The sequence below is a fragment of the Cryobacterium sp. TMT3-29-2 genome (genome assembly GCF_004564305.1).
GTDB lineage: Bacteria > Actinomycetota > Actinomycetes > Actinomycetales > Microbacteriaceae > Cryobacterium > Cryobacterium sinapicolor.
Window position 1 is genome coordinate 1 of record NZ_SOGK01000030.1, and the last position, 45,948, is coordinate 45,948.

The window sequence follows — 45,948 nt, forward strand, 5'->3', positions numbered from 1 at the left end:
ACGCGCCAGTTCTTCGAGGTAACTGCCGTCGTCAATGTAGTTGTCCCCCGGGACGCCTGGTTCGGGAGAAGGGTCAATCACCATGACCCACCAGTCGTCCTGATGTTCCAAATAGATATAGGCGTGGCGACCGGCCCACGGACCAGCTTGGATCCTGGCTATGCGTCCTTGCTCACCCCAGAATTCTTCCCCAAGCCACATACTCAGAACCTCACTGCGCCAGCCATAGCGACATGCTAACCACCGGCCAGCGTTGGACAATCGCCGACGCGCGCAACAGACGCTGATCTGCCGAGGTCCCTAGCCTGCCCGCANGTCCCTAGCCTGCCCGCAAGCCGGACCTTCATGGGGCACAGAATTCGCCGCCAGGGCTTCGAGCCGGCTTTGATCAGCTGGGTGGCGTTTGGGAACTTCGAGCGCGACGATCTGACGGAGCGCCCAGTGTGACCAGCGTCGAAAAACGCTTTCCCGCAGCACATCCAGATCAAACTCAGAAGACAATGATGCTTGACACTAAATGTCAATGATCCTTAACATAAGTGTATGTGTCCCCACGACTCCGCTTCCGCCACGGCGAACCCGGTGCGGGAGCGCCGCAAGGAGCGGCGGATTACCCAAGCCGAGCTCGCCGAGCAGGTGAACGTGAGCCGGCAGACCATCATCGCCGTTGAACAAGGCGACTATGCCCCATCTGTGTATCTCGCGTTGCGGATCGCCCGTGCCCTGGGTGGGACCGTCGAAGAACTTTTCACGAACGAGACAGGAGCTGACACATGACGCGCAGACGAAACCTGCTGGACCGATGGACAGAGCGGGTCATGGACCTCGACAGCCCGGCATATGGCGACGAACGCGAACGCGCCGTGTCAATGGAGTCGAGTGCCTTCGGACTGACGGCCGGGCTTTACGTCGGACTCCTGGCCGCCCTCGTCGCCTCACTTTTCGGGCTCATTCTCCTGCCGGTTGTCCTGCTGGTCGTGACCGTCGTGCCGTCGGTCGCGGCCTTGTGGTACGCGAGCCGGCGGAACGTCAACCTCCAGAAGCTCGCCGAGAACGCCGGCGCCCGATCGACAATGGTCGGCATCTTGATCTACGGCGTCGCGATGGTGCTGACCTTCGCCGCGATGACCTACACGGTACTCACGGGGGAGCCGATGCTGCCCACACCGTCGCTCGAGGTGACCCCAGGCGAGGGGTTCCTGGGCGGAATGGCCCAGGGCGCGGTCATAGGCGGAATGATCGGCGGGCTCGCCGCCATCGTCGGAGGAGTCCACGCCTTCCGGCGGGCGAGCCGCCGACGCACGGGGCGCGACCGCTGAACGCTGTCCCGTTGCCGACACATCTCGGTGGAGCGGCGTTCGGGTGCAGAGGTCTACTCGGAAACGGCTAGGCGTGTTGTGTGTCGGTCATCTCCTGCATCCGTCCGCATCGCATCGGCGATCACGCGCCGAATGAAGCGGGACTTCCGCGGTTGTGCGCGCCTCAGTCGTTGCCGACGCACGCGGCAAGGAGAATCTTCAGAAGCGCATCGACCGGCGAACGCGTCCTCCAGGTTAGGAAGCGTGAACTCAGCGTTGCCACAAACTACGAACGCCAGACAGGGCCGTCCACAGACGCAGATTTGGCGCCAATCCGCCGCGGTTCCGATGCTTCGGGGGAGTGGCGTTTGGGAACCTTCAACGCCGCAGCACACGTGTCTAGGTGTTCGTCATGGAAGCACGGGAATTATGCAACGGTCTGTTGCACATTTGTATTAGTCCAACCGTGATCGGGACGGTTTATCCCTCAGACGGTGAGATCTTCCCAAACGAAATTTGTGGTCTCGCCCGTTACCCAGTCATGACGAAGAATTGCATAGGCGACTGATGCCAGCGGGTGCGAGCCGGTCACGGGCCAGCCCTCGCGGTAGTGAGCTTCCTTGATGAACCCTGAGCGAAGGAAAGTCTTGCGCATCGCGATGTTGTCTTCGCGGGTCTGCCCTTCGAATCGATTGATGTTCGGCCATCGCTGGAAGACCTCGGCGGTGAGGGCCCGCAGAATGGGTGCGCCCAACCTGCGGCCCCGAGCGGCCGCGGATAGCCGCAGGTCGAACAAGGGTGCGTCGTCGAGGAGGTCTTCGAGGATCACAAGGCCTATGCGCCCTTCGGATTCCGTTTGGACCCAGAAGCTCGCGTGATCGGGGCCGCCGAATGCTCCGTCGGAGATCTTGCGCTCAAGATCAGTGCGGGACGGTCTGGCGTTTACGTGGAAGGGGAACTCGTTGGACAGCATGAACTGCATAAGTGCAGCGTGGTCGGCTGGCAGGTCGAGCGCGGCAAACGTGATGTCCATGCTGCTAGCTCCTAGGTGATCGCGTGAACGGGCGCCGTTTGGGCTGAATCGAGCCCGTTCAAGCTGGGCCCGATGTCGTCGATGACTCGATCTATCCATTCGAACCGATCGAGCTGTTTGATCTCGAGGGGAAAGAACCAGCCGACAGCGGACAACTCCTCCGTCTCGAGGATGGGCGGTTCCTCGGCGAGGTGGCAGAGGTAAACGGTCGTGACGTAGCTCACGACGTCACCGTTGGGATACTCGTTCGTCAAGTCGCCGCCACCATAGCTATCGACCACGAGGACAATGTCGACCTCGAGTCCGAGTTCCTCTTTGACTTCCCTGCGCAACGCTGCCCGAGGATCCTCCAGCGGTTCGATCCCGCCTCCGACGAATCCCCATCGGTCGCCCGCCACGTGCCGAGCAAGTAGATAACGGCCGGCACCGTCGATTATCACTGCAGTCGCACCAGGCAGGATCAGAAGTCGGGACCCGATGAGCCCGCGAATCGCACTGACGTACTCGGAGAGCGGCATGAGACTGAGGCTATGACACAGTTCCCGAAATATGCTCCGCCGCTTCCAAAAGGATTGGGGAACCTTGAGTAGGACAGCTACAACGTTCCGGGAGCGGATCTCCTAACGCGTCGGCTGAGTCTCAGCATGTGGGCTGGGTTAGCGTGGGCGTTATGACGCGCGTGTGGCTGACGAAATGGGAATGGGCGTGCTGTGGCGATGCTTTTGCCATCGGCGATGAGGTCGACTTCGGTATCGAGACACGAACGCCGCATGCTGCTCTCGCTGAAATGCTCGGGTCGGAACTTTTCGCCACGGTGGACACGATGGAGTCGCACCATGAGGAGGAGCTCGCCGATCGTGTGCGCGGCAGGGTCATCGCGGTACACGCGGTCACACAGGACGTCATCGAGCGTCGGTCTCTGCGTCAGCCCGGCCACGGCGCGCCGCCCGAATCGATCAGGACGGCGGACGGCGACGAGAGGGCGATGGTCGGCCGCGATTTTGGCAATGGAGCGTTCCTAGCAACTTCGCCCTCTCGATACATGATCGAGATCGAGCCAGTTGCGAATACAGCGAGGTTGACCTCGGTTCAGGGAGTTCGGCTGAGCATCGACGTAGACGCCGAACCGCTCTCTTACGCCGGAGAGTTCGCTGTTCCACCGCCCGAGCAACGCCGACGCTCACTGGAGGGCTGGCTCGTCGACATCCAGGAACACGCATAAAGTGTCCGCTCGCGGAACCTTCAGCGGGTCAAAACCTTAGAAGCATCGTGTCCGAATTGTCGACCCGTCCCGCGACGACGAAGCCGTTGCTCACGTATAGAGCACGGGCTCGCTCGTTGTCGTCTTCAACGCTCAAGCTCAGCCCCTGGAGGCCACGATCGACTGAGGCCCGTATGGTCCGCTCCAGTAGGACGCGGCCTATGCCCTGGCCTCGATGAGTGCTCACGACGCCCATGCCTAGTTCGGGGATGCCCTCATCAACGAATCCATATCCGGGATCCTCGGCGGTCATGAACCTCGCCCAAGCCGCACCGACCGGCTTGTCCTCTGCCTCGTAGGCAACGAAACCGAAATCTGAGCTTCGTTTCCAATCGGAGACGTAGTGCCAGATGTCGGGGCTATTCATGATCGCTTGCAGAGTCGCAGGTTGCCGGTCTTCGCGCCAGTTAAACGCTTCGAGCAGCATCGCCGCGAGAATGTCGATGTCCTCAGTGGCAGCGTCGCGGATACGCAATGTCATCGCGCTGTTCCTCAATTCAAAAGAGTGGCTAAGTGGAGCTCGAGCGCGTAGTAGATGTCCTGACTCGACCGGCAGGTTTCGAGGAACCCTGCTTTGGCGAGTACGCGCTGGGAGGCGATGTTGTCGACCGCAGTGTCTGCTTTGACTCGCAGCGCGCCGTGGGTCGCGGCAATTGTGATCGCGGCCAGTAATGCTTCCGTCGCCAGGCCTCGTCCTCGCATGGGTTCGACGAGTCCGTAGCCCAGTTCGACCACTCCGTCTGCACCCGGCGCACCGAAGAAGCCGATCCCGCCGATTGCGCGCCGGTCCTCGGCCACTTGAATCATGTAGAGAGTGAAGACAGGGTGGGCGTCGACTGAATACGCGAGACTCCGCAACGGATCAAGCTCGTCTTCGAGCGGATAATCCTCGTGCCACAGGTCATCCTCGTTGGGCGACCGGTTAATAATTCGCTCAGCCTCACTGGAAGAAAGCGCGTGAAGAACCAAACGTTCAGTAATGACATCCATTTTGCCCAGCATCCCACATCACCGGGCGCCCATAGGGGGCGTTCCTCGGCTGGTTCCAGCGCCAGCGAATCGGAGCCGAAGAGGAACCTCCATCGGGACTGTCCGGGGTCTGAATCTTCAGAGCGATGCGTGCCAGGTTCGTCGAGTAGCCAGCCGGGCGGTCAGGAAGAGCGCAACGCCCATGACTCCGAGGATCGCGGCGAACGTGATTCCCCAGTCCCACACGCTCGACTGGGTATGCACGAGGATGAGATCGTGACACCCTCAGCCTGAACTGTGCGTCGCAAAAAGGTCATCCTCCGCGCGGAATCAACTGCCATCGCGAAAGTCTGCCGGCACGTTAATGCTGTAGACGATGTTGTCGAACTCGGCCACGCAGCTATCGCCCATCGGAGCTTGTGCCAGAAAGCCAACACGTACGGGACCGTCGAAGGCAAGACGGAAGACACGAACGAAGACCCAACTGTGGCCGTCAATGGAAGAGTGGAATGCCCAGGCCGCCCCAGAGCGAACCACGCGAAGGTAGACCGCTTTCTCGGAGACCAGCGTGGAGTTGCAGTCATCCGAATACTCATTTGTCACTACAGACACGACCATGGCCTGGCCCTGGGGCGAATACTCGAAACACAACTTGGCCCAATGGTCAGGGTCACCCCAGATCGCCAAGACGGCGGCGTCGAACGTTGTTCTCTCGGTCGGCACCTGGGCGCGGACCGAAAGCGAGAAGTCTTTTGCCGGGGCGAAGCCGAGCGCGGTCGCCGCGTGTTGTTGAGGACCTCCGAACGCGTCATTGGTCCAGTCGGCGCCAGCGACCGCGGTGAGGATGAGGACACCGCTCGCGGGCGTCTCAGCCAAGCCCGGCCCGTTGACCCATTCGAGCGGAGGCACGCCCGGCACGACAATGCTCATAAGAATTCGATCCTCTCCGTGAGGGCGCAATCCACACCGCCGATGTCAGCGTAGGGGAAAGCAGACACCCATGAACACGCTCGCGTCGACACCGCGCGTGCGAGGCCCGAAAGCGGGACCTTCGGGAGCAAATTCGCGCGTCACTGGTGCAGGTGCCCGCGCGAACCCTGTGCGGTCACTTCCCGCGACTTGAAGAGAAAATCCCGGCGGGCGCCTGGGACTGTGGTTGCATGGCCAAATGGGAACGAGGGGATGGGCGGCTACCGCGTTGTGCGGGCTGGCCATCTTCATGGCATTGCCGCCTGCGGCAGCGATTTACGCGGTTCGAGATCCAAGCTATTCGTGCGTTGTGGACGCACTCCCGGCGTCGCGCGAGAGCGTTGACCCCGGTGAGCCGGTTGTTGGCCGGATCACGTTGATCCCGCTGGGGCTGCAGTGCGAATTCACGTCCATGACCGGGAGGGCGATGACCTTGAAACCCGATGTGGTGTTGACCGTAATGCTCGCCACTTCAGCTGCTTCCGTTCTCGCGGCTGGCTTGGTGCTGGTCCAGGGGAGCAGCCGTCGGCGAGTCCTCCTGGATACAGAGAGACACCGGGAGAGTCCTAGCGAAACGGTCTAGGGCTGGGTGCAACCACGGACCGCGAAACGAACCCCGTGCGGATCGCTTGAGCGATTGCGTCGTCTGCGGGGGCGAGACCTGCGAGACTCACCGCATGTCAACTCAGACGGGTACTCAGAACCGACGTGCTGTGTCTCCGGTGCTCGTCGGATTCGTGGGGATGATCATCGTTCCGTTCTGCATCGTGCTTGCGACCAACTCCTGGGACGCTCCAGACGCAGCAGACTTCGTCCGGATGGCGTTTGGTATCGTAATCGCCGCCACGGTGGCGTCGGTGGCGGCTTGGTGGCTGGCGTTCAACCGGATGAAAGCGGGTCGGAGTGACCGTTACTGGTTCTGGGGCGTTGCTGGCATCGTCACTCTTTCCTCAATTGGCAGCATCTCCAGTGCTGCTGAGACTCTGCTGGTGCAATTGAACAATTCATAGATCGCCAATCCGCGGCCGGGCAAAAGTTGGACGCGGAAGCTCTGCCGGTCCTCAGCCCGCGTCGAAGGAAGGATATTCATGGCTTCTCGAACATCTAGGCTCTCTCTGGTCGTACTTGTCATGTTGGCCCTCAGTGGGTGTTCGGCTGGAGTTGGCACCGGTGACTCCGCGTCGGCTACCGGGGGAGCGATCGAGTTGGCGGTATCGCAGACTTGCGCTGATGGGGCGGACCCGCAATGCGTTCAGGTCAATGGCGAGAATGTTGTTTTCCCATCCGCACTTAAGCGAGCTGGAGTGAAGGATGCCACCATCGCCGAAGGTGAGGGGCAGAACGCGGTTGATGTGACGTTCACCGAAGAGGGGGCGATCGTCTTTAACGCCCTCACGGTGAAGGCTGTCCAAGCCGGGGATTCGGCGCGCCTGATTATCAAGATCGGCGGGGAGATACAGGCTGCCGTCGTGGTGATGGAGGCCATGGAGGGTGATCAGGTGCAGATCAGCGTCTCTCCGGACGACAACGCGCAGAAAATCGTAGACCTGATTCACAAAGGCTGAGAAGCATCGGCGCATCCGGACAAATTCGGGAGAGCGTGGAAGATGAGCTGTGCTGAGCCCAGGTCGTAGGTGGCCCAAGGGGAACCCTTTGCGGATCGCTTGAGCGATTGCGTCGTCTGCGGGGGCGAGACCTGCGAGACTCACCGCATGTCAACTCAGGCGAGTACTCAGAAACGACGCGCTGTGTCCCCAGTTCTCATCGGATTCGTGGGGATGATCATCGTTCCGATCTGTATCGTGCTCGCGACCAACTCCTGGGATCCTCCAGGCCCAGCAGACTTCGTCCGGATGGCGTTCGGGACGGTGATCGCCTCGACCTTGGCGACGGTGGCGGCTTGGTGGCTGGCGCTCAACCGTATGAAAGCGGGTCGGAGTGACCGCTACTGGTTCTGGGGAGTGGCTGGCATCTTCACCTTCTCCGTAATCGGCAGCATCACCGGCGCAGCCGAGACGCTGCTGACGCAATTGACTAATCTCTAGGTCGCCAATCCTCGGCCGGGCAACCAACCGTGACCGCGTCATGCAGTCATCAGGTGAAACGTCGCTACGTCCACGACATCATGGCCTTCGAGGTCGGGGTAGTGCGTGCGTAGTGCTCCGCGAAGTGCGTCCGCGTCGGGGAGGTCTTCCTGGTGGGCGTCGTCGTTAGTCAGGTGATCAAAGCGCCGTGATTCGACGCTCTCGATCTTCGCGTTGAGCCGCCGAATGGTGTCTCCGTCGTCGAATACAAGCACTGCCGATCCAGTCTGGATGGGATCGTGACTGTCTTCTGACCCGAAGCGATGCTGTCGTAGTAGCGAGGGTTGAAGTAGACGATTCTGGGGCCGGATGCGAGGTCCGGTGCCGAGTAGCTCCGGGGCAGTAGATCGCGTATGGGTTCCGCTGTCACGTCGCCGCCGGGGAGGGGCAGGATGACTGCCACGTCGGGGTGAAGGTCGAGCAAGACCTGTCGGCATCGGCCGCACGGAGCGAGCACCCCACGGTCATGGTCACCGACCGCGACGATGGTGACGAGGGGGCCAGCGAGGGCTTGCGCGGCGGCGGCGATGACGACGAGTTCGGCGCAGGGCCCGCCTGTGAAGTGGAAGACGTTCACGCCCGTGTGGACGTTGCCTTGGGTATCCATGGCCGCCGAGGCGACCGTGTGCGTGTCATTGTCTGGCAGGGATCGCGCTATCGCTTCGGCGGCAGTCACGAGACGACGTTCGTTGTTTTCCAGCACGGGCCCAGTCTCGCATCGACACCGGACCCGACTCGCTCTGCGGACTCAAACGAGTTCTCGAATTGGGAACGTCCTACGGACGCGTTTCATTGCAGGCTCAGGGGCGAAGCAACCGAAAACCGATATGAATGTGAGTGCCGGAGCTGTGCGGGCGAAACACGAGCTCGGGCCAGAAGAAACCGAAAAGGCCACAGACGACGTGACGGTTGCGACAGGCCTTGCGGTGCACCCTTTCAACCACACGCCGGACGGGAGTCAGAAATTGAAGCTCACGGAGCCGGCGTTGATCGAGTTGACCGTTAACGTGTAGGGGTTGCCGTCACAGTTCATAACGAAGGCGTGAGTGGCCACGGCTCCAGGATCGATCGTGGTCGGAAACTCATCGACAACATACCCGCGAACCGAATCCCCCGTCTTGACATCGGGGAACGGGAGATTCCATTCGAGCGAGCTTGACCCATCGAACACCTCAATGTCGTCTTCGACGAACTTTGCTGTGCGGTTGCTCCCGTTCTCGATCTTCACCCCAACGCCGCAGTATCCGTCGAAGTGGGTCATCTGCTCCGCTGTGAACTTGAGACCGCCGCTAGATTCCTCCTCGAACGGGCCCACCGTGCAGCCGGTCATCAGGCAAGCGACCACCACCATCGAGAGTCCAGTGGGTACAATCCGTGAAGTTCGCATGGCTTGAGGATGGCATGGATGAGTTCACGTTCGAACTCGGCAAAGGCGGCGCCGATGCCGAGGCAGACTCCAACGGGCTGAGTTTGCTCACAACCTGCACGGCTTTCTTCAAACCGCTCCCGCATCCCCTCCGTGCGCTACAGCTCCTATACTGCTGCGGCGTCGAGCTGATCGCCCTGCTCGGCATAGTCCAGCAACACCTTCACCTCAGGCATGTGCAACAGGGGAACCCTCAAAGGGAGCCGGATTGATCCTGAATCGACGGCCGCTCATCAATCGCGATCCCTTGAGCGCCTAACGCAGTTCTGAAATGAGTACCGCTGTCGTGCCGTCGTCGCGGGCGTCGAAGATGTGGGGTGCGTCCCCGGGGTAACACGCGTAGTCACCGGGGTGCAGCAGGAGCGGGGATGCTGCCGGACCGACCAGCGCTGTCCCGGATATCAGAATCACGTGTTCCACGGTGCCGTGGGTGTGGGGCGCGGAATTTTTGGGGCTGCCCGGTTCGGCTTGCACGAGATAGACATCGCGGCGCGCGTTCGGCGGGCTTGAGGAGAGGAGTGCTGCGGCGTAACTGCTGCCGGCAGAGCCAATTCGCGGCGCATCGGCTGCGCGAATAAGGGTCACCCGTTCGGGTGGTTCATCCACGAGGCGTGCAAAAGGCACGCCGAGCGCGTCGCCCAGGGACCACAGCGTCTCGACGCTGGGGTTACCCACACCCGATTCGAGCTGCGAGACTGTCGCCTTGGATATCCCTGCCCGACGTGCGAGTTCGGAGACAGTCAGGCCTACAGCATTACGTTCGCGCTTGAGCGCTGCCCCGATGCGCGGGCCGAGCGTTTCTGTCATGTGTTCACTATATCGAACATGTGACCAGCTTGACGTACGACCGCGAATCGTTCAGAATAACCGTCATGCGTTCACCAAAACGAACAGTACGCCTCAGGGCCTCCGCCATAGCTATCGCATCGGCGGTGCTGGTGGTCGGTGTTGCCTACGGATCGGCCGCACTGGCGGCAGGCTTCCCACCCTGGCTGGTCATCCTCGCCGCCATTCTCGTGCTCAGCGCATCTTCCGAGTTACTGTTCGTCGGTGTCATCGCGGCCGGCGGCCTGCCGTGGGTTGCGGTCGCTGCAGCGTTGCTGGTGAACCTTCGGAACATCGTCTACGGGTTCTCGGCTTCCTCCTTTCTGCCAGCACCGCGAATTGCTCGGTATCTATCGGCCCACCTCGTGAACGACGAGAGCGTCGCCTTTGCGCTGGCTCAACCGAGATCGGGCCAACGCCTCCTGGCTTTCCGCGTCGCCGGGGTCGCAATCCTTATTGCCTGGCCGCTCGGCGCGGCAATCGGCGTGCTGGTCGGTTACGTCGTGCCCGACCCTGCCCGTCTCGGGTTGGATGCCGCATTCCCCGCCATCTTCCTCGCCATCCTCCTCGGAAGCGTCAAGCGCAGCACGGTAGGACCTGCAGTGGCCGGCGCGACGATCGCCCTAGCCGCCACCCCATTCGTGGCAGCGGGCCTCGCCCCTATCCTCGGCCTGGCAGGGTTGCTCACCGCCGTACGAAAGCGAGGACACCGTGCCTGAAGTTGATCTTGTTCTCGCTGTGCTCGTTCTCGCTGCCGGTACCTACGCCATCAGGCTCGGCGGGGTCGGCTTCGGTGGTTTCCGCCTCGCTCTCCGGCTCGAGCAATGGAGTGAACCCGCGGTAGTCGTGCTCCTTGCAAGCGTCGCCACCACCTCGGCGCTTTATGAAGGGTCCGACTTCGCTGGATGGGCCCGCGTAGTTGGAGTAGCAGTGGCTGCTCTGGCCGCCGCCGTGCGCGCACCGCTCGTCGCTGTCGTCGTCGTTGCGGCCGGGGTCACGGCGTGCCTCAGAGCGCTCGGGGTTCATTGATGCGCCGTGACGCGCGGCCCGGCTGACCGCGTGCCGCGGCCGTCAAGCCACCGCAGCGCTTCAGGATCGGCTGCACCGATGTACCGATTTGCTTGATACGCGTCCTGAAGCCAGTGCGCATCAGCAAGGATTCAGGATCCTCGCAAGCCCGACCCTGAACGCACACAAGCCCGAGACTACGGGCCGGGCACGAACGCACAGATGCGGAACGCCCGAATAACCCGCCCGGCGTGGATTCTTACTCAGGTGTGTCAACTGCAACAAGCCCGGAGCGCCATGAGACCCCACGGCAGGACATGGTCGGGGCCTGTTGTAGAACGCCCGTCGATTCCGTGATTGACCTGACGTGAGGCGTCACCGGTCTCAGAGGTCGGCGAGCATACTCACCGGGGACTCGATGCAGCGTGCGACGTAGGTGAGGAAACCGGCAGCGGTACCACCGTCACAGACCCGGTGGTCGAAGACCAGGGACAGTTCAACGACCGTGCGCACCGCGAGGGCGTGGTTGACCACCCAGGGACGCTCGATCATCCGCCCGATGCCCAGAATGGCGGCTTCGGGGTGGTTAATGATCGCGGCTGACCCATCGACACCGAGCGCACCAAAGTTGTTCAGGGTGAAGGTGCCACCGGTGAGCCGAGAGGGAGGGAACGCGCCATCCGCCGCCTGGGCCACGATACCGGCGATCGCATCCCGCAACTCGCGGGTGGTCATCGCCTGGGCGTCGTGCACCACCGGCACCATCAGCCCCCGTGGGGTCTGTGCGGCAAGCCCGAGGTTGATGGCGCCGCGCTGTAAAATCTCCTGGCTCGCTGTGTCGACCGATGAATTCAACAGCGGGAAGCGGCGCAATCCGGCTACCGTGAACCGGGCGATCAGAGCAGTCACGCTGAAACGCTCGCCCGTGCTCTCGAAGAGACGGTCTCGCGCGGCGAAAAGTTCGGTCGCGTCGACATCGAGCCAGACCGTGGCCTCGGGGATTTCCCGGCGTGAGGTGGTCATCCGCTCTGACACCACCTTCCGCAGGCCTGTGATCGGGATACGGATGTCATGGGTGGAGGCGGACCGGGTCTCGACGGGCTCGACCAACGGTGCGTGCTCGACCAACGGTGCGGGCTCGACCACGACTCCAGGCTCGACGATCGGTGTTGGCTCGACCGTCGATACAGGGCCGGTCGCCGCTGCCCGCTCCCGGATCACCGACTCGACGTCCCGGCGTAGCACGAGTGCGTTACTGCCGCTTCCGATCAGCCGGGTCGCGTCGAGGCCGTTCTCACGGGCGAGGCGACGAACGAGAGGCGAGACCACGGGGGAGCGGCCGGCCGGGCTCGCCGACGAGATCGGGGCCGTTACCGGTGTCGGGGCGGGCGGGGCCACGACGGCGACCGGTGCGACGATCGGCGTGGTGAGCGCAGTCGTTAAGCCTGGCCGCAGACCGAAGCGCGCGGTGGCCGGGCGCCGGACGGGACGCGTGTTCTCGCTCGTGCCGTAGCCGATGAGCACCGCACCGGATGCCGCCCCGCCGACCTTCGCGGGAGGAACCGTGGCCGGCATTGATGTGGGCGTCGGAGCCGGCTGAGAGGTAGGCGGTGCGGTGTCCGCGGCATCCGTCACCGTCAGCAGAACCTGCCCAGCGTGCACGATCTGGCCGACTGACCCGTTCAGAGCCACTACCACCCCGCCGTACGGCGACGGCAGTTCCACGATGGACTTGGCCGATTCGACCTCGACCACAGGCTGATCGATGGCGATGGTATCGCCCACGGCCACCAGCCAGGAGACGATTTCGGCCTCGGTGAGTCCTTCGCCGAGGTCCGGCAGGATGAAGTTCAGCGACATCAGTTCCACTCCCAGGTTCCGAGGGCGGCAAGGATGCGGTCGGGGGTCGGCAGGAAGTACTCCTCGAGTTTGGGGGAGGGATAGGGGATGTCGAAGCCCGTGATCCGCAGGATGGGTGCGGCCAGGTAGAAGAAGTTGCGCTCCGTCAGCCGGGCTGCGACCTCCGCCCCGTAGCCGCCGAACTGCGCCGCCTCGTGCAGCACGGCGGCGCGAGAGGTTTTCCGCACGGAGGCACCCACGGTCTCGTCGTCGAACGGGGACAGGCTGCGCAGATCGACGACCTCGATCGAGAGGCCTTCGGCCACGGCCAACTCCGCGGTGGCGACAGCGGTCTTCACAGTCGGTCCGTAAGCGATCAGCGTGACGTCGGTGCCCTCGCGCAGCACGACCGCGGTGTTCATCGCTGCGGTGCGCACGGGCAAGCTGAGCTCGGCCTTGGCCCAGTACCGGCTCTTGGGTTCGAGGAAGATGACCGGGTCGTCACTGGTGATGGCTTCGCGGAGCATCGAGTAGGCATCCGCCGGATTCGACGGCGAGACGACGGTGAGACCGGGCGTCGCCGTCCAGTAGGCCTCGGAGGAATCCGAGTGGTGTTCGACCCCGCCGATGTCACCGGCGTAGGGAATGCGGATCACGAGGGGCAGTTGGATTCGCCCGCGGGTGCGGTTGCGCATCTTGGCCACGTGCGACACGATCTGCTCGAACGCCGGGTAGCTGAATGCGTCGAACTGCATCTCCACCACCGGGCGCAGACCGTACATCGCCATGCCGATCGCGGTACCGACGATCCCGGACTCGGCCAGCGGTGAGTCGCTCACCCGGCTCTCCCCGAATTCGGCGTACAGCCCGTCGGTCACCCGGAAGACTCCGCCGAGCGGGCCGACATCCTCACCGAACAGAACGACCGTCGGGTCGTCGCGCATCGCATCCTGGATCGCGGCGTTGAGAGCTGCCGCCATGGTGAGAGTGACCGGCGCGCGCAGCGGCAGCGGCGTCGGTGCGGTGTCGTGGAGTGTCATCGGGTTCCCCCTGATTGAGCGGTGCTGGATTCCGCGGTGTCGGCGGCGACGGATGCGGCGGCGTGCTCGGCGAGCTCGACCGCCAGGAAGGCGCGCTGTTCCGCCAAGGCGGCGCGCGGGGTCGCGTAGACGTGCTCGAACAACTCGAGCGGATCCACCGGCGCGGACCGGGTCATGCACTCCCGGGTGTCCGCGGCCAGATCCTCGGCCTCGGCACGGATGTCCGCGCGCTCCGCGTCGCTCAGCGCACCGATCTCGCCGAGGTAGGTGTCCAGGCGGGTGATCGGGTCGCGGCGTCGCCAGATCTCCAGATCCCCGGCATCGCGGTAGCGGCTCGGGTCGTCGGAGTTCGTGTGTGCCTCCATCCGGTAGGTCAGACCCTCGATCAGGGTTGGTCCCTGGCCGGCGCGGGCGTTCTGGACTGCCGTCGAGGTGACCGCGTACATCGCGGCGACGTCGTTGCCGTCGACGAAGTAGCCGGGCATCCCGTAGCCGATGGCTTTGTCGGCGATGGTGCGGCAGCGCATCTGCTTGTCCAGCGGCACGCTGATCGCGAACTGGTTGTTCTGCACCACGAAGACGACCGGGGCCTGCCAGACGGCGGCGAAGTTGAACGCCTCGTGGGCGTCGCCCTCGCTGGTGGCGCCGTCTCCGAGGAGGGTCAGCGCCACTGTGGCGTCCCGCTTGAGCTTGGAGGCGGTTGCGAGCCCCACGGCGTGCAGAGCCTGGGTGGCCAGCGGGGTCGCCTGTGGGGCGATCCGGTGGGCGTTCTGGTCGTATCCGCTGTGCCAATCCCCGCGGAACGAGGCCAGGATGTGCTCGGCCGGCACGCCGCGGGTGAGCAGGGCCATGCTGTCCCGGTAGGTGGGGAAGAGCCAGTCCTCGGGGCCGAGGGCAGCGACCGCGGCGATTTCGCAGGCCTCCTGACCGAGGGCCGACGGGTAGGTCGCGAGACGCCCCTGCCGGGTCAGTGCGGTGACCTGCACATCGAACCGGCGGGCGACGACCATGCGCCGGTAGAGGCTGAGCAGTGTGGCCGGGTCCGGCAGCACGAGCCCACCGGCCTCATCGGGGTTGGCGGCGCGGCCGGTGTCATCGATCAGGCGGAGGGGGCGCGGCGCGGCGAGGGGACTCTCGACCAGGCTCTCGACATTGAGGCTCATGACGCAATGGTGCGGCATCTCAACGCCTTAGACGATGCCCCGGCGACGGATGCGAACGTTTGGTCGGAAGCGGCGTCGCGCCGGACCAATCGTCCGTGAAGAACGGCCGGTCAGCGCCAACTGTCCGCCGCGCGTGCCGGGGGCAGGCCGGTGATCTCCTCCAGGATCAAATGGGATCGGGTGGAGATCACACCGGGCATGCTGTGGATATCGCGCAGGATGGCCCGGCTCAATTGCTCGTGGTCGGGGGCGCTGACGGTGAGGATGATGTCGATGTCGCCGCTCACGGCCTGCGCCTTCTCGACGAAGGGCAGCTCGCTCAGCCGCCGGGCCATCTCGGCCCACGAGACCTCGCCGATCTTCACGATCACGAGGGCGGAGACCCCGAGTCCGAGCGCCCGGCGGTCGATCTGCGCGCCGAACCCGGTGACCACACCCTGACGGACGAGATTCTGCACCCGGCTGTGCGCGGTGGTGCGGGAAATGTGCACGAGCGTGGCCAACTGCCGCATGGACAGGCGGCCGTCGCGGCTCAGCTCGGCCACGATCTGCCGGTCGATCGGGTCGAGACCGTCGGGTGTGCCCGGCACGGCGGGGGCCGAGTGCTGCGTCATTGGAATCCTCCGGCTGGGGAAACCCTCAGACTACCGCCAGCTCCAGCGACTGCCGCATCGCCCGCAGGTAATGGTTCTTCGGCCAGTGGCGCAGGCGGCGCGGCAGCCGGGGGTAGACGCGCCTGGTCAACCGGATCAGCCGGTCGAAGCGGCGCTGCGCCCCCGCTGACCAAGACAGACCGAACAACTCTCGCACCTGGCCGGGCAGCAGCCCGACGGTGACGAGGCGCGCCAGCGGCATCATCAGTCGCAGCCAGACCGGCCCCGTGCGCGGATGCAGCAGCTGGCTGGCGACGGCGCGCGTGGCGGCATCCGTCTGCAACTCACCGAGGCGCCGGTCCCAGTAGGCGGCGAAGGCGACCCGGTCCGGCGGCCACAGCCCCGACGGCATCTGCAGCGCGGTGCCCAGCACGGCATACTCCCGGTACAGCAGGTCGGCGGTATCGTCGTCGAGCGGGCCGTAGACCAGCTCCCGCATCGTGATGGCGGATTCGTAGAGGGTCGCCGCCACCCAGAGCTGCAGCTCCGGGGTGAAGGCGCTGTACGCCGGGCTCGCCGCGGTGGCCGGGGCCGACACCGGGCCGTGGGCCTGATTGACCTGGCGGCGCGCCCCGGCCGCCTCCTCGGGCGTGCCGAACACGACCGCGTACACGTACGTCAGGGTGCCGCGCAGCCGATCGAGCGGTCGGGATGTGAAATCGCTGTGGTGGGCCACCCCGTGGCCGATAGCCGGGTCGGCGATCTGCAGCAGGATCGCCCGGCCTCCGGCGGCGATCAGCACGGCCTCACCGGCAATCTCTGTCATCTGCATGCGTGCCTTCCCACTCGAGGTCCGAGTGTAACGCCGCGACCGGAGAAGTGGATGCGTGCGACGTCCCGCCTCTGGTCGGCGGGCTAGCCTGTACTGATGAGACACCCGGTTCCCGCCCGCCGCGTGATGGCGCTCGCAGCGGGACCGGGCCCCCGGGGCGGAAGCACTGCAGACGCTCCCCGCGCAGGCCGCGGAGGAGGCGTTCCGCAGCCGGTCGTCCCTTCTGGAGTCCGTCGGCGTGAGTGTCAACTTCGGGATCGTCGCCGACGTCACGGCCGACCCTGGTTCGTTCCTGGCCGGCCGAGCGAATCCCGAGCTCTTCGGCACCGATGTCACCACCCTGATCGGCAGAATCGTTGAAGCGGTCGACTCTGGGCGCCTCACGCCGGAGCAGATCGATGAGGCCGCATACAAGCTCCTCGTGCTGCGCGGCCGGGTCGCTCTCCGCGCAGTCCAGGAGTGATCCGCGGGTCCGCGGCGGCGGGTTCGACAGTTCCGGTCGAGGTCGGCCGGTGTGCCGATCGGTCTCGACCGGAAACGTCGACGTCGACGGATGCCGCGGGCCGGCCCCCGCGACCGGTGCCGTGAGTGGGTGGGGCGGCTGCTGCTAGCCCTCGGCCGTACCGACGTAGTACGCGGTGACGACCTCGCGGGTGCTGAGCGGGTCTTCCCCCGAGATCGGCGCGACCTGCACCGTCCACCGGGGATCGGACCGGTCGATGCCGTCAGCGCTCTCGGCCCAGACCGCTCCGTCATCCGAACACGAGTACGTGCCGTACCAGTCGGGGTGCTCGGCCAGATCGTTCCAGACCCCGCCGCTGCGGATCAGGCAGCGGTCTCCATCGCTGAGCGCCAGCCCGAGCGGTTGCGCCTGCTCGGGCGCGGTGGCCGTCGGCAGGCTCCCGCCGCTCGGCAGGCGCACTATTACGGTGGTCCACGGATCGCGGTAGCAGGCCACGAAACCCGGGTCCGGGTCTTGCCAGCAGGCTACGGCGAACGCGCTCGACGGAGCGCAGGCGAGAATGTCGTCATCGACGGCGACCGCGGACGGCCGCGCATCGAATGAGGTGCCACCACAGTCGAGAGTGACATGTGCCTCGTCGGTCACGGTGAAGCCCGCGGCAGGGAGACCGCGCTCAGTGACTGGGCGCATCACGACGCTTTCGGTGGCCGGTGCCGCGGGGGAGGACGACGGAGAGGGAGACGAACACCCGGCGAGCGGAACGATCAGCAGGCTCAGGGGGAGCAGGAACCGTGAGCGCATTTCCGCCCTCCGTTCCACCTGTGAGCCAGCCCCCTGAGCGACCGACGGTACCCTCGGCCCCAGAGGCCGTCAAGGGATTCCTGCGGGAGTGTGCGGGCAGTCGCCGTTAAGAACTTTCGCCAATCTGGAATAAATACATTTCCTATGCGCTTGCATGAAACCGTGGACGAGAATCCACCGTCCCGCGAATTGAGGAGAACCCATGACTGAGACCACCGCAGTGAGCATCCCCGGCTACAAGGCCGGAACTTGGACCATCGACCCGACGCACAGCGAGGTCGGATTCAGCATCCGTCACATTATGATCAGCAAGGTCAAGGGCACATTCGAGAAGTTCGACGCGACCTTCGTCACCGGCGAGAACCCGCTCGACTCCTCCGTCACGGCCTCCGCTCAGGTCGTGTCGATCAACACCAACCAGGCGGACCGCGACGGCCACCTGCGCACCGGCGACTTCTTCGACGCCGAGACCTACCCGACCATCGACTTCGTCTCCACCGGCGTTCGCCAGGTCAAGGGCGACTTCCTGATCGACGGCAACCTCACCATCAAGGGCGTCACCAAGCCCGTCACCTTCGACTTCGAGTTCGGCGGCTTCGGCACCGACCCGTACGGCAACTACAAGGCCGGCGCCACGGCGAAGACCGAGGTCACCCGGGCCGACTTCGGCCTCACCTACAACGCGGCCCTCGAGACCGGCGGAATGCTGCTCGGCGAGAAGGTCACCATCACCATCGAATTGCAGGCTGCGCTCAACCAGGCGTAGTCGTTCCCGCGCAGAGGTCTGCGCAGGGTGCACACGAACGAGAGAGGGGCCCGACACCTGTGAGGCCCCTCTCTCGTTCGTGTGCGCTTACAGCGCCGACTCGGCGATCAGCCACCAGCACCCCAGCACCCCAGCATGAGCATCATGAAGGCGGCGAAGGCGGCCGCTCCGATCGTCCACGCGCCGGGGTTGTCGGTCGTTCATGAGAGTTCTCCTCTGTCAGGCCGGGCGCAGGGGTCCGGGTCGGGAATTCGCTCTCATTGTCGATCCGACAGGCCCCATTCTGAACCCCTGGAAACCCCGGGCTATTCGCCCTTGATCTCCTCACGCACCCGGCGCAGGTCCTCCATCAGCGAACCGATCAAAATCCAATGCCGCGGATGCGGCGTCGCGATGATCAGGGGGGCGGTCAGGGTGGGTGGTTCGAGCGTCACGCTGACCTGCTGCGCACCGGGGTGGTCCACCTGTTCGGCGAGCAGCCTCAGGTCGTGGGCGGCACGGCTGAGCTCGACCGTGATCGCGAGAACTGTGGGTTCAAGGTGCAGAGAATGGTCGTAATGATCGCGCAGAGACCGGGTCATGCCGATCGTGCGCGCGACGAGTGAGGTCAGCCGGGCGAAGAGTTCCTCGTCGATGTCGAGGAGACGCCGGTTCACGGCGTGCCGCGGGTTGAGCGTGAGGCTCTCCTCGGCCTGCTTGAGCGCCTGGTCCGCCTTGGCGAGCATGGGTCGCAGCAGTCGCACCTTGATCATCATCTCTTCGATCTGGCTGGCCTTTTGCGGAAACCGCAGGGCGTCGACGATGCGGTCCAGGGTGTCCGCGATCTCGTAGGCTAGCCGGACGACCGCCGCATGCGCCGGAGCGAGCAGCACGGGCGGCACGATCAGTGCGTTGACGAGGAGGGCGGCCGCTGCCCCGATGATGGTTTCGACGATCCGATCCCGCGCATACTCGGCCGTCGCCGTGCCGATCGTGAGCAGGAGCATGGCGCTGATCGGGATCTGGCTCGCGGAGCTGGGGGCCAGCCTCAGCGCCCACGCCAGCATGATGCAGAACACGATTGCCAGGAGCACGACCCAGCTCGACTGGCCGAAGGCGACACCGACCGCATAGGCGATGATGACGCCGCCGATGACGCCCAGGCTGCGCTCGACCGCACGGCCGAGCGTCTGGTTGATGTTCGGCTGCACCACGAGTAGGGCGGCGATCGCGGCGAAAACCGGCAGCTGCTCCGTCTCGAGAAGCAGCTGCGACAGGATCCAGCCGAGGGCGACGGCCACGGAGGTCTTCACTGCCTGGAGCAGTGGAATCCGGCTCGTGGATCTCAGCCGGGTGTTGATTCTCACTTGCCTAGGGTAGTCGACTGTGAGCGGTAGTCGCCCGCCCAGGCGGTCGAACTTCTTGGGCGATCACAATACTCGAGCGGTCAGGCCCGGCCGCTTGGGCCCGGCTGGTTAGGGCAGATCGTCGTCAGTGCGGGCGCCGAAGACGATTTCGTCCCAGCTGGGCATCGAGGCGCGTCCGCGTTTACCGTGGCCCGACGCACGCGGAGACGCAGCCGGTGACTGACCGGCAGCGGCTTGGGCGGACCAGGCGTTACGGGGAGTCTCGGCCGGTGCGGCGGTAGCGGAAGCGGCGGGAGCAGCGGGGCGTTCCGCGGCAGGCTCGACCGGCTGGTCCACCAGACGGATGCCCGGGGCCGGGCTGATTCCGCCAGCGCCGGCGTTGCCGTTGGTGAGGCCGGCGTGGTGACTCTCCGCCTGGTTGCTCTCGAATGCGGCGGCTTCGCGCTCCCCGCGGCGGCGACGGAGGGAAGCCAGCAGGTCGGCCGTCTCGCTCAGGCTCTGCGGCGGTTCGTCGGCGCGCTTGATGGCTGCCCGGGACACGGCATCCGTCGTGCCGGCCGAGCGGGAATACGGCACCGGGTCCGGAAGCGGCGCGGTGTCGGTGGTGAGTTCTTCGACCAGAGACTCACGGAAGGTGAACGCGCCGCTGTCGAACCGGGACACGTCGGCGGGACTGGTTTCGGCGCCGACGGCCCGCAGTCGCGGAATCAGAGCACCCTTCAATTCGCCCTGCTGTGACAGTGCGATGGCTTCGTTGCCGACCGGCGACAGGGAGTTCTTCTTCGGTTCGAATCCCCAGCGGGCGTCGTGGTCGATGTCGTCGGCCGTGAAGGCCAACTTGACGATCCAGCCGGCGCCCGGCTCTTTCCAACTGGCCCAGCGCTCGTTGGTGGCGCCGAGGGAGGCCAAACGCTCACGGATGACGGTGCCGAAGTTGGCGCCGCCCTCGATCGGGTCCGGGTCGATGGCGGTGTGCACCGGCACGCTCAGCGCGCAGGAGACCATGTAGTCGCGTTCGGCGACGACCGGCCCCTCGAAGCGGCGCACAAAGTCGATGGACGCGCCCGTGACCGCGGCGACGTCTTCGGCTGACATGCCCGCTCGGATGTGCGCCTGCACTTCCCGCGGGCTCAGCTTCGGTCCCGACGCCGGTTCGACCTGGGCTTGGCGAAGCCGGGACTGGAGAACTTCATCGATGGGGATCCTGAATCGGTCACCCTCCTCTGACGCTGCGAGCAGCGCACCGCTCTCGACTCCAATAACTTTCAATTCCTGCATGTTGAAAGCCCTCTCGCGATCACTAGTGCGGTCAAGACTGCCATGTAAATGTCGAATCTTCGGGGAATACGCCGGGCGTGCCGCAAGTTGATCACTGTGCCGAGCCAATGACGCGAGGTGCAGTTTGCTATTCCGCCGGGATTGTTGGAAACTATGCCCGCCGAAATCCTTTCTCGGCGTAACTGAATGGATGGGTATGGCAACCGATTACGACGCACCACGGAAGACCGAAGACGACTCCGAGTCGATTGAGGCCCTCAAGGAGCGCGTACCCGACAAGATGTCCGGAGTCGTAGATGTCGACGACTCGGACAACCCCGGTGGTTTCGACCTTCCCGGCGCCGATCTGTCCGACCTCGACCTCGATGTCGTCGTTCTGCCTCCGCAGGCCGACGAGTTCACCTGCGTGGAGTGTTTCCTCGTGAAGCACCGCTCGCAGATGTCGCACGAGACCAAGCTCGGCCCGGTTTGCCTGGAGTGCGACTCCTAAACGCGCTCAATCATGTGATGCTGGCCGTCGTGATCCATTGATCGCGGCGGCCAATTTCTGTGGGTGGCGCGTCGAGACGAGCCAGTACGGCGCTGGGTCGGTCGCATCCACGATCGGGATCCGCACGACGGGCCGAATCCAGCCGCGGATGAGCAGCCAGGCCCGGGCGTCGAGCCGTTGGCCGCGTTCCAGAACTGCCTCGTCTCCGTCGAAGGGTTGAACCTCGCCGACCAGATCGGTCGAAATGCTCGCCCGACCGGCGGTGAGCTCACCGTCCCGCACCTGAACCACGGGGGCAGAGAGCAGCAGCGCCAGGACGCAGGCTGCATACAGACCGGCGGCCAGCAGCACCCCGGCCAGCATCGAAATCGGTGCGAACACGAGGATGCTGGCAGGGATGATGAGCGCAGTGGCGACATAGGGTGCTGGAGAGGCCCAGAGTTTTTCGCGATATTCAGGCATGGGTCTATTCGATCAGACTTCTGCACTAGCCTCGACACGTGGCAGAAAGCGTCGAAGTCCTGATAACCGCGTCCATACTCCCGAGCTACGCGCACCCGGGTGACGCGGGAGCGGACCTCCATTCGTCCCAGGCGCTGGTCCTGGCGCCCGGCGAACGCGCACTGGTTGGGACGGGTGTTTCGATCGCACTGCCTGACGGATTCGCGGCCTTCGTCGTGCCCCGGAGCGGCCTCGCGTTCAAGCACGGCATCACGATCGTGAACGCGCCGGGAACCGTCGACGCCGGGTACCGCGGTGAGATCAAGGTCACGCTGCTCAACACCGACCAGACCACGCCCTACGCGATCGCGGTCGGGGACCGGATCGCCCAGATCATCATCATGCCCGTCAGTCGGGCCACGTTCATCCCCGTGGATCGGCTGCCCGGCAGTCAACGCGGAGAAGGCGGGTTCGGGTCCACCGGCCTGAGCCGGCACATCAGCACGGGCACCTCAACGTCAGGAGACAACCAGTGAGCGACACCGCGAACCCGGAGGAGATCCCGGACGAGACGGCCAAGTCGGCGCCGGACGACCGCGCGACAGAGGGCCCTCTCGACGAAGCCGAAGCCAACCCGGTGCGACCCTACGTCGACCTCGGCGGCGTCAAGATCCTTCCGCGTGAGGGACTCCATCTACGGCTGGAGATCGAAGAGGGCAGCAAGCGCGTCGTGGCCATCGGACTCGACTACGCCGGCTCCACCCTGCAGGTGCAGCCGTTCGCCGCGCCCCGCTCCAGTGGCTTGTGGCACGAGATCCGCGCGCAGATCGCCGACCAGATCGGCAAGCAGGGCGGAACGACGACCCTGCGTGAAGGCCCGTTCGGCCCCGAACTGGTGGCGGAGATCCCCGTGGCCGCAGGCCAGGGAGCAGACGGAGTCAGCCGGCTGGCCCGGTTCATCGGCGTCGACGGCCCGCGCTGGTTTCTGCGCGGTGTGATCGCCGGAGAAGGTGCCGTCAACGTCGACGCCGCGACCGAGATCGAAGACCTCTTCCGCAGCATCGTCGTGGTGCGCGGATCCGCCCCGATGCCGCCGCGGGACCTCATTCCGCTCCGGATGCCGGCCACCCCCGCGAATGCGGCTGAGCCGGGCAAGTCCTGAAATCGACCGGATGACGGACGCACCGCTACCCGATGAGGCCCGCCAGCCCGACTCTTCAGAGATCGCGGCGGACTCTCCCGTGCCCGGCGCTTTCGCCGACGGTATGGCGGCCGCGGCCCGGCGGGCGGGCTTCACGCCGGCTGCAGAGGGGGAGCCGATCAGCGGGCGCGCCCTACTGGCTGCGATGGGCGGCATCCGTGGCCTGGTCGAGGCCGTGCTGCCCGGACTGGTCTTCCTGATCACCTACACCTTCACCCGGCAACTTTTCCCCGAGCAGTCGCTGGTTCTGTCGCTGGTCGTGCCGGTGCTGATCGGCGTTGTCTTCATCGTGCTGCGCCGGATCAGCCGCCAAACCGTGACGCCCGCCGTCGGCGGCCTGGCCGCCCTGATCGCCAGCGCCGTGCTCGCCCTGTTCACCGGCCGGGCCGAAGACTTCTTCCTGCCCGGTTTTTGGACCAACGGCCTCTACGGTGGGGCCCTGTTGCTCTCGGCGCTCGTGGGCTGGCCGCTCATCGGGCTGGCCATCGGATTCCTGATGGGCGAGGGGATCGCCTGGCGGTCGAACCCGTCCAGGCGTCGGGTCCTGACCATCCTCACGTTTTGTTGGGCGGGCCTGTTCGCCCTGCGCCTGGCCGTTCAGCTTCCCCTCTACTACTCCGGCAACGTGGAGTGGCTCGGTGCCGCCAAGCTCCTGATGGGGATCCCGCTCTACGCCCCGCTGCTTGTGATCTCGTGGCTGGTGGTCCGGGCCGTCTACCGTGCCAACGGCGCCCAGACCAACGGCGCCGCGGCTCACCGGCCCGAATAAAGATTCCCTGGATTCCGCGACACCGCCCGAAAGAAAACGTGGGAAACGCCGGGGCACCGCTATAGTTATCTCTACGTCAAGATAGTTCGGCGTTGGACATCGACCACACGTTGCATCCGCCAATTAGGTAACCCTTACTGGCAGGCGTAGGCGTCCGGTCGTCAGGATTGAGGATTGCGGACGGTTTCGCCGTCGGTTTCCACGAAGGAGAGGGCATCGTGTCGGCGCTTAATAATGCGGTCGTAAACAGTTTTGGAGCCAAGGACACCCTGCGGGTCGGGTCGACGGACTATGAGGTCTTCCGTCTCGACGCGGTCACGGGCTACGAAAAGCTCCCGTTCAGCCTGAAGGTGCTGTTGGAGAATCTCCTCCGCACCGAAGACGGTGCCAACATCACCGAGGCCCATATTCGTGCCCTGGGGGAATGGGTTCCCACGGCGGAACCCGACACCGAGATCCAATTCACGCCCGGACGCGTGGTCATGCAGGACTTCACCGGCGTGCCGTGCATCGTCGACCTCGCCACCATGCGCGAGGCCGTCGCTGAGCTCGGTGGCGACCCGAAGAAGATCAACCCGCTGGCCCCGGCCGAGCTGGTCATCGACCACTCCGTCATTGCCGACCTGTTCGGCACCGCGGATGCCCTCGAGCGCAACGTGGAGATCGAGTACGAGCGCAACGGCGAGCGGTACCAGTTCCTGCGCTGGGGCCAGACCGCGTTCAACGACTTCAAGGTCGTGCCCCCAGGAACCGGCATCGTGCACCAGGTCAACCTGGAATACCTGGCCCGGGTCACGATGACCCGCGAAGTGAACGGTGTGCTGCAGGCCTACCCCGACACCTGCGTCGGCACCGACTCGCACACGACCATGGTCAATGGCCTGGGCGTGCTCGCCTGGGGCGTGGGTGGCATCGAGGCGGAGGCCGCCATGCTCGGCCAGTCCATCTCGATGCTCATCCCCAAGGTGGTCGGCTTCAAGCTCAACGGCTCGATCCCGACCGGCGTCACCGCGACGGATGTCGTGCTCACCATCACCGAAATCCTGCGCAAGCACGGCGTCGTCGGTAAGTTCGTCGAGTTCTATGGTGCGGGCGTCACCCAGGTTCCGCTGGCCAACCGCGCCACCATCGGCAACATGAGCCCAGAGTTCGGCTCGACGGCCGCCATGTTCCCGATCGACGACGTCACCCTCGACTACCTGCGCCTCACCGGCCGCACGGACGATCAGGTCGCACTCGTCGAGGCGTACGCCAAGTTGCAGGGTCTCTGGCACGACGCCGACAAGGAGCCCGTCTTCAGCGAGTACCTCGAGCTCGACCTCGGGACCGTCGTGCCGTCGATCGCCGGCCCGAAGCGTCCGCAAGACCGCGTCATCCTCACCGAGGCGAAGTCGCAGTTCGAACGGGACCTGCAGAGCTACGCGACGCAGGACTGGACCATCGTGGACGCGGCCGTCGAGGCATCCTTCCCGGCATCAGACCCCATCGGCTTCACCGCCGAGGACGAGAACCTCGACCACAAGGTCTCGCACAACCACGTGAGCCACGCTCCGATCAGTGTTTCGCGGCCCGTCGCGATCACCACGGAGGGCGGCGAGAACTACACGCTCGACCACGGAGCGGTCGCCGTCGCGGCCATCACCTCGTGCACGAACACGTCCAACCCGTCGGTCATGCTTGCCGCGGGCCTGCTCGCCCGCAACGCCGTCAAAAAGGGCCTGACGAGCAAGCCGTGGGTCAAGACCACCCTGGCTCCGGGCTCGAAGGTCGTCACCGACTACTACGAGAAGGCCGGCCTCACCGGGGACCTGGAGGCCCTCGGCTTCTACACCGTCGGCTACGGCTGCACGGTCTGTATCGGCAACACGGGTCCGCTCATCGACGAGGTCACGGCCGCGATCAACGACAACGACCTGGCCGTCACCGCGGTGCTCTCGGGCAACCGCAACTTCGAGGGCCGGATCAGCCCCGACGTGAAGATGAACTACCTGGCCAGCCCGCCGCTGGTCATCGCCTACGCCCTCGCCGGCTCGATGAACTTCGACTTCGAGACGGATGCGCTCGGTATCGGCAGCGACGGCAACGAGGTGTTCCTCAAGGACATCTGGCCTGACTCCGCCGAGGTGCAGGCCACGATCGACAGCTCGATCGACACCGGCATGTTCACGAAACAGTACGGCCACGTCTTCGAGGGCGACGAACGCTGGCGCGGCCTGCCCACGCCGGCCAGCGAGGTCTTCGAGTGGGACCCCGAGTCCACCTATGTGCGCAAGCCCCCGTACTTCGACGGCATGACCATGGAGACCACTCCGGTGGTCGACATCGTGGGTGCCCGTGTGCTCGCCAAACTGGGCGACTCGGTCACGACCGACCACATCAGCCCAGCCGGTTCGATCAAGGCCGACAGCCCCGCCGGCGCCTACCTGCTGGAGCACGGCGTCGAACGCGGCGACTTCAACTCCTACGGCTCGCGTCGCGGCAACCACGAGATTATGATCCGCGGCACCTTCGCGAACATCCGTCTCCGCAACCAGTTGCTGGACGGCGTCGAGGGTGGCTACACCCGCGACTTCACTGTCGACGGGGCTCCGCAGGCGTTCATCTACGATGCTTCGCAGAACTACCAGACCGCCGGAACGCCGCTGGTCATCTTCGGCGGCAAGGAGTACGGCTCGGGTTCGTCTCGTGACTGGGCCGCGAAGGGCACCAGCCTCCTCGGGGTGAAGGCCGTCATCACGGAGAGCTTCGAGCGCATCCACCGCTCGAACCTGATCGGGATGGGCGTCGTTCCGCTGCAGTTCCCGGCCGGCGAGAGCTGGGCGTCGCTCGGACTGGACGGCACGGAGGTCGTCACGATCGAAGGTCTCGTCGAGCTGAACAACGGGGTCACCCCGAAGACGGTACGCGTCACGGCGGCGCCGAGTGCGCAGTCCGCGGGCGGCAAGGCGACGGTCGAGTTCGACGCGGTCGTGCGCATCGACACGCCGGGTGAGGCTGACTACTACCGCAACGGCGGCATCCTGCAGTACGTCCTGCGTTCGCTGGTCGCCTAGCACCCAGCAGCCTCTCGGCTGGCTGGTGAAACCGGCGCGTAGACTCGGCCTGACCGAATCTATGCGCCGGTTTCCTGGTGGCGGATAGCGCAATATGAAAGGTGTTATCGATGGCGCTACTGGACACGATCTCCGGGCCGAGAGATCTGGATCGCCTTTCGACGGAGCAGCTGGTCCAGCTTGCTGCCGAGGTGCGGGCCTTTCTCGTGCGGGAGATATCCAAGACCGGCGGGCACCTCGGGCCCAACCTCGGCGTGGTCGAGCTGACCATCGCGATGCACCGGGTCTTCGAGTCGCCGCGCGACGCCATCGTCTTCGACACCGGGCACCAGGCCTACGTGCACAAGCTGCTCACCGGTCGCCAGGACTTCAGCCTCCTGCGCCAGACCGGCGGTCTGGCCGGCTACCCGCAACGCCGGGAGTCCGAGCACGACATCGTGGAGAGTTCCCACGCCTCCAGCTCACTGTCCTGGGCCGACGGCATCTCGCGCGCCTTCGAGATGACCGGCCAGAGCGACCGCCACGTGATCGCGGTCGTCGGCGACGGTTCCCTGACCGGCGGCATGACCTGGGAGGCCCTCAATAACATCAGCGACGACAACACCCGTCGCCTGATCATCATCGTGAACGACAACGGCCGCTCGTATGCGCCCACCATCGGCGGCATGGCCCGCTTTCTCAACACCGTCCGCACCCGCCAGGCGTACCACAGCGCCTATCTGACCAGCCGTGAGGCCTTCGAACGGATGGGCGCTCCCGCCCGAGCGTTCTTCCGTGGTGTGCGCGGTGGCATGCACGGCTTCCTCGCCCGCTTCTCCAACAACGAGGCGCTCTACTCCAACCTCGACATCAAGTACATCGGCCCGGTCGACGGCCACGACATGGAGGCGATGGTCGAGGCGCTCCGGCAGGCCAAGGGATACGGCGCGCCGGTGATCGTGCACGCGATCACCCAGAAGGGCAAGGGATACGACCCGGCCGTTCAGGACACCGCCGACCAGTTCCACGCGGTCGGCCAGATCGACCCGGAAACGGGGGAGTCCACCGAATCCGCCGGCGCACCCTCCTGGACGTCGGTCTTCGCCGATGAGCTGCTGCGCCTCGCCATTCTCGAACCGAAGATCGTCGGCATCACCGCGGCCATGCTCCGCCCCACCGGCCTGCACAAGATGGCCGAGCAGTTCCCCAGCCGGGTGCACGACGTGGGCATCGCCGAGCAGCACGCCGTCACCAGTGCCGCCGGCCTCGCCTTCGGCGGCCTGCACCCGGTTGTCGCGCTCTACGCCACCTTCATCAACCGGGCGTTCGATCAGGTCCTGATGGATGTCGCCCTGCACAAGGCCGGCGTCACGTTCGTGCTCGACCGGGCCGGGGTGACCGGGCCCGACGGCCCCAGCCACCACGGAATCTGGGATCTGGCGATCCTTCAGGTCGTCCCCGGGATCCGCCTGGCGGCCCCCCGGGACTCGGTGCGCCTGTGCGAGGAGCTCGGGGAGGCTGTGGCCGTCGATGACGCGCCCACCGTGCTGCGGTTCCCGAAGGGCAGCGTGAGCGCCCCGATCGATGCCGTGCGGCGCCTGGACGACGGGGTCGACGTGCTTCTGGAGTCGACCCAGAAGGACGTGCTGATCGTCACCGTCGGGCCGATGGCCTCGACGGGCCTCGATGTGGCCGGGCGGCTCGCCGCCCAGGGCATCGGAGCCACCGTCGTCGACCCACGTTGGGTCGTACCGGTGCCGCGGAGCATCGTGTCGCTGGCGGCCGAATACCGCATCGTCGTGAGCATCGAGGACGGCATCCGGGTCGGCGGCGTCGGCACCCGCATCCGTCAGGATCTGCGCGAAGCCGGCGTGGACACGGCGGTCACCGAGCTGGGGCTCCCGGACGAGTTCCTCGACCACGGCACCCGTGCGGAGATCCTCGAGCGCGTCGGGCTGACCCCGCAGCGCATCGCCCGCGATGTCGTCGCGATGGTGCTCGGCAGCAAGATCCCACACGCGCGGCCCCTGCCCGCGGACCATGCCGACACCGCCACCGGCAGCATCCCAGCCAGCCACAAGCTCGAGTAGCGTACACCGAACCAATTCGACGGAGATTTTGATCGAAAACCGCTTTTTCAGAGGTTTCAGGGCCGATTGCGGCAGAATCTCCGTCAAATTCGTTCAGTGTGGAGCCCCCGAGCCGTGACTTCGGCTCCCTGATCCTGATGAAAAAGGAGCCGAAGTCCCGGCTTGCGGGTGGATGCGGTCAGTCGCCCACAGTCGTCGCGGTGGTGCGGGCAACGGGGAGGGCCTCGGCACCGACGCCGCGGATCGCCGGGGTGTGGAACGTGCCCTGGAACACCCGTTCGCTCGCTCCGACGCGGTCGAGGTACGGGGTGATCCCGCCCATCTGGAACGGCCAGTTGGCGCCCAGGATCATGCACAGGTCGATGTCTTCGGCGGCGTGTACGACACCGTCGTCCAGCATCCGCTTGATTTCATCGGCGAGGCCGTCCTCGACCCGACGCAGGATCTGCTCGGCCGTCATCGGGGTCTGGCCGCCCGCGACAATCTTGACGGCACCCTTGTCGAAGCCCTTGATTTTGCCCTTGGCGTCGCGCTCCAGAATGGTGCCGTACTCGGCCAGCTTGTGCAGGTTCGCACTCTCGAAGAACCGGTCCGGGAACGCGGCGTGGTGGGTGTCGAGAACGTGCGCGCCGACCTTCAGGCCCACGAGCTCGAGCAGCTCGAACGGGGTCATCGGCATCCCGAACTTGGCCAGTGAGCCGTCGACGACGTCGAACGGGGTGCCGGTGTCGACGGCGTGCATGGCCTCACCCAGCAGTTTCGCCAGGAGGCGGTTGACCACGAACCCGGGTGTGTCCCGGGTGATGACCGCGTTCTTGCGCAGCTTGGCGGCCACGACCATCGCCGTCGAGAGAGTGGCGTCATTGGTCTGGGGGGTGTTCACGACCTCGATCAGCGGCATGATCGCCACCGGGTTGAAGAAGTGGAAGCCGACGAGGCGTTCGGGGTGGGCTAGTTTGGCACCGATCTGCTCGACCGAGAGGGATGAGGTGTTGGTGGCCAGGATGGCGTCGGGCGAGATGTGTTTCTCGATCTCGGCGAAGACATCCTGCTTCACCCCGAGTTCCTCGAAGACGGCCTCGATCACCCAGTCCGCGTCTGCGAACTGTGACTTGTCGGTGGTCCCCGTGACGAGGGCTCGGAGCCGGTTCGCCTCGTCGGGGGAGATGCGCTTCTTGGTCTCCAGGTTGAGGATCTCGCCGTGGATGTACGCGACACCCTTATCGACCCGGGCCTGGTCGAGGTCCGTTATGACCACGGGCACGCGCAGGCGACGAACGAAGAGCAGGGCGAACTGGCTGGCCATCAGGCCGGCGCCGATCACGCCCACCTTCTTGATCGGCCGCGCCAGGGCCTTGTCCGGCGCTCCGGCCGGCCGTTTGGCGCGCTTCTGCACCAGGTTGAAGGCGTAGATGCTGGCCTGCAGCTGGTCACCGGCGATGAGTTCGGCTAGGGAATCGTCCTCCCTTTCGAACCCCTCCTGGCGGGTGCCGCTCTTGGCTGCCTTGAGCAGGTCGAGGGCGATATAGGGCGACCGGGCGACGGTGCCGATGCGGTTCTCCAGCATCTTGCGGGCGACGCCCACTGCCACGTCCCACTTCACGAGCCGCTCGACCTTCCCCGGCGCATGGGGCCTCGCAACCTTGGTCTTTCCGGAGACCACGCCGTCCGCCCACTGGATGGACTGTTCGAGGAACCGGGCCGAGGCGAACTGCACGTCGGCAATGCCCAGTTCCATCGCGTCCGCAGCCTTGAGCACGCGGTGCTTCAGCGGGTTCTCAATGATCACCTTGAGCGCGCTTTCGATGCCGATCAGGTTGGGCAGTAGATAGGAGCCGCCCCAGCCCGGGATGAGCCCGAGGGAGACCTCAGGCAACGCGATCGCCGGCACGGTCTCGTCCACGGTGCGGTAGTCGGCGTTAAGAGCGATCTCGAGCCCGCCTCCCAGCGCCAGCCCGTTGATGAAAACGAAGGAGGGCACGCCCAGGTCCGCCTGCTTGCCGAGAGCGTAGTGGCCCAGCTGCGCCAGCAACTTGCCCGACGCGAGCGACGGGATCTCGCTGACCTTGCTCAGGTCGGCGCCGGCAGCGAGGATAAACGGCTTGCCGGTGACGGCGACACCGTGGATGTCGCCGAGAGCGGCGCGCTCCCGGAGGAGGTCCATCGTCATGGCGAACTCGAGCAGGGTGATGGGGCCGAGTGTGTTCGGGCGGGTGTGGTCCCGGCCGTTGTCGAGGGTGACGAGCGCCAGGGTCTTTCCGTCGGACAGGGGAACATCGCGCACGTAGGAGTGCGTGACGACCTCGTCGGCCGACAGCTCGACCAGCGGGGTGAAATCGAGTGCGGAGTAGTTGCTCATCGCTTGCTTGCCTTCCGGTTGAAGTTCGGGTTCTCCCAAATGACGGTGCCGCCCTGGCCGAGGCCGATGCACATGGCGGTGAGGCCATAGCGGACCTCCGGGTGCTCGCTGAACTGTCGTGCGAGCTGGTTCATCAGGCGCACGCCGGAGGAGGCGAGCGGATGCCCGATGGCGATCGCGCCGCCGTATTCGTTCACACGCGGGTCCTCGTCGTCGATGCCGAAGTGGTCGAGGAACGAGATGACCTGCACGGCGAAGGCCTCGTTGAGTTCGAACAGGCCGATGTCGGTGATGCTGAGGCCTGCCTTGCGCAGCGCCTTCTCGGTGGACGGGACCGGGCCGAGGCCCATGACCTCCGGTTCGACGCCGGCGAAGGCGAAGCTGACCATCTTCATCTTGACGGTGAGGCCGAGGTCCTTGGCGGCCTTGCCGCTGGCGAGGAGGCAGGCGCTGGCGCCGTCGTTGAGCCCGGACGCATTGCCGGCTGTGACACGGCCGTGGGGACGGAACGGCGTCTTGAGGGACGCGAGGCCCTCCATCGTGGTTTCGGGGCGGGGTGCCTCGTCGCGGGTCGCCAGACCCCACCCGGTGTCGCTACGGACCGCAACCGACACGAGATCAGGCTGGATCTTCTCGGCGGCATAGGCTGCAGCGACCTTCTGCTGGCTGCGCAGGGCGAACCGGTCGGACCGCTCCTTGGTGTACGTCGGGAACCGGTCGTGGATGCGCTCTGCGGTGGCACCCATATTCAGGGCGTCCTCACTGACCAGGCGCTCGGACAGGAAACGCGGATTGGGGTCGACTCCCGAACCCATCGGGTGGCGTCCCATGTGCTCGACGCCGCCGGCGATGGCGAGGTCGTAGGCTCCGAAGCCGATCCCCGCACCGAGAGTGGTGACGGCGGTCATGGCGCCGGCGCACATCCGGTCAATGGCGAATCCGGGCACCGACTTCGGCAACCCGGAAAGGAGTGCCGCCGTGCGACCCAGCGTGAGGCCCTGGTCACCGGTCTGGGTGGTGGCCGCGATGGCCACCTCGTCGATACGTTCCCCGGGGACCGACGGGTTGCGTTCCAGCAGTCCGATCATGGCCTTGACCACGAGATCATCTGCCCGGGTGTTCCAGTACATGCCCTTTTCACCGGCGCGTCCGAACGGGGTGCGAACCCCGTCCACAAACACGACTTCTGCTCTATCGGCCACTTTGCCTCCATCATCGATCGGGTGTCGGTCGATCCTAAAGGGGCTCTCGTGGAGGGTCGAATCCTTGGACGGTTCCTACGAATTCGATTCCGACGAGAGCTCGATCGTTTGGTGAACATCCACAAAGGCATCGGCGATCCGTTGTGCGGTCACTTCAATTTGCCAGGTGCGGGCGCCCAGGTGCGCGAGCGCCTCCCCGACGGATGCGGGGTCGACGTTCTCGGGCGGCGTCCACGCCACCCGGCGTACATAGTCCGGGGTGACGAGGTTCTCAATCGGGATGGCGAGTTCTTCTGAGACCTCGGTCAGGGCGGCGCGGGCGGCCTTGTAGCGCAGGTCAGCCTCGGGATTGCGGTCGGACCAGGCGCGCGGGGGCGGGAGCAGATCGCTGTTACCCCGCAGCGACGGCAGGTCCGTCGACGCCAGGCCCTTCAGGATGGCGCCCCACCAGCGGTCGAGTTCGGTGCGGCTGGCACGCCCGCTGAAATCCCGCAGGTCTGCCAGGGCCTGACGGGTCCCGGGCATGGCCCGTGCTGCCGCCGTCAGCGACGCGTCGGGGACAAGGCGGCCGGGGGAGACGTCCAGCTCCTGGGCTAATGCGTCGCGGGCCAGCCACAGTTCCCGGGCCACGGCGAGACCGCGTTGGCTTCGGATGGAGTGCACGCCGGAGAGGCGGCGCCAGGGCTCGGGGCCGAGGGGCTTGGCCTCTCGGGCCAGAACCGCGGCGAATTCCTGGGCGGCAATGTCGGTCTTGGAATCGGTAGCGAGCATGTCGACCATGCGGTCACGCAGATCGGGGAGCAGCTCCACGTCGAGTGCGCCGTACACCAGCCAGGCCTCCGGAAGCGGGCGGGTCGACCAGTTGGCGGCGGAGTGTTCCTTGGCCAGATGGATGCCCAGCAGTTCTTCCACCACCGTGCCGAGGCCGACCCGGGGGATTCCGAGCAGGCGAGCAGCCAGTTCCGTGTCGAAGATGTGCTGGGGGTCAAGTCCGACCTCGCGCAGGCAGGCAAGGTCCTGGCTCGCGGCGTGGAAGATCCACTCATCGTCCTGGAGAGCCTCGTTGAGTTCGTAAAAGTCGCCGATCGCGGGCGGATCGAATAGGAAGGTGCCAGCGTCGCGCCGATACATCTGGATCAGGTAGGCGCGCTGCGAGTAGGTGAAGCCGGAGGCTCGTTCCGCATCGATGCCGATCGGGCCCGTGCCCGCGCTGATGGCCGCGGTCGCCGCGAGGTAGGCGTCCCGCGTATCGATCACCTGATGATCAAGCACGTCCGGTTCGGCGTGTGGACAACATGCTGACTCCTTCGCCAGTGGGTGGAAGGCCTGCGAGCATGCAGAGCAGCTCACCCCATCCTTCGACGTGGGCGGCGAGATTGTGGTCCAGCGGCGTCCACGAGGCTCGCAATTCGATCTGCGCGCCATCGCCCTGCCTGGCAAGTTCGCCAAAGCCGGACGAGATAATCTTAGTCGCGGTGCCCGAGGCCGCGGTATACCGTGCCCCGTGGGCCTCGAGGGCGTCCACCAGCCACGACCAGGCCACGCCTGCGACGAATGGGTCGAGGCCGATGTCGGTCTCCAACGGGGCTTGGGCGAAGCAGACGACGCGGAAGGCACCGCCCCACGCCTCCGGCTCGGTCGGGTCGTACAGCAGGATGAAGCGTCCGGTCCCGAGGTCGGAGTCGCTGCCATGACGCACCGGGGTGACGTCGGCCGAGAAGGCGACGGCGTGAGGGGCGAGGTTTCCGGGGGCGGAAATCTCGTTGACCACAAGCTCCGTACGGATGCGGGCACGTGCGAAGGAGGCGCGGGCGGCGGCGAACTCCGGGGGGAGCGGTTCTTGTGTTACGGGCACGTGTGCAGACTAGAGTTTTTTTCGAGCGGAGTCGGTCAGGCACGCCGGACAGGGGAGGTAGTCATGCGTGACGGAACGGGTTCAGGGCGGCACGCGCGGCGATTTCTGGCGGTGACCGGGATCGCAGTAACCGGTGCGGCGGTAGTGCTCGGGGCCGCCGGCGGTGTTCTCGCGGCCGTGATGGCACGCCGGATCGTGACACCCACGTCAAAGCGCGCCGACGATGTGCGGATCCACTCCGTCGACCTCCCGGCGGGAATGATCACCCTGCAGTCGACGGCGGATTCCATTCTTCAGGGCGACTACAGTTTTTGGTTCTCGGGCGACGCAGGGCACGCCCACCTGGGTGAGATCCTGCGCCTTACGCCGACGAAGGTGACCCGGCGCATCCTGCGCGTCGATCACGGGGATCTGGCGGGGGCCGAGCGCGGCCGGTTGGGCGGTTATTCGTACCTCGGGCCCTGGGACCTCGGCCTCGCCTTCGAGGACGTGCTGGTCCCGACCACTGCCGGTGACGCGCCCGCCTGGCTGATTCCGGCGGAGGAGCCGGACGGCCGCTGGGTGATCCAGGTGCACGGGCGCGGGGTGCAACGCCAGGAGACGTTGCGGGCGGCGCCGGTCTTCCGGGACGCGGGTTTCACGTCCCTGCTCGTGTCCTATCGCAATGACGGGGAGGCGCCGCAGAGCGGTGACGGCCGGTATGCCCTCGGAGACGCGGAATGGCAGGACGTCGACGCGGCGATCGCGTTCGCCGTGCACCGCGGCGCGAGCGAGATCGTGCTGATGGGCTGGTCCATGGGCGGGGCGATCGTGCTGCAGACGGTGACGCGTTCCGCGCTGCGCGACCGGATCGTCGGTGTCGTGCTCGATTCGCCTGTGATCGACTGGGCGGATGTCGCCCGGTTCCACGGCGGCCTCCTCGGCCTGCCCGCGGTTGTCGCCAGCGGCGCCCTGGAAGTCTTGGGCCGGCGTTGGGGCGGGATCTTCACCGGGCAGACGGAACCGATCGACTTCGGACGCCTCGACTTCGTCACACGCGCCGCCGAACTCGAACTGCCGGTGCTGCTGATGCACAGCGACGACGACGGATTCGTGCCCGCGACCGGCTCCCGTGCCTTGGCAGGGCGCCGCCCCGACATCGTGACCTTCCTGCCCTTCGCAGTGGCGCGGCACACGAAGCTGTGGAACTACGACCGCGAGGGTTGGAACCAGGCCATCACGATCTGGTTGGCCGAGACCGCTCCCACCGCGCGTACGTCGCTCCCCGGTCGTCCAGGAGTAGTTGCCGCATCCTGAATCCGGTGCTCCCGGTCATGTTCGATTCGAGCAGCCCCCTGCCGCCGAGTACTACCTGCGGGCTCGTGGACAGGCAGAATTCGTCGACCAGGTCGGCGGCGAAGAACTGTCCGGCCAGCACCGGCCCGCCCTCGCAGACGATGCGGGGGAGGCCGAGTGTGCGGAGCGCCGCGAGAATGCCGGACGGTGCCAGGACGCCGTTCTCGTCGTCGAGCGGCACGACGGTCGCACGGGATCCGGACGCGGCGTCCTCGGCCCGGGCGACCGCTGAGCGCGGGCAGAGGATGTAGACGGACTGCCGGGGCGCGGAGTCTCGGCGCGCGGCTTCCGAGTGCGTGGACTGCTCGAGCCGATGCCCGGCGAGGTTGCCGCTGGAGGTGACGACGGCGAGGGCCGCCCGGGCCGGCACGACGTACCCCTCCGCACGGAGGCTGCCGGCACCGACGAGGACGACGTCAGCAAGTTCCCTGATCACGCCGAGGATCCGGCGATCCAGGCGGCTCGACAGCGAGTCCGAGGTGCCGTCGGACCCGGCCACGCCGCCGTTCAGGCTGGCGATCATGTTGACCCGCAGGTAAGCGTCCGGCGCCGGGGTGTAGCGCTGCAGCAGCCAGTCCCGGCTCGCCGGGTCCAGCCCGTCGACGCTCCGGGGCAGGTCCGCCGCATCGCCCTCGGCCTCCGGCTCCGGAAACACCCGGGTCAGGGTCACGCAGCGCCCTCGCGCAGGCGGCGCTTGGTGCGGGCGAGCATGGCCGTCATGCCGCGAATGCGAAGGGGAGACACCGCTTTCGTCAAACCGATCGTGTTCGGGTAGTCATCGGGCACGTCGAGCACCTCCTGGGTACTGAGGCCGTCCAAACCCTGGGCCAGGATCGAGGCGAAACCACGGGTCGTCGGCGACTCCCGGGGCGCGGTCGCGTGGAGGTGAACTGCGGAATCGTCGTCCACCTCGACGAACATGAAGACCGGGGACTGGCATTCCACGACCCGCTCGAGCAGGTCCGGGTGCTCCGCGTAGCGCGGCGGAAGGGCCGGCAGCTCATCGGCGAACTCGAGCAGCAGGAGCAGCCGGTCGGGCTCCTCGAGTTCGAGGAAATCGTCACGGATCGCGGCCAGTTTAGGGGGTAGTTCGGTGGCAGTCATCGAGGATCATTCTGCCATGCACCGGCCGAGGGAGCCCGGAATCCGGGTCGGGCCGGCCGGATCAGCGCGGCTGCGGGGCGGTGCCCGGCTCCCTGCCCATCGCGATGGGCACGTGCACGGCGTTACCCCATTCGGTCCAGGACCCGTCGTAGTTGCGCACGCCGTCGAAGCCGAGCAGGTGCGTCAGCACGAACCAGGTGTGACTGGATCGCTCGCCGATCCGGCAGTAGGCGATGACGTCGTCACCGTCGGAAAGGCCGGCTTCGTCACGGTAGATGGCGTCCAGTTCCGTCCGGGAGCGGAAGGTGGCGTCTGGGGCGGCGGCGCGGGCCCACGGTACCGACGCCGCCGACGGGATGTGGCCGCCGCGAAGGGCGCCTTCTTCCGGGTAGGCCGGCATGTGGGTGCGTTCGCCGGTGTACTCCTCGGTGGAGCGCACGTCGATCAGCGGGTTCCCGAAGTGGGCGAGGACATCCTCGCGGAATGCGCGGATGGGGGAATCGTTGCGTTCGACGACCGGGTACGTGGCCGGGGTGACGACGGGCTTGTCCCGGGTGAGGTCGCGTTCCTCGGCCACCCACTTCTCCCGGCCGCCGTCGAGCAGGCGCACGTCGTCGTGGCCGAACAGGGTGAACACCCACAGGGCGTAGGCCGCCCACCAGTTGCTCTTGTCGCCGTAGATGACCACGGTGGTGTCGCGGGCGATGCCCTTGGCACCGAGCATGGCGGCGAAGGCGGCACCGTCGACGAAGTCACGCTCAACCGGGTCGTTGAGGTCGGTGTGCCAGTCGATCTTGACCGCTCCCGGAATGTGGCCGGTTTCGTAGAGGAGAACGTCCTCGTCGGATTCGACGACCATAAGGCCGGGTGTGCCGAGGTGCGCCTGCAGCCACTCGGTGCTGACCAGACGTTCGGGGTGGGCGTAGGCGGTGAACTTCGGTGCCGGATCGAGATCAACGGACATGGGGAAACCTCCTGGTGGCGTCGGATGGACACCGGAATCAAATGGTCGCGGTTTAGGCTGGATACCGGTCCGCGCTTTGAATCTACGCGGTATGGGTCCTGATCGCATTCGCGGTCGTTCTTCGACGATGATGCACCGACCGCGACTACCAGTCCGACACAGAAACCGGGTACTCCAGCATGGCTCCATACGCTCTCAGCCAGGTGCAACGATTGGCCGATCGCTCTCCGAGCATCACCGGGCCGGAGATCGTGGCGGAACTGGTTCCGCCGCCCCAGTTCGAGCACGCCTCCTTCGAGTCGTACCGACCCGACCTGAACTTTCCGTCGCAGCTCGAGGCCGTGGAGCGGCTGGGCACCTTCGCCGGGGCCTGGCTGCCCCAGAGGCCCAGCGGATTCTTCTCCCGCACCCGCAAGCCCAAGGCGGAGCTGCCGGGTATTTACCTGGACGGCGGCTTCGGCGTCGGCAAGACCCACCTGCTGGCTGCACTCTGGCATGCCGCCCCGGGACCGAAGTACTTCGGCACCTTCATCGAGTACACCGCCCTGGTGGGGGCGCTCGGCTACGCGGCCACCGTCAAGCAACTTTCCGGTGCCCGCCTGATCTGCATCGACGAGTTCGAACTCGACGACCCGGGCGACACCATGCTGATGACCCGGCTGCTGGGCGAGCTGGTGGCCTCGGGCACTCGAGTCGCCGCGACGTCGAACACGCCGCCGAACTCGCTGGGCGAGGGGCGGTTCGCCGCGATCGACTTCCTGCGCGAGATCCAGGCGATGTCCGCGAACTTCGAGATCGTGCGCATCGACGGCCTCGACTACCGCCGCCGCGACATCGAGGGCCATGCCATCGCCGTGCCCCGGGATGAGCTGGACCAGATGGTGCCCGCCCTGCTCGAACGCGGTTCGGCGGTGACCCGGGACGATTTCGGTGACCTGATCCGTCATCTGAGCACGGTGCATCCGTCGAAGTACATCAAGATGATTCACGGCATCGACGTCATCGCCCTGACCGATGTGTACTTGCTGACCGACCAGACGGATGCCCTCAGGCTGGTGGCCTTCATCGACCGGGTTTACGACGCGGAGATTCCGATCATCGCCAACGGGCAGCCACTGAACGAGGTCTTCGACGAGGAAATGCTCTCCGGTGGCTACCGCAAGAAGTACCAGCGCTCCCAGTCCCGGCTCGTGGCGCTGACCACAGGGGAGCTCCCGCCGCACGACTGAACCTCGACTGTTCGGGGACGGACGACCGCACAGCCCGCCGGAAACGCGATGTTAACACCCTCGCGTGGCGTGTAACGCGGTCGAAACATCCGCGCGCCCTCGCCGAAACCTGACAACTCCACACTGACTCTGTACCCGCCGAGACACGATCTTCCGCTCACCCTGTGCACGTCGACGGCAATCACTGTTTGTTAGAGAGAGGTAACCATATCCATGGTTGAACTGTCAGTCCTGTTGGACGCCACAACTGATGAAATAACCCTGAATCTCAATTCCCTGTGGCTTCTCGTCGCGGCCGCCCTCGTTCTCCTGATGACTCCCGGTGTTGCCTTCTTCTATGGCGGCATGGTCAAGGCCAAGAGCGTCATCAGCATGATGATGATGAGCTTCGGTGCGATGGGCGTCGTCGGAGTGCTGTGGGTGCTCTACGGCTACGGTCTGGTCTTCGGCCCGCCGCTGATCCCCGGCTTCCTCGGCAACCCGTCCGAGCTGCTCGGCCTGAGCGGACTGCTCGGCGCCGGTGAAGACGGCTCGCTCTCGCCCGACCTGAACGGGCTGGCGTTCGCCGGCTTCCAGGCCACCTTCGCCATCATCACCGTCGCGCTGATCTCCGGGGCGATCGCCGACCGCGCCAAGTTCGGCGCCTGGATCATCTTCGCCGCCGTGTGGTCGACCCTGGTGTACTTCCCGGTCGCGTACTGGGTCTTCAACCTCGCCGACGGGTGGGCTCCCGCCGCCCTCGGAGTCAACGACTTCGCCGGTGGAACCGCGGTGCACATCAACGCCGGTGCAGCAGCTCTGGCTCTCGCTCTGGTGCTCGGCAAGCGGGTCGGTTTCAAGAAGGGCATCTCCAAGCCCCACAACGTGCCGCTCACCCTCCTCGGCGCTTCGCTCCTCTGGTTCGGCTGGTTCGGTTTCAACGCCGGCTCCGAAGCCGCCGTCGACGGTGTCGCCGCCCTCGCCTGGATCAACACTCTCGTCGGTCCCGCCGCCGGTATCCTCGGCTGGCTGGTCGTCGAGAAGATCAAGGACGGCAAGCCCACCTCGATCGGTGCCGCATCGGGTGCCGTCGCCGGACTCGTCGCCGTCACCCCGGCCTGTAACATCCTGACCCCGTTCTGGGCGATCGTCCTCGGCCTCCTCGTCGGTGCGGTGTGCGCCGTTGCCGTCGATCTCAAGTTCAAGTGGGGCTTCGACGACTCGCTCGACGTGGTGGGCATCCACCTCATCGGCGGCATGATCGGAACGCTCTACATCGGCATCTTCGGTTCGGGCATCGGTCTCCTCGACACCGGGAGCCTGAACCAGCTCTGGGTGCAGTTCATCGCCGCCTTCGGCATCGCCGTCTTCTCCTTCGTGATGGCCTACGGCATCGGCTGGGTCATTCAGAAGACGATCGGTTTCCGCATCAACAACGAAGACGAGGTGGCCGGAGTGGACACCATCGTGCACGGGGAAGAGGGCTACGCGCTCGACGTCGTCTGACGACGCAGCAGTACCCAGCTCATCTGACCCAGCACGGGCGGTGGGGGCATCCGGTTCAGCGGATGATCCCACCGCCCTTTCGCATGCCGGCCCGTGCCGATCCGGGCCCGGCCTCTCAGCCCGGGGTGAACCTTGACGGCTAGGGAAGGCCGGGACACACTGGCGGAACCTGCGGGGGACCCGAACCTCCCAAGGAAAACCCCGCCAGACTCTCGGTGGCTGAGAGCTGGCGGGGTTCTGCCTTTCTCGGTGAGGCGGGAACTAGCCCGAGTAGGAACTATTCCATGTAGGACGAGCTCGATAGGGCCTTGGACTTCAGGGCGTCGAACTCGGCCGGAGTGATCGTTCCGGCATCGAGCAGGGCCTTCGCCCGGGTTATCTCCTCCGTGGCCCCGGAACCGGTTCCGGCGACGGTGCGGATGTACTGATCGGTCTGCGCCTGGTACTCCCTCGACTCCTTGGAGCTGCGTTCCGCCATGCCCTTGCCCCGGGCGATCACGTAGATGAGCACGGTGAGGAAGGGCACGAAGAACAGGGCGAGGAACCACACCGCCTTCGCCCAGCCACTGAGCTGCCGGTCGCGGAACAGGTCGACGATGACGCCGAAGAGGGCGAAGAAATACGAAATGATCGCGAAGGTCCAGAAGAAGAACCAGATCGTTCCCCACAGGTTTTCCCAGAAGTCCATGGCACTTTCTCCTCATCTTCGGGCACTGCTGATTTCGAGCGTTGAGCGTCGACCACGCCACCACGTGACGTGTGCCACTGTCATACGTCCAGGTGGCCGAGCCACCCTCACCCGAAACGGATGAATTCGCTGGCTCGTGCCCATACTGTCGCCGGCCGACGGCACCGGGAGCTCTAGCCGAGGGGCAGGCCGAGAGCTAAGGTGTCGAGGCTGATCGACCACCCCCGCGAACGGAGGACGTGCCTCAATGACCGTGCATCGGGTACCGGCTCAGATCGGGCTGCCGGGAACTGAACAGTCATCGGTAGCCCTGCCACCAGTAGCCCTGCCGCCCGTGCCGCCGGTGACACCGCCGGCAGTCCTACCGGTGCTCATCGCGGACGTCCCGGCTCCCTCGGCCATGGAGTTGGAGAGGCCCCGGCTCCACGATGCACTTCATCGTCTCAGTGATGGCGAGGTGCGTGCCGGCGAGGTGCGGGCCGGTGAGGTTCGTGCCGGTGAGGTTCGTGCGAGTGAGGTGCGCTGCGTCGGACTGTGGGCCGCCGCGGGCTCCGGCAAGACGACCCTGCTGGCCGCCTGGGCACGCCGCCTCCAGCGTGCGGGGGAACCGGTCACCTGGGTGCGCGCGCCGATGTCGGGGCAGGTCCGTCCCGCTGATGTCTGGCGGCAGGTCGGGGAGGTCAGGCAGGTCGGGGAGGGTGCGCTCGCCTCGGGGGTGTCAGGCGACGGGGTGACCAGGTACGTGTTCATCGACGAGCTGGACCGCGCCGAGGCGGATCGGCCGGGACTGCTGGGCGAGCTGGTCAGGTCGGCGCCAGGCGGCATCCGTCTCGTGGTCGCGGGGCGCACGTCGCCGGGCGTGGGGGTGACGCGACTGCGTGCCGCAGGCGCGCTGGTCGACGTGCCGCCGGCCGACCTCGCGTTCGATCGGACGGAGCTGACGGCGCTCGCAGCCAGGCAGCGTGTCCTCCTGACGGAAGAGGAGACGACGATCCTGCTGCAGCGCACCGCTGGTTGGGTGACCGGTCTCGCGCTGATCCTGCCGTTCCTGCGGGGGAGCGATGATCCCGCGCGGCTGGTGCGGGACTTCGACGGTGACCATCCCGCGGTGTCCGGTTTCCTCCGGTCGGAGGTCATCGCCGGTTGGGCTGACGGGGACGAGACCACGCTGCTCCGCGCGGCCGTCACGGCCGTCATCCCGGTCGACCTGGCCGTCGCGGTGACGAAACGAGCGGATGCCGGGGCGGTGCTGGATCGGCTGGCCGGGCCGGGCGCCCTGATCGTCAGGGAGAGCCGTGTCGAAACCGCGGGGTATCGCATCCACCCGGTCCTGCTGGCGCACCTGCAGGCCGAGGCGTGGCGACGGGACGCCGTGGCTGCGGCTGCTGCGCACGAGACCGCGGCCCGGTGGTTCGAGCGTCGTTCCGACGGAACTGACGCGCTCGAGCAGGCGCTCGCAGCCCGGTCGCCCGGCCTTGTCGACGAGATGCTCGACACTGTCGGTGTCGACCTCGTACTCCGGGGAACACCTGACCTGGTGCTCCGGGCCCTGGCCGAGCCGGCCGCGCTCGCCGAGAACTCTGGTTCACCCGTGGCGGCAACCCTGAGGCTGCTCCTGGACGCTCCGTACTTTCCCGATCGGGGGCGGGCGGGCCACCTGCTGGCGGGACTCACGGCGCCACTTCCCACCGGCGCCGGCACGGACGCCCGGGCTGTCGTGATCGAGGCGCTCACCGCCTTCTCCGCCGTCACGTCCGACGAGATCCGGAACGGCCTAGCCGGGCTCCTCGCCGCCCGCAACGCTCCAGGGCGTCGGGCAGACCTCGGCGTCGACCTGCTGGCTGCCACCGCGGAGGCTTGGTGCCGCGCCGGACTGGGCGAGGCGGCGCAGGCCGAAGCGGGACTGCGAATGGTGACTGTGGCCGCGCGGAATGCGGGCTACACGTGGCTGTTCCTGCTCGCCGGCGACCTCGCCGCCACGGCCGCTGCCCGCCGCGGAGACTGGGCCCGTGCCGGCCTCATCGACGATCAGCTGGCCCTGGCGACGGATGCCCAAGCGCATCCCGCATCGGGTGCCGGGACATCCGTGCCGGGGGTGCCGGTCGACCGCGCCGCGGCCCGCGCGTGGGTGGCTCTGCAGATCCGACGGTACGAACGCTGCGAGCCGATCGATCCGAGCGTGCTGGAGCGGCTGGTCAGGGCCGACCCGATGGTGGCCGATTCCGGGCTGACCGTGCCTGCCCAGGCCCTGCTCGCCCTGTCGGCGCTGGCGGCTGACCCGAGGCCGCGATCGGAGCTCGAGAGTCTGAACCGGCTGCTGCGCGAGAACGCCGTCGCGCAACCGCGTGTGCTGAGCCTCTGCTGCATTCCCTGGTTCGATCTGACCGGTGCTCTGGACGGGAGGGCGGAGGCCCGGCGGGTCACACACCTGGTGGAGGCCGTATTGGGCGCGGACTCGCTGGAGGTTGTGCTGCTTCGCTCGATCGCCTACCCGCCGGCCCGGGGCCGCCACGGAGCCGGAGGTGCTCTGGAAGCCGCCGCGACATTGGCCAGCCGGTGCTGGCGTGGGTCGACGCTGGTGAGCGCGTGGATCGTGCTGGCCGGCATCGCCGAGGAGAACGCTCGACCTGCCGAGGCGGATGCCCGGCTGGTGCGGGCGCTGCGTCTGGCCGAGCAGCTGCGCGTCGAGAGGGTATTTCTGGCCGCGGGCGGGCTCGGGGTGGTGCTGCTCGTCGCACGGATCGGCCGGTTGGGGGACCTGGACGGGTTCGCGAGCCGGATTCTGACTCTGGCGGGGCGGTCGCCGGGGGAGACCCGCCCGGCTCAGGCCCCGGTCGCCAGGCTGACCGAGCGGGAGCGGGAACTGCTGCGCGAGCTGCCCTTCCACCAGTCCGTGGCGGACATCGCCCGCAAGCACAATGTCAGCCCGAATACCGTCAAAACGCACCTGCGCAACATCTATCAGAAGCTGGAAGCCACCGACCGGGCCCGTGCCGTGGTCATCGCGCACGAGCGCGGCCTGCTCTGACCGGCACCCCCCGAAAGGGAATGGTTCCGCCGCACCCGGACCAGTAGGCTTCGAGGGTCTCGTGCCCGCGCGCGCTGCGCGGTGAGCCAGGCCACGCGCATGATCTTCGTGCCGGCGGAACGGAAGGACCCCATGTTCGAATTCCTGCTCAGCCCCATTCCCGGCCTCATCGCCCTGGGTATCGTCGTCTTCCTGATCGGCCTGATCTACGCCAAGACCGTGTACAAGAACGCGGGGCCGGACGAGGCTCTGGTGATCACCGGCAAGAAGTCGAAGAAGACCATCGTCGACGGCGCAACGATGGAGGAATCCGGGCAGCGCGTCGTGCACGGCCAGGGCGTGTTCATCACCCCGTTCTTCCAGAAGGCGTTCAAGATCAGCCTGCGGAGCCGGGCGATCGAGATCACGGCCGTCGCCCAAGACCAGAACGGCGTCACCCTCACCGTGGAAGCCGTCGCCATCGTGAAGGTCGGCGACGACCCGGCGGCCATCCGTGCCGCCGCGCAGCGGTTCCTCGGCCAGGACAAGAACATCGACGGTTTCGCTCAGGAGGTGCTGTCCGGTTCGCTGCGGTCCTCGATCGGTGGCACCAACGTGATGACCATCATCCAGAAGCGCGACGAGCTGGGCTCCTCCGTGCTGGCGACCGCCCGTGAGTCCCTGGCCAACCAGGGTGTCGACGTGGACTCCTTCGAGATCAAGGGCATCACCGACGAGAACGACTACATTCGCGACCTCGGCCGCGCCGAGCAGGCCAAGGTGCGCCGCCAGGCCGAGGTGGCCGAGCACCAGGCCAACCGGGAGGCCCAGGAGGCCGCCATCCTGGCCGAACAGGCCATCGCGGAGGCCCAGAACACGCTCGCACTGCGGAAGGCCGCGCTGCAGCTGGACACCGACAAGGCCGCCGCCGAAGCCGCCGCGGCCAAGCCACTGGCCGAGGCCAAGGCGCAGCAGGCCATCGTGCAGGAGCAGGAGCTCACCGCCCAGCGGCGAGCGTCGCTCCGCAAGGCCGAGTTGGAGTCCGAGGTCAACGCGATCGCCGACGCCGACGCGTACCGCATCCGGGTGACCGCCATAGCGGCCGCCGAGGCCGCCGTGGCTGGAGCGAACGCCGACCGTGACAGCCGGATCGCGAACGCAGAGGCTCTCCGTGCGGAGGGTCAGGCCGAGGCCGACGCCATCCTGGCCCGCGGTACCGCGGAGGCGACCGCCACACGGCTGTCGGCCGAGGCCGTCGCCGAGCAGAGCGAGGCGCTGATCCAGCTGCGCATGGTGGAGATGCTGCCCGAGATCGCCCGCGAGTTGGCCGCCCCGATGTCGAACATCGACAACCTGACGGTGATCTCCACGGATGGAGCCAGCCAGCTGACCAAGAACGTCGCCTCCGGTTTCACCGAGGTCGACGGGGTGCTCAAGTCGACCATGGGCCTCGGCATCCGGGAATTGCTCGGCAACCTCGTCGGCGGCGTCGCCGCCGGTGCCGCCGCGGCCACGACCGTCAAGCCGCAGGCGTCGCTCACGACCGCCCAGCAGGCCGACGTCGACCACGCCCTGGCCGCACCGGCCGTGGAGGCCTAGCTGTACTTCCCATTGACGTTGTGAACGCGGTCGATGGGTGATTTGCCGCCGATGCCGGTATGGGGCCTGTGGTGATTGTAGCTATGGATCCAGTCTTGGTATGC

50 protein-coding genes are annotated in these 45,948 nt (G+C 66.2%); 22 read left to right on the forward strand and 28 right to left on the reverse strand.

From position 1 onward, the window contains the following. A partial coding sequence (locus E3O67_RS17230; protein WP_206750557.1) for a hypothetical protein occupies positions 1-201 on the reverse strand: 201 nt, incomplete at its 3' end. A 342-nt stretch (positions 202-543) separates the two neighbouring features. On the opposite strand from E3O67_RS17230, the gene E3O67_RS03950 reads away from it, so the two are divergent. Further along, positions 544-777 carry a helix-turn-helix transcriptional regulator gene (locus E3O67_RS03950; protein ID WP_134378192.1) on the forward strand — a complete coding sequence of 78 codons (234 nt, stop codon included), beginning with the start codon at positions 544-546 and terminating at the stop codon, positions 775-777. Further along, the gene (locus tag E3O67_RS03955) at positions 774-1,319 is read left to right on the forward strand and encodes a hypothetical protein (RefSeq protein ID WP_135101941.1); all 546 of its coding nucleotides are present in this window, start codon (positions 774-776) and stop codon (positions 1,317-1,319) included. The genes E3O67_RS03950 and E3O67_RS03955 overlap by 4 nt, the downstream gene beginning before the upstream one ends. Positions 1,320-1,785: 466 nt before the next feature. Here E3O67_RS03955 and E3O67_RS03960 read toward each other — a convergent pair whose 3' ends face one another. Continuing rightward, entirely contained in the window at positions 1,786-2,331 is a 546-nt protein-coding gene (locus E3O67_RS03960) for a GNAT family N-acetyltransferase (protein ID WP_135101943.1), read from the reverse strand. An 11-nt stretch (positions 2,332-2,342) separates the two neighbouring features. Then, complete coding sequence (locus tag E3O67_RS03965; protein WP_135101945.1) at positions 2,343-2,849, reverse strand: NUDIX domain-containing protein; 507 nt, start codon at positions 2,847-2,849, stop codon at positions 2,343-2,345. 152 nt (positions 2,850-3,001) lie between these two features. Between E3O67_RS03965 and E3O67_RS03970 the strand changes: the two genes are divergently transcribed. Beyond that, positions 3,002-3,553, forward strand: coding sequence for a DUF6578 domain-containing protein (locus tag E3O67_RS03970; protein ID WP_135101947.1), 552 nt, complete (start codon positions 3,002-3,004; stop codon positions 3,551-3,553). Positions 3,554-3,581: 28 nt separating this feature from the next. Here E3O67_RS03970 and E3O67_RS03975 read toward each other — a convergent pair whose 3' ends face one another. The 4 genes from E3O67_RS03975 to E3O67_RS03985 all read right to left on the reverse strand — a co-directional run bounded on the left by E3O67_RS03975 (position 3,582) and on the right by E3O67_RS03985 (position 5,491). Beyond that, the gene (locus E3O67_RS03975; protein WP_135101949.1) at positions 3,582-4,073 is read right to left on the reverse strand and encodes a GNAT family N-acetyltransferase; all 492 of its coding nucleotides are present in this window, start codon (positions 4,071-4,073) and stop codon (positions 3,582-3,584) included. 11 nt (positions 4,074-4,084) lie between these two features. Continuing rightward, positions 4,085-4,582, reverse strand: coding sequence for a GNAT family N-acetyltransferase (locus E3O67_RS03980; RefSeq protein WP_135101951.1), 498 nt, complete (start codon positions 4,580-4,582; stop codon positions 4,085-4,087). Between the two features lie 117 nt (positions 4,583-4,699). After that, positions 4,700-4,825, reverse strand: coding sequence for a hypothetical protein (locus E3O67_RS17600; RefSeq protein ID WP_255575487.1), 126 nt, complete (start codon positions 4,823-4,825; stop codon positions 4,700-4,702). A 66-nt stretch (positions 4,826-4,891) separates the two neighbouring features. Beyond that, complete coding sequence (locus E3O67_RS03985) at positions 4,892-5,491, reverse strand: DUF1349 domain-containing protein (protein ID WP_135101953.1); 600 nt, start codon at positions 5,489-5,491, stop codon at positions 4,892-4,894. A 716-nt stretch (positions 5,492-6,207) separates the two neighbouring features. On the opposite strand from E3O67_RS03985, the gene E3O67_RS03990 reads away from it, so the two are divergent. From E3O67_RS03990 to E3O67_RS04000, 3 genes are all read left to right on the forward strand, one after another. Beyond that, positions 6,208-6,540, forward strand: a complete 333-nt coding sequence (locus E3O67_RS03990; protein ID WP_135101955.1) for a hypothetical protein — start codon at positions 6,208-6,210, stop codon at positions 6,538-6,540. Positions 6,541-6,834: 294 nt separating this feature from the next. Beyond that, positions 6,835-7,095, forward strand: coding sequence for a hypothetical protein (locus E3O67_RS03995; protein WP_135101957.1), 261 nt, complete (start codon positions 6,835-6,837; stop codon positions 7,093-7,095). 213 nt (positions 7,096-7,308) lie between these two features. Further along, positions 7,309-7,575, forward strand: coding sequence for a hypothetical protein (locus E3O67_RS04000; protein ID WP_206750558.1), 267 nt, complete (start codon positions 7,309-7,311; stop codon positions 7,573-7,575). Between the two features lie 169 nt (positions 7,576-7,744). On the opposite strand, the gene E3O67_RS04005 is transcribed toward E3O67_RS04000, so the two are convergent. Next, the gene (locus E3O67_RS04005) at positions 7,745-8,317 is read right to left on the reverse strand and encodes a cytidine deaminase (protein ID WP_135101961.1); all 573 of its coding nucleotides are present in this window, start codon (positions 8,315-8,317) and stop codon (positions 7,745-7,747) included. 255 nt (positions 8,318-8,572) lie between these two features. Further along, positions 8,573-8,965 (reverse strand): hypothetical protein, encoded by a 393-nt coding sequence (locus tag E3O67_RS04010; RefSeq protein WP_135101963.1) that lies wholly within the window; start codon positions 8,963-8,965, stop codon positions 8,573-8,575. 23 nt (positions 8,966-8,988) lie between these two features. On the opposite strand from E3O67_RS04010, the gene E3O67_RS04015 reads away from it, so the two are divergent. Then, positions 8,989-9,252, forward strand: a complete 264-nt coding sequence (locus E3O67_RS04015) for a hypothetical protein (protein WP_135101965.1) — start codon at positions 8,989-8,991, stop codon at positions 9,250-9,252. Between the two features lie 43 nt (positions 9,253-9,295). Here E3O67_RS04015 and E3O67_RS04020 read toward each other — a convergent pair whose 3' ends face one another. Continuing rightward, entirely contained in the window at positions 9,296-9,847 is a 552-nt protein-coding gene (locus E3O67_RS04020; RefSeq protein ID WP_134430888.1) for a helix-turn-helix domain-containing protein, read from the reverse strand. A gap of 65 nt (positions 9,848-9,912) precedes the next feature. Here E3O67_RS04020 and E3O67_RS04025 point away from each other — a divergent pair, with 65 nt between their 5' ends. Then, entirely contained in the window at positions 9,913-10,584 is a 672-nt protein-coding gene (locus E3O67_RS04025) for an AzlC family ABC transporter permease (RefSeq protein WP_135101967.1), read from the forward strand. 19 nt (positions 10,585-10,603) lie between these two features. Then, positions 10,604-10,894 carry an AzlD domain-containing protein gene (locus E3O67_RS17725; protein ID WP_370260062.1) on the forward strand — a complete coding sequence of 97 codons (291 nt, stop codon included), beginning with the start codon at positions 10,604-10,606 and terminating at the stop codon, positions 10,892-10,894. Positions 10,895-11,257: 363 nt separating this feature from the next. Here E3O67_RS17725 and E3O67_RS04035 read toward each other — a convergent pair whose 3' ends face one another. The 5 genes from E3O67_RS04035 to E3O67_RS04055 form a co-directional block, all read right to left on the reverse strand. After that, positions 11,258-12,733 (reverse strand): dihydrolipoamide acetyltransferase family protein, encoded by a 1,476-nt coding sequence (locus tag E3O67_RS04035; protein WP_135101969.1) that lies wholly within the window; start codon positions 12,731-12,733, stop codon positions 11,258-11,260. Continuing rightward, positions 12,733-13,752, reverse strand: coding sequence for an alpha-ketoacid dehydrogenase subunit beta (locus E3O67_RS04040; RefSeq protein WP_135101971.1), 1,020 nt, complete (start codon positions 13,750-13,752; stop codon positions 12,733-12,735). The genes E3O67_RS04035 and E3O67_RS04040 overlap by 1 nt, the downstream gene beginning before the upstream one ends. After that, positions 13,749-14,915 (reverse strand): pyruvate dehydrogenase (acetyl-transferring) E1 component subunit alpha, encoded by a 1,167-nt coding sequence (pdhA, locus tag E3O67_RS04045; RefSeq protein ID WP_134430902.1) that lies wholly within the window; start codon positions 14,913-14,915, stop codon positions 13,749-13,751. Before pdhA ends, E3O67_RS04040 begins: the two co-directional genes overlap by 4 nt. A 110-nt stretch (positions 14,916-15,025) precedes the next feature. Then, positions 15,026-15,529: an Lrp/AsnC family transcriptional regulator gene (locus E3O67_RS04050; RefSeq protein WP_134430904.1), complete on the reverse strand. Its 504-nt coding sequence runs from the start codon at positions 15,527-15,529 to the stop codon at positions 15,026-15,028. Between the two features lie 25 nt (positions 15,530-15,554). Next, positions 15,555-16,334, reverse strand: a complete 780-nt coding sequence (locus E3O67_RS04055; RefSeq protein WP_241981975.1) for an oxygenase MpaB family protein — start codon at positions 16,332-16,334, stop codon at positions 15,555-15,557. 244 nt (positions 16,335-16,578) lie between these two features. Between E3O67_RS04055 and E3O67_RS04060 the strand changes: the two genes are divergently transcribed. After that, entirely contained in the window at positions 16,579-16,803 is a 225-nt protein-coding gene (locus tag E3O67_RS04060) for a hypothetical protein (protein ID WP_135101975.1), read from the forward strand. 144 nt (positions 16,804-16,947) lie between these two features. On the opposite strand, the gene E3O67_RS04065 is transcribed toward E3O67_RS04060, so the two are convergent. Further along, a complete protein-coding gene (locus tag E3O67_RS04065) occupies positions 16,948-17,604 on the reverse strand; it encodes a hypothetical protein (RefSeq protein WP_135101977.1) in 657 nt (218 codons plus the stop codon). Positions 17,605-17,806: 202 nt separating this feature from the next. Between E3O67_RS04065 and E3O67_RS04070 the strand changes: the two genes are divergently transcribed. Continuing rightward, a complete protein-coding gene (locus E3O67_RS04070) occupies positions 17,807-18,370 on the forward strand; it encodes a YceI family protein (protein WP_134430916.1) in 564 nt (187 codons plus the stop codon). Between the two features lie 305 nt (positions 18,371-18,675). Here the strand turns inward: E3O67_RS04070 and E3O67_RS04075 are convergent, their stop codons facing one another. Both E3O67_RS04075 and sepH read right to left on the reverse strand, forming a co-directional pair. Further along, entirely contained in the window at positions 18,676-19,716 is a 1,041-nt protein-coding gene (locus E3O67_RS04075; RefSeq protein ID WP_135101979.1) for an aromatic acid exporter family protein, read from the reverse strand. 108 nt (positions 19,717-19,824) lie between these two features. Then, positions 19,825-20,994 (reverse strand): septation protein SepH, encoded by a 1,170-nt coding sequence (sepH, locus tag E3O67_RS04080; protein WP_135101980.1) that lies wholly within the window; start codon positions 20,992-20,994, stop codon positions 19,825-19,827. Positions 20,995-21,190: 196 nt separating this feature from the next. On the opposite strand from sepH, the gene E3O67_RS04085 reads away from it, so the two are divergent. Further along, positions 21,191-21,484, forward strand: a complete 294-nt coding sequence (locus E3O67_RS04085) for a DUF4193 domain-containing protein (protein WP_134363594.1) — start codon at positions 21,191-21,193, stop codon at positions 21,482-21,484. Positions 21,485-21,490: 6 nt separating this feature from the next. Here E3O67_RS04085 and E3O67_RS04090 read toward each other — a convergent pair whose 3' ends face one another. After that, a complete protein-coding gene (locus E3O67_RS04090) occupies positions 21,491-21,946 on the reverse strand; it encodes a DUF3093 domain-containing protein (protein WP_134430925.1) in 456 nt (151 codons plus the stop codon). 38 nt (positions 21,947-21,984) lie between these two features. Between E3O67_RS04090 and dut the strand changes: the two genes are divergently transcribed. From dut to dxs, 5 genes are all read left to right on the forward strand, one after another. After that, positions 21,985-22,461, forward strand: coding sequence for a dUTP diphosphatase (gene dut / locus E3O67_RS04095; RefSeq protein ID WP_134430928.1), 477 nt, complete (start codon positions 21,985-21,987; stop codon positions 22,459-22,461). Continuing rightward, on the forward strand, positions 22,458-23,087 hold the full coding sequence (locus E3O67_RS04100) for a DUF3710 domain-containing protein (RefSeq protein ID WP_241979296.1): 630 nt from the start codon (positions 22,458-22,460) through the stop codon (positions 23,085-23,087). The genes dut and E3O67_RS04100 overlap by 4 nt, the downstream gene beginning before the upstream one ends. A 10-nt stretch (positions 23,088-23,097) precedes the next feature. Then, positions 23,098-23,895 (forward strand): DUF3159 domain-containing protein, encoded by a 798-nt coding sequence (locus tag E3O67_RS04105; RefSeq protein WP_135101982.1) that lies wholly within the window; start codon positions 23,098-23,100, stop codon positions 23,893-23,895. Between the two features lie 218 nt (positions 23,896-24,113). Further along, positions 24,114-26,948 carry an aconitate hydratase AcnA gene (gene acnA, locus E3O67_RS04110; RefSeq protein WP_135101984.1) on the forward strand — a complete coding sequence of 945 codons (2,835 nt, stop codon included), beginning with the start codon at positions 24,114-24,116 and terminating at the stop codon, positions 26,946-26,948. 110 nt (positions 26,949-27,058) lie between these two features. After that, the gene (dxs, locus tag E3O67_RS04115) at positions 27,059-29,017 is read left to right on the forward strand and encodes a 1-deoxy-D-xylulose-5-phosphate synthase (RefSeq protein ID WP_134430937.1); all 1,959 of its coding nucleotides are present in this window, start codon (positions 27,059-27,061) and stop codon (positions 29,015-29,017) included. Positions 29,018-29,195: 178 nt separating this feature from the next. On the opposite strand, the gene E3O67_RS04120 is transcribed toward dxs, so the two are convergent. From E3O67_RS04120 to E3O67_RS04135, 4 genes are all read right to left on the reverse strand, one after another. Then, on the reverse strand, positions 29,196-31,376 hold the full coding sequence (locus tag E3O67_RS04120) for a 3-hydroxyacyl-CoA dehydrogenase NAD-binding domain-containing protein (protein WP_135101986.1): 2,181 nt from the start codon (positions 31,374-31,376) through the stop codon (positions 29,196-29,198). Next, positions 31,373-32,578, reverse strand: a complete 1,206-nt coding sequence (locus E3O67_RS04125) for a thiolase family protein (protein WP_134430943.1) — start codon at positions 32,576-32,578, stop codon at positions 31,373-31,375. The genes E3O67_RS04120 and E3O67_RS04125 overlap by 4 nt, the downstream gene beginning before the upstream one ends. 75 nt (positions 32,579-32,653) lie before the next feature. Next, entirely contained in the window at positions 32,654-33,850 is a 1,197-nt protein-coding gene (locus E3O67_RS04130; RefSeq protein WP_134430946.1) for an HRDC domain-containing protein, read from the reverse strand. After that, on the reverse strand, positions 33,843-34,433 hold the full coding sequence (locus E3O67_RS04135; RefSeq protein WP_134430949.1) for a DUF3000 domain-containing protein: 591 nt from the start codon (positions 34,431-34,433) through the stop codon (positions 33,843-33,845). Before E3O67_RS04135 ends, E3O67_RS04130 begins: the two co-directional genes overlap by 8 nt. Before the next feature lie 63 nt (positions 34,434-34,496). On the opposite strand from E3O67_RS04135, the gene E3O67_RS04140 reads away from it, so the two are divergent. Beyond that, complete coding sequence (locus E3O67_RS04140; RefSeq protein WP_135101988.1) at positions 34,497-35,729, forward strand: alpha/beta hydrolase; 1,233 nt, start codon at positions 34,497-34,499, stop codon at positions 35,727-35,729. Here E3O67_RS04140 and E3O67_RS04145 read toward each other — a convergent pair. The 3 genes from E3O67_RS04145 to E3O67_RS04155 all read right to left on the reverse strand — a co-directional run bounded on the left by E3O67_RS04145 (position 35,650) and on the right by E3O67_RS04155 (position 37,836). Beyond that, entirely contained in the window at positions 35,650-36,438 is a 789-nt protein-coding gene (locus E3O67_RS04145) for a dihydrofolate reductase family protein (protein WP_134430955.1), read from the reverse strand. The genes E3O67_RS04140 and E3O67_RS04145 overlap by 80 nt on opposite strands. Beyond that, a complete protein-coding gene (locus E3O67_RS04150) occupies positions 36,435-36,872 on the reverse strand; it encodes a SufE family protein (protein ID WP_134430958.1) in 438 nt (145 codons plus the stop codon). The genes E3O67_RS04145 and E3O67_RS04150 overlap by 4 nt, the downstream gene beginning before the upstream one ends. A gap of 61 nt (positions 36,873-36,933) precedes the next feature. Continuing rightward, entirely contained in the window at positions 36,934-37,836 is a 903-nt protein-coding gene (locus E3O67_RS04155) for a sulfurtransferase (protein ID WP_134430961.1), read from the reverse strand. A gap of 179 nt (positions 37,837-38,015) precedes the next feature. Between E3O67_RS04155 and zapE the strand changes: the two genes are divergently transcribed. Continuing rightward, positions 38,016-39,065 (forward strand): cell division protein ZapE, encoded by a 1,050-nt coding sequence (gene zapE, locus E3O67_RS04160; protein ID WP_135101990.1) that lies wholly within the window; start codon positions 38,016-38,018, stop codon positions 39,063-39,065. A gap of 213 nt (positions 39,066-39,278) precedes the next feature. Next, positions 39,279-40,550, forward strand: coding sequence for an ammonium transporter (locus E3O67_RS04165; RefSeq protein ID WP_134430967.1), 1,272 nt, complete (start codon positions 39,279-39,281; stop codon positions 40,548-40,550). Positions 40,551-40,827: 277 nt separating this feature from the next. Here E3O67_RS04165 and E3O67_RS04170 read toward each other — a convergent pair whose 3' ends face one another. Further along, positions 40,828-41,238: a PLDc N-terminal domain-containing protein gene (locus E3O67_RS04170; RefSeq protein WP_134430970.1), complete on the reverse strand. Its 411-nt coding sequence runs from the start codon at positions 41,236-41,238 to the stop codon at positions 40,828-40,830. 247 nt (positions 41,239-41,485) lie between these two features. Here E3O67_RS04170 and E3O67_RS04175 point away from each other — a divergent pair, with 247 nt between their 5' ends. Both E3O67_RS04175 and E3O67_RS04180 read left to right on the forward strand, forming a co-directional pair. Then, positions 41,486-44,266: a LuxR C-terminal-related transcriptional regulator gene (locus E3O67_RS04175; protein WP_135101992.1), complete on the forward strand. Its 2,781-nt coding sequence runs from the start codon at positions 41,486-41,488 to the stop codon at positions 44,264-44,266. A 99-nt stretch (positions 44,267-44,365) separates the two neighbouring features. After that, entirely contained in the window at positions 44,366-45,844 is a 1,479-nt protein-coding gene (locus E3O67_RS04180) for a flotillin family protein (protein ID WP_134430975.1), read from the forward strand. Here the strand turns inward: E3O67_RS04180 and E3O67_RS04185 are convergent. Then, a partial coding sequence (locus tag E3O67_RS04185) for an integrase core domain-containing protein (protein ID WP_167726473.1) occupies positions 45,841-45,948 on the reverse strand: 108 nt, incomplete at its 5' end. The genes E3O67_RS04180 and E3O67_RS04185 overlap by 4 nt on opposite strands.

What these genes read in the sequence shown, in the direction of transcription:
- E3O67_RS03950 (WP_134378192.1), top strand. Translation starts at nt 544, where the DNA reads ATGTGTCCCCACGACTCCGCTTCCGCCACGGCGAACCCGGTGCGGGAG.
- E3O67_RS03955 (WP_135101941.1), top strand. Translation starts at nt 774, where the DNA reads ATGACGCGCAGACGAAACCTGCTGGACCGATGGACAGAGCGGGTCATG.
- E3O67_RS03960 (WP_135101943.1), bottom strand. Translation starts at nt 2,331, where the DNA reads ATGGACATCACGTTTGCCGCGCTCGACCTGCCAGCCGACCACGCTGCA.
- E3O67_RS03965 (WP_135101945.1), bottom strand. Translation starts at nt 2,849, where the DNA reads ATGCCGCTCTCCGAGTACGTCAGTGCGATTCGCGGGCTCATCGGGTCC.
- E3O67_RS03970 (WP_135101947.1), top strand. Translation starts at nt 3,002, where the DNA reads ATGACGCGCGTGTGGCTGACGAAATGGGAATGGGCGTGCTGTGGCGAT.
- E3O67_RS03975 (WP_135101949.1), bottom strand. Translation starts at nt 4,073, where the DNA reads ATGACATTGCGTATCCGCGACGCTGCCACTGAGGACATCGACATTCTC.
- E3O67_RS03980 (WP_135101951.1), bottom strand. Translation starts at nt 4,582, where the DNA reads ATGGATGTCATTACTGAACGTTTGGTTCTTCACGCGCTTTCTTCCAGT.
- E3O67_RS03985 (WP_135101953.1), bottom strand. Translation starts at nt 5,491, where the DNA reads ATGAGCATTGTCGTGCCGGGCGTGCCTCCGCTCGAATGGGTCAACGGG.
- E3O67_RS03990 (WP_135101955.1), top strand. Translation starts at nt 6,208, where the DNA reads ATGTCAACTCAGACGGGTACTCAGAACCGACGTGCTGTGTCTCCGGTG.
- E3O67_RS04000 (WP_206750558.1), top strand. Translation starts at nt 7,309, where the DNA reads ATGATCATCGTTCCGATCTGTATCGTGCTCGCGACCAACTCCTGGGAT.
- E3O67_RS04010 (WP_135101963.1), bottom strand. Translation starts at nt 8,965, where the DNA reads ATGGTGGTGGTCGCTTGCCTGATGACCGGCTGCACGGTGGGCCCGTTC.
- E3O67_RS04020 (WP_134430888.1), bottom strand. Translation starts at nt 9,847, where the DNA reads ATGACAGAAACGCTCGGCCCGCGCATCGGGGCAGCGCTCAAGCGCGAA.
- E3O67_RS04025 (WP_135101967.1), top strand. Translation starts at nt 9,913, where the DNA reads ATGCGTTCACCAAAACGAACAGTACGCCTCAGGGCCTCCGCCATAGCT.
- E3O67_RS04035 (WP_135101969.1), bottom strand. Translation starts at nt 12,733, where the DNA reads ATGTCGCTGAACTTCATCCTGCCGGACCTCGGCGAAGGACTCACCGAG.
- E3O67_RS04040 (WP_135101971.1), bottom strand. Translation starts at nt 13,752, where the DNA reads ATGACACTCCACGACACCGCACCGACGCCGCTGCCGCTGCGCGCGCCG.
- pdhA (WP_134430902.1), bottom strand. Translation starts at nt 14,915, where the DNA reads ATGAGCCTCAATGTCGAGAGCCTGGTCGAGAGTCCCCTCGCCGCGCCG.
- E3O67_RS04050 (WP_134430904.1), bottom strand. Translation starts at nt 15,529, where the DNA reads ATGACGCAGCACTCGGCCCCCGCCGTGCCGGGCACACCCGACGGTCTC.
- E3O67_RS04055 (WP_241981975.1), bottom strand. Translation starts at nt 16,334, where the DNA reads ATGACAGAGATTGCCGGTGAGGCCGTGCTGATCGCCGCCGGAGGCCGG.
- E3O67_RS04065 (WP_135101977.1), bottom strand. Translation starts at nt 17,604, where the DNA reads ATGCGCTCACGGTTCCTGCTCCCCCTGAGCCTGCTGATCGTTCCGCTC.
- E3O67_RS04070 (WP_134430916.1), top strand. Translation starts at nt 17,807, where the DNA reads ATGACTGAGACCACCGCAGTGAGCATCCCCGGCTACAAGGCCGGAACT.
- sepH (WP_135101980.1), bottom strand. Translation starts at nt 20,994, where the DNA reads ATGCAGGAATTGAAAGTTATTGGAGTCGAGAGCGGTGCGCTGCTCGCA.
- E3O67_RS04085 (WP_134363594.1), top strand. Translation starts at nt 21,191, where the DNA reads ATGGCAACCGATTACGACGCACCACGGAAGACCGAAGACGACTCCGAG.
- E3O67_RS04090 (WP_134430925.1), bottom strand. Translation starts at nt 21,946, where the DNA reads ATGCCTGAATATCGCGAAAAACTCTGGGCCTCTCCAGCACCCTATGTC.
- E3O67_RS04105 (WP_135101982.1), top strand. Translation starts at nt 23,098, where the DNA reads ATGACGGACGCACCGCTACCCGATGAGGCCCGCCAGCCCGACTCTTCA.
- dxs (WP_134430937.1), top strand. Translation starts at nt 27,059, where the DNA reads ATGGCGCTACTGGACACGATCTCCGGGCCGAGAGATCTGGATCGCCTT.
- E3O67_RS04120 (WP_135101986.1), bottom strand. Translation starts at nt 31,376, where the DNA reads ATGAGCAACTACTCCGCACTCGATTTCACCCCGCTGGTCGAGCTGTCG.
- E3O67_RS04140 (WP_135101988.1), top strand. Translation starts at nt 34,497, where the DNA reads ATGCGTGACGGAACGGGTTCAGGGCGGCACGCGCGGCGATTTCTGGCG.
- E3O67_RS04150 (WP_134430958.1), bottom strand. Translation starts at nt 36,872, where the DNA reads ATGACTGCCACCGAACTACCCCCTAAACTGGCCGCGATCCGTGACGAT.
- E3O67_RS04155 (WP_134430961.1), bottom strand. Translation starts at nt 37,836, where the DNA reads ATGTCCGTTGATCTCGATCCGGCACCGAAGTTCACCGCCTACGCCCAC.
- zapE (WP_135101990.1), top strand. Translation starts at nt 38,016, where the DNA reads ATGGCTCCATACGCTCTCAGCCAGGTGCAACGATTGGCCGATCGCTCT.
- E3O67_RS04165 (WP_134430967.1), top strand. Translation starts at nt 39,279, where the DNA reads ATGGTTGAACTGTCAGTCCTGTTGGACGCCACAACTGATGAAATAACC.
- E3O67_RS04170 (WP_134430970.1), bottom strand. Translation starts at nt 41,238, where the DNA reads ATGGACTTCTGGGAAAACCTGTGGGGAACGATCTGGTTCTTCTTCTGG.
- E3O67_RS04175 (WP_135101992.1), top strand. Translation starts at nt 41,486, where the DNA reads ATGACCGTGCATCGGGTACCGGCTCAGATCGGGCTGCCGGGAACTGAA.
- E3O67_RS04180 (WP_134430975.1), top strand. Translation starts at nt 44,366, where the DNA reads ATGATCTTCGTGCCGGCGGAACGGAAGGACCCCATGTTCGAATTCCTG.